Below are 57,671 nucleotides of genomic sequence, written 5' to 3'. Positions count from 1 at the left end.
CGGGCATCTGCTCGATGTCGTTGCGGCAGGAGATCACTCCGGGTCACCTGCTGGGGCGGGTGACCGCCGCCTTCTGGACGATCCACTCCGCGCTGGGACCGCTCGGCGCGGGCGCGATCACCGCCGTCGCCGCCGGGGTCGGCGTCACCCCGGTGCTCCTCGCGGTGGGTACGGCCATGGTCGCCATCGCGCTGTCCGGGGCGTTCAGCAGCATCGGGCGCGCCGGGGCGACGCCGGCGGCCGAGAGAGCCCTGGAGGGCGCGCGTTCGTAGGGGCCGATCATCCGGTGTGGAGAGGGGAAAACGATGGTGGACACGGATTCCGGCGGGACGCCGGCACCCGGCCTGCGGCGCCGGTCCGGGCGGGAGGCCACGCGATGATCCCGTACTACCGCGGGCACCTGCTGGCCGAGCTGCGCCGGTTCCCCGGCTGGGTCGAGCCGGAAGGAATTGGCCTGACCGACGAGACGGTGGTCTACGTACGCCAGGACCTGTCCGTCGTGCTGCACCCGGTGCAGGACGACGAGAGCGTGCTGTGGGACGCGGACACCCCGCGGTGGCGGACGTTCTGCGAGTCCGAGCTCCGCTTCGAGGTGCCCGCCGAGTTGCGGGCCGACGCGGGCTGACGGCACGGCGTGGACCGGCGGAGGGGAGCGACCGTGCGTGAGCTGACCCAGCGGATCCAGAGCCTCACGCCCGAGCAGCGTGGTGCGTTGACGGAGCGGCTGCGCGACCGGGGAATGGTCGGCCCGCTGGCCCTGTACGGCGGAGTCGCCGAGGGCGATGCCCCGGTGTCGTCGGCGCAGCGCCGCATCCTCTTCCTGCACCGGCTGCGGCCGGACAGCGCGTTCTACACCAGTGTCAACCCGTTTCACCTGGCCGGACCGTTGCGGGTCGGTGTGCTGCGGCGCTGCCTGCTCGAGATCGTGTGCCGGCACGAGATCCTGCGGACGACCTTCCCCGTCGTGGACGGGGTGGCCTACCAGCGGGTCCGGCCGACCCTCGAACCGGCGCTGCCCGTGATCGACCTGCGGGGCCTGAAGCCGGACGTCGCGCAGCGGGAGAGCGACCGGCTCGCGTCGATCGAGCGGCGCCGTCCGTTCGACCTGGGCGTCGACCCCCCGATGCGGACCAGCCTCGTCCTTCTCGCGGAGCACGAGTCGGTCCTGCTCGTCACGTTCCACCACGTCGCGGTCGACGGCTGGTCGCTCAGCGTGCTCGGGCGTGAGCTGGACCAGCTCTACCGCGCCTTCGCCGCCGGGCGACCCAGCCCGCTGAGCCCGCTCACGGTGCAGTACGCCGGGTACAGCCGGTGGCAGGCGGACTGGGAGAACAGCGCGGAGGCGCGGGAGCAGCTCGCCTTCTGGCAGGCGCAGCTCAGCGGCGCGCCCGAGGCCCTGACGCTGTACACCGACCGGCCACGCCCGGCCGTGCAGAGCCATCGCGGCGCGACCCACCGGTTCGCGCTCGGCGCCGACCTCACGCGGGCGGTGGCCGAGCTGAGCCGCCGCCGCGGTGGCACCGCCCACATGACCCTGCTGGCCGCCCTCGGTGCCGTCCTGCACCGGTGGAGCGGCCAGGACGACATCGTCATCGGTGGCGCGGTGGCGAACCGCCGGCACCCGGAACTGCACGACCTGATCGGCTTCTTCGCCAACTCCGTCCTGTTCCGGATCCGCCCACGTGGCGGGCAGACCTTCGACGAACTCCTGCGCCACGTACGCGACACGTGCCTGGCGGCGTACGCCCACCAGGACGTTTCCGTCGACCTCATCGCCCAGCGGCTGTTCCCCGAGCGTGACCTCGGCCGTAACCCGCTCTACCAGGTCAACTTCACGCTGCACAACACGCCGCCGCTGGCCGCGTCGCTTTCCGACCTCACGGTGACGCTGCTGGAGACGGGCACCGAGTCGGCCCGCTTCGACCTGGATGTCAACGTCTGGGAGTCCGACCAGGGGCTGGAATGCCTGATCGACTACTCCACCGACCTGTTCGACGAAGCCACCGTCGCCCGGCTGGCCACCTCGTTCCGCGAGCTGTTGGCGGCGGCGACCGCCGATCCGGGTCGGCGCCTGGCCGGGTTACCGGTCATGTCGGGGGAGGAGCTGCACCGGATCCTGTCCGAGTGGAACGACACCGCCGCGCCGGGCGTCGACGCGCCACTGCACGGGCTGGTGGAGCGGCAGGCCGAACGGAGCCCGGACGCGCCCGCGGTGTGCTGCGCCGGGAGCGTGCTCACCTACCGCGAACTGGTGCGGTGGGCGAACCGGCTCGCCCACCACCTGTGGGACGCCGGCGCCCGGCCCGGCGGCACGGTGGCGGTGCTGTTGTCGCACGCGCCGGACACGGTAGCCGTGCTGCTGGCGATCATGAAGACCGGCGCGGCATACCTCCCGCTCGATCCGCGGCAGCCGCCACTGCGGACCGGCGCCATGCTCGCCGACAGCGGCAGCACCCTGCTCGTCGTGCCGGACGGCGTGCCGGAGGGGGTGGACCGCTCCGCCCTACGGGTGGTGAGACTGGACGCCGAACGCGCGTCGATCGCGGCGCGGCCGGCGGAGCCCCTCCCGGTACCGGTGTCGGCCGACCACCTGCTCTACCTGATGTACACCTCCGGCTCGACCGGCCGACCCAAGGCCGCCCTGCTCACCCACCGGAACGTGGTGAACTACCTGCGGTGGGCCGCCCGGTACTACACCGTCTCAGCGGGAACCGGGGTGGCGGTGCACTCGCCGCTGGCCTTCGACCTGGCGGTGACCAGCCTGTTCGCGCCGCTGCTCGCCGGCCAGCAACTGCTCCTCGCCGCTGCCGACCGCGAGGTGCCCGGAGCGGAACTGCGGGCCCTGCTCGACGAGGCCGACGATCTGAGCTTCGTCAAACTGACCCCGTCCCATCTACGTCTCCTGGTCGAGTCCGCGGCGGACGACGCACCGGCCCTGCCGTGCCGGACGGTCATCCTCGGCGGCGAGGGGCTGCGCGGGGAGGCGGTGGCCGGGCTGCGTCGTGGTCAGCCCGGGGTCCGGCTGGTCAATGAGTACGGCCCGACCGAGACGGCCGTGGCCTGCACCGCGTACGACGGTGACCAGGTCACGCCGTACGGCCGGGTGCCGATCGGCACGCCGATCAGCAACGCGCGCGTCTACGTTCTGGACGCCGCCCTGCGCCCCACCCCGATCGGCGTGCCCGGCGAGTTGTACGTCGGTGGTACCGGGGTCGGTCTGGGCTACTGGCGCCGGGGCGCGCTCACCGCGGCGGCCTTCGTACCGGACCCGTTCGGCCCCGAGCCGGGCGGCCGGCTCTACCGCACCGGCGACGTCGCGCGGTACCTGCCCGACGGCTGTCTCGAATATCTGGGCCGCCGCGACGAGCAGGTCAAGGTGCGCGGCCACCGGATCGAGTGCGGGGAGATCGAGGCCGTCCTGGACAGTCACCCCGCGGTGCGGTCCAGCGCCGCGGAACTGGTCCACCGCGACACCGGTGACGAGCAGATCGTGGCCTTCGTCTGCCTGGAGGGCCAGCAGACGCGGGACGTCGGGTGGGACCGTGACCGCGTCCGGGAGTGGCGGGAGCTCTACGAGGACACCTACCGCGAACTCGACGGCGACCAGGACCCCTTCTTCAACCTCGCCGGCTGGCTGAGCAGCTACTCCGGGCGGCCCCTCGACCCTGCCGACATGCGGGCCTGGCTGGACGACGCCGCCGGGCGCATCCGGGGGCTGCGCCCGAGTCGGGTGCTCGAGATCGGCTGTGGCACCGGCATGATCCTCGGTCGGGTGGCCCCGACTTGCGAGTCCTACCAGGCGACGGACAACTCGCCCGCCGCTGTGGAGTACGTCCGGCGTGCCCTGCGCGACGTGGGCGGCGCGTGGTCCGACCGGGTCGAGACCTGGGCCGCGCCGGCCCACGAGAGTCTTCGGGTCGACGCGGCGAGCGCACCGCCGGACACCGTCGTCATGAACTCGGTGGTGCAGTACTTTCCGTCCGTCGAGTACCTGCTGCGGGTGCTGCGGCAGGCCGTCGACGTGCTGCCCGACGGCGGCCACGTCTTCCTCGGTGACCTGCGCAGCCTGCCGTTGTCGGAGCTGTTCCACACGTCGGTGGAGGTGCACAAGGCCCCGGTCGGGCTGCGCCTGGGCGAGCTGCGCCAGCGGGTCCGGCGCGCCGTCGCCCACGAGCCGGAGCTGTGCGTGGATCCCGCGCTGTTCCGGGAGATCGGCGCGCGGTGGCCGAGGATCGCGCGGGTCCGGGTGCTGCCCAAGCGCGGCCGTCAGGACAACGAACTGGTCACCTTCCGGTACGACGTCATTCTCACCGTCGGTACGCCCGTCGCCGCGGAGGAACCCCCGACCCGCGGCTGGGGACCCGATCGCCGTACCCCCGCCGACCTGCTCCGCCTGCTCGACGCCGAGCGGCTCGACGCCGTGCGCCTGGCCGCCGTCCCGAACGCGCGCCTGTCCTGGGCCCGCCGCCTGAAGAGGTTGCTGGACGAGCGGGATCCCGCGTCCTCCGCCGGGGAACTCGTGGCCCTCGCCACCGGTCTGCCGGCGGACGAGGCCGCCCCGGAGGACTGGTGGGAGCTGGCCGGCGACGGATCCGTCGACGTCGAGTTGAGCTGGGCGGCCGGGCACGCCGAGGGCGCGTACGACGTCGTCCTGCGCCGTCGCGGGCCGATCGGGGCGCCCGGCCGGCCCGTCCACCGCCCGCCGGAGGAGCCCTGGGACGCCCGGCCGTACGCCAACGATCCGCTCTGGAGCCGGGCTTGCGCGGCGGCGATCCCGGAACTCGCCGGGTACGCGCGCGAGCGGCTGCCCGAACCCGCGCTGCCGGCGCGCTACCTGCCCGTCACCGAGCTGCCGCTCAACTCGAACGGGAAGGTCGACCGCGCCCAGCTGCGCCGCATGGCGGCGAACCCGGCGGTGCTGGAGAACGTCTGGGCGGCCCCCGCACGACCGCTGACCGAAACCGAGCGGGTCGTCGCCGACATCTGGCGCGCGCTGCTGGGCTGCGACGACGTCGGGCCGGAGGACGACTTCTTCGGGCTCGGTGGCCACTCCCTGCTCACCCTGCAGGTGGTGTTCAAGCTGCGCGGGCTGCTCGGCGTGGACGTGCCGGTACGGGCGCCGTTCGACCACCGGACCCTGGCCGACCTGGCGAGCTACCTCGACGGCCTGTCCGCCGCCGGAGACGACCTCCCGGCGTTGGTCGCGGTCGATCGGCGCGACCCGCTGCCCGCGTCCTTCGCCCAGGAACGCCTGTGGTTCATGGCGCAGCTGCGTCCCGGCGACCACCAGTACAACGTCCCGGTGTTCGACCGGATCGTCGGCCCGCTGGACGTCCGGGCCCTCGCCGGGACCGTGGAGGCGGTGGTCGCCCGGCACGAGGTGCTCCGTACCGTCATCGTGGCCGACGACGACGGCGTGCCGCGGCAGCGGATCCTGCCCGCCGCGCCGGTGCCGATGCCGCTGGTCGACCTGACCGCGCTGCCGGCCGGGCACCGCGAGGCCGAACTGCGGCGGCTGGTCGACCGGGAGTACCACCGTCCCTTCGACCTCGAGGCCGGCCCGGTGCTGCGGGCACAGGTGGTCCGGCTCGGCGACGAGGACCACGCGTGGCTGTTGTCGATGCACCACATCGTCCACGACGGCTGGTCCTTCGGGCTGCTCACGGCCGAGCTGGCGGAGACCTATGCCGGCCTGGTAGCAGGGCGCCCACCCGATCCGACGCCGCCGACCCCGCAGTACGCCGACTACGCCGTCTGGCAGCGGCGGTCGTACGGCGACGGGCACCTCGCCGCCCAACTGGACTTCTGGACCCGACGACTCACCGGCGTCCGCGAGCTGTTCCCGCGCCCGGCGGAGCGACCGGATCCACCCGACGCGCGGCCCGCCGGGCGCAGCGTGCCGGTTCGGCTGTCGCCGTCGGTCAGCCGCGGCGTGCGGAGCCTCGGCCAGGCGACCGGTGCCACGCCCTTCATGGTGCTGCTGGCCGCGCTGGCGGCGACCCTGCACGACCTCACCGGTCAGGACGACGTCGCCGTCGGCACGGACGTGGCCAACCGGTCGATGCCGGAGACCGAGACCATGCTCGGCTTCTTCGTCAACCAGATCGTGCTGCGGATGGACACCGGGGGCGACCCCACCTGGCGGCAACTGCTCGACCGGGCCCGCACCACCGTGCTGGACGGGCTGCGTCACCACCAGGTGCCGTTCGAACGGGTCGTGCAGGCGCTGAGGCCGCGCCGGTCCGGCCGGCGCACCCCCCTCTTCCAGGTGAAGCTGGTGTTGAACAACACGCCGCGCCGACCGGTGACGCTGCCCGGCCTCGACGTCACCGAGGTGCCGGTCGCCTCCGACGCCGTGCGTTTCGACCTCGCGCTCGTCCTGCAGGACGAGCCCGGTGCGATGACGGGATTCCTGGAGTACGACACGACGCTCTTCGACGAGACGACCGTCGACCGGGTGATCGCTGACTTCACCGCAGCGCTGGACGCGATGATCCTCGACCTCGGCGGACCGGCCGGGACCAGACGGCAGCGGGCTGAGCGGCTGTGACGCCCGAACCCACCGACCGGGAGCTCGCGGAGCCCGATCTCACCGACCCGGCGACCTACCGCCGGACCGACTACCTGGCGCTCTGGCGGGCGGTCCGCCGCCACCGTCCGATCGCCAGACTCGACTCGCCCCGGTACGGCCCGTTCTGGTCGGTGACCACCCACGACCTGGCCTGTCAGGTGCTGGAGGATCCCGTCCGGTTCACCTCGACCCGCGGGATGCGACTGGGCGCGGACGAGGCCGCGGTGGCGGCCGCGGCCGGCCGGATGCTCGTCGTCGCCGACGGCGCGGAGCACGCCCGGCTGCGCGCGGCGCACGCGCCCTGGTTCCGGTCGAACGAGGTGGCGGCGATGCGGGACGCGCTGCGCCGGCGGCTCGAGACCGAGCTGGAACCGTTGGTGACGGGCGAACCGGTGGAGATCGTGCAGCGCCTCGCCAGCGCGGTGCCCACCTGGGTGGTGGGGCGGATGCTCGGCACCGACGACGCGGACACCGCCCGGCTCGCCGCCCTCGTCCGCACGGCCTTCGCCGAGGAGACCGACCCGGCGGAGCGCACCTCGCGCCGCGCCGCCAGCGCACACGTCTTCGGCTACTTCGCCGACCTGCTGGAGAGCCGGCGGGCGGATCCGCGCGCGGACGTGGTCAGCGCACTGGCGCACGAACCGAACCCGGAGCGGCGGCTCACCGACGAAGAGATCCTGCTCAGCTGCGACGGTCTGGTCAACGGTGGGCTGGGGACGTCCCGACACGCCGTCTCCGGCACCCTGCTGGCCTTCGCCCGGCATCCCGACCAGTGGCTGCGGCTGCGGCGGGACGCCTCACTTCTCCCGTCGGCCGTCGAGGAGGTGCTCCGCTGGGCGTCACCACCGATGCACCTCATGCGTACGGCGACGCGCGAGGTGGAACTGGGTGGTGCCCGCATCGGCGCCGGCGACCGCGTCGTGCTGTGGATCCCGTCCTGCAACCGCGACGAGTCGGTCTTCGCCGAACCGGACGCCTTCCGAATCGACCGGCGTCCGAACCGGCACCTCAGCCTCGGCGCGGGACCGCACTACTGCGTCGGGGCGTCGGTCGGCCGAATGGAGGTGCGCGTGCTGTTGCAGGTGCTGCTCGCCAAGGTGGACCGGATCGAGCTGCGCGGGGAGCCGATGCGCAGCGCCTCGACGTTCCTGCACGGCCTCGACCGGCTCGAGGTCGTTCTCCTGCCCATCCATAGTGCTGACAGGGAGGTGACGGTGTGACCGCCGCGAGGAGTGTCCCGCGCGACAGCGTGGAACTGGAGGTGACGCGGATCTACGAGGACCTGCTCGGCGTGGACGGGGTCGACGTCCACGCCGACTTCTTCACGCTCGGCGGGCACTCGCTGCTGGCTGTCCAGCTGCTCGCCCGGATCAAGAAGACGTTCGGGACGGTCGTGCCGGTCTCCGTGCTGTTCGAGCACGCCGACGAGGAGGCCGCCAGCGTCTCGGTGCTCAGCGGTCTGGTCCGGCGCGGCCTCGGCGGCCGGCAGCCGGACTCCCCGGCGGGCCCGGTGACGCTGCGGCGCGGCGGCGGCGCCCCGGTGTTCTGCGTGCATCCGGCCGGAGGCGACCTCATCGCCTTCCGCGAGCTGGTGCGGCTGCTGCCGCCCGAGCGGCCCGTCTACGGGCTGCCGGCGCCGCCAGCGGACACCGATCCGTACGAGCCGGAGCTGTCCGACATCGCCGAACACCATCTCGTCCGGCTCACCGAGGCGCAGCCGTCCGGGCCGTACTCGCTGATCGGCTGGTCCATGGGCGGGGTGCTCGCGGCCGAGATGGCCGGGCGGCTGCGCGCGGCCGGCGCGCGCGTCGACCTGTTGGCACTGGTGGACAGCTACCCGGCCGCAGAGACCGACGCGCCGGGCGAGACCGAGATCCTGTCGGCCTTCGCCACCCACCTGGGCGGCGTCCTGGGCCGGCCCTTCGCCGTGCCGGCCGACGACCTGCGAGCGCTCTCCTTCGGCGACGGCCTCGCCCGGGTCCTCGCCGCGGCCCGCGCCGCGGGTGCCCTGCCGCCCGGCACCGACATCACCGAATTGCTGACCTGGCTGACGCTCTTCCGCGCGCACGACCGGGCCCGGCGCCGTCACCGCGCCGTCCGGCCGGTGGAGGAACTCCTGTTGGTCTTCGCGTCGGACGCCGACCCGCTGAGACGGGACCGGGCCGCCGACAGCTGGCAGCGGATCACCGAGCGTCCGGTGCGGCGGCACCTCGTCCCGGGCAACCACTACTCGATGCTGACCGAACCGCACGTCAGGGAGTTGGCCACGATCCTCACCGATGCCCTGCGAGCACCGGCGGGGCGGTCATGACCATCCTGCGCATGTTCGACGACCGCTGCCGGGCTGTGCCGGACGCCCCCGCCGTCGAGTACCACGGACAGGCCCTCACCTACGCGGCGCTGGACGCGGCGGCGTCCCGGCTCGCGCAGCGGCTGCTGCGCCTCGGCGTGACCGGCCGCATCGTCGGCGTCTCCGTCGACCGTTCCGTCAATCTGCCCGTCGCCGTGCTGGCCGTTCTGCGGGCCGGCGCGGCGTATCTGCCGCTGGACCCGGCCTACCCGCCGGCACGCCTCGCGTTCATGCTGGGCGACAGTGACGTGCGGGTGCTGCTGACCCAGCCCGACATCGCCGAGCGTCTGCCGTCGCCGGTCGGCGTCCGTACGGTGTGGTTGGACGAGGAGCCGTCGGGCGGTGCGCGGCCCGGGCAGCCGTGGCCCGTGGTCACCGACGAAGAGCTGGCGTACGTCATGTACACCTCCGGCTCCACCGGTGTCCCCAAGGGCGTGGCGATGCCGCACGGCCCGCTGACCAACCTCATCGAGTGGCAGCGCGGGGCGTCGGGCTGTGCGGAGGGCTCCCGCACGTTGCAGTTCTCCGCGTTCAGCTTCGACGCGTCCTTCCAGGAGATGTTCAGCACCTGGGCCGCCGGTGGCTGCCTGGTGCTGGTGGACGAGGACGTGCGGCGTGACCCGCACCGCCTGCTGAGGTTCGTCGACGAGAACCGGATCAACCGGATCTTCATGCCGTTCGTCGCGCTCCAGGCGCTGGCGGGCGCGGCCACCGGGCAGCAACGATTCCCCCAGGCGGTCCGGGAGGTCATCACCGCCGGGGAACAGCTGTATGTCACGCCGGCGCTGCGGCGCTTCTTCGCGGCGCTGCCGGCGGCCACGCTGGTGAACCAGTACGGTCCTTCGGAGACGCACATCGTGACGTCGATCCAGCTCGGGCGCGACCCGGACGAGTGGCCCGAGCTGCCGTCGATCGGCGCCGCGATCGACGGCGCCGGCATCGTGGTGCTCGACGACCGCGGGCTGCCCCTGCCGGTCGGCGCGACCGGGGAGATCGCCATCGGCGGGCGCGTGCTGGCCCGTGGCTATCTGCACCGCCCGGCGTTGACGGCGGAACGCTTCGTGCCCGATCCGCACGGTGCCGCCGGCGGGCGGCTGTACCTGACCGGGGACCGCGGGCGCCTCGACGTGGACGGCGCCGTCACGTTCCTCGGCCGCGACGACGGCCAGGTGAAGATCCGTGGCCATCGGGTCGAGCTGGGTGAGGTGGAGGTCGCGGTGAAGGCCGTGCCCGGCCTCGCCGATGCCGTGGTGGTCGCGCATGGCCGCCCGGGCGCCGAGCGCAGGCTGGTCGCCTACGCCGTCGCCGGTCCGGGCGGTTGGCCCGCCGACGTTCGCGGGCAGCTGGCGTCGGCGTTGCCGGCGCACATGGTGCCGGTAGCGGTCGTGCCGGTCGACGCGTTTCCGACGACGCCGAGCGGCAAGGTCGACCGGGCCGCGCTGGCCGCCCGGGAGGTGGTGCTCAGCGGCACCGGTGCGCCAACCGTCGACGGGTCGGTCGAGGACGTGGTCCGCCGCCTGTGGGAGGACGTCCTCGACGCCGTCAACGTGGGCCCGGACGACAACTTCTACCAGCTGGGTGGTACGTCCCTGCTCGCGGCGGTGCTCACCAACCGGCTCAACGAGGAGTTCGGCATCCAGGCGGAGCTGGAGACCTTCCTGCTGCACCCGACCGTGGCGAAGCTGAGCGCCTGGATCGGGGCGCAGCCGATGGCGCCCGCAGCCGGCGGGAGTGACCGGTGAAGCCGCTCTGGACGGCCCCGGTGGCCATGCCGGTGCGCACGCTCGCGTGGCGGCGCGACGACGTGCTGGAGGTGTCCTACCACGGTGGACACGCCCTCCTCGGCACCGACGGCTCGCCGGCCGCCGCCGGGTCGTCCGGTGCCCCGCCCGCCGGGGACCCGGCGTGGTGCGAGCTGGTCGCCGACGGCGCGCGGCTCACCCTGCTGCTGGACGGCACGCCGCTCTGTGCCACCACCCTCGACGGCCCGATCACCGCCGTCACCGCGGGCGCCGACGGCACGAAGGTCTTCGCCGGCACCGCGGTCGGCACTGTGCACGCGCTACGACCGTCGCTGACGGCCGTCCAGGCCGCGACTCTCCTGGACGCGGAGCGTCGGCTGCTCGGCACGGTCGACGCGGGCAGCCTCGACCGCGCCGCCCGGCTCTACGCCGCCACCGCCGGCCCGTCCTTCGCCGTGCACCGGATACGCCATCTGCAACGCTTCGGCGCGGCCGGCGCCGGGGAGGGCGACGCCGCGGTCGTGGCGGTGGCCCGGGCGGCCGGGGCGGCCCTGCTCGGCCACTCGTCCGCCGCGTACGAGGTGGGCCGCGCGCTGCGCGACCGGGGCGACCCGGGCGAGGCGGTCACCTACTTCCAGGCGGCCACCGCGTCCGCGCGGCTCAGGGCCTCCGCCTGGTACGCCGCCGCGGAGTGCTTCCAGCAGGTCGGCGCCCCGGCTGCGGCGGCGATCGCGTTCCAGCAGGCGTCGCTCGGCGGGCCCGGCGAGGAGGAGCTCCGACAGCTCTACCACCGGGCCCGGCGGCTGCAGGAGCAGGGCCGCCCCGGCGAGGCGGCCGACTGCTTCGAGGTCCTGCTGGCCTGGGACGTCAGCTATCTCGACGCCCAGACGCGGCACGCCGCCTGCCGTGCGGCGCCCGCCCCGGCCGAGGCACCCGGGTCGGCTCGGCGCACGCCGGGACCGGCGGCGCTGGTCGGGGAACTCGCCGACCGTGGGTTGCTCGACGCCGACGCGACCCGGCTGGACGCCTACGACGCCACGTTCTACCTCCAGTTTGAGAACACCGGGGTGACGGACACCGCGAAGAAGCAGCTCGAGTCGGTCGAGCTGCTGCACGCCCTCGGTCCCGTCGACCGTTACCGCACGTCGCTCGACGTGGGCAGCGGCACCATGCGCTACCCCCAGGTGCTCAGCCGGTACGGCGTCCGGTCGTTCGGCGTCGACCTGAGCGACGCCGGCGTACGGACCTGTGTCGACGGGCGATGGCAGCGGCGGTTCGCGGTCGCCGACGGGACCCTCCTGCCGTTCCGGACCGGATCCTTCGACCTGGTCAGCTGCATGATGGGCACCATCAACCACCTCTCGGCCGCGCAGCGCGGGCGGTTCTTCGCCGAGGCCCGGCGGACCCTGCGCCCCGGGGGCCGGCTCGTGGTGAGCGCGTGGAACCCCGACTGCCGGTTCCAGACGTTCCTGTCCTTCTACTCGCCCCGGGAGGTGGCCGAACTGCGCGGGCGGCTCACGCCGCCGGGGGTGCTGGCCGGGGAGTGCGCCCGGTCGGGGTTCCGCGACGTCACGACCAAGAGCTTCTGCACGTTCCCGGACTGGCTGATCGCCGGCTCCAGTGTCTCCGGCACGGGCGCGGTGCACCTCTCCCGGCTGGTCGATCTGGACGCGGAGCGCACCGGCAGGGACCCCGCGGCACCGAGTCAGATGTTCATGCTCTGCGCGCGGCGGTAGCGCGGCGTCGCGTCGGAGGGCCTACGAAGGGACACACGATGCGGCTCGACTGTCTGATCATCGGCTACAACGACACGCCCTTCTCGCGTCACCTGGACCTGGTGGGCCGCAAGGGCGGCCAGGCCATCGAGTATCGGACCGCCCGCCACGACCACGTGCGCTTCGACGGCCAGCGGCTGCCGTACATGGACCTGCTGTCGGAGCTGGACCGTCGCCGCTCCGGCGCGGGCGCCGGCCACGTCGGGTACCACATCGGCGAGGTCCCGAACCTCGCCGCCGTGTACCTGACCAGCCACCTGCGCCGGCACGGGTACGAGACGGACTTCGTCTCGGCGTTCCGCCCGGAGCAGGACCGGCTGGCGGCCCTGCTGACCGAGCGAGACCCCGTGCTCACCGTCATCACCACCACGTTCTACGTCTCGCCGGGACCGGTGATCGAGCTGGTCGAGTTCGTCCGGGAGCGCAACCCGGAGACGATGGTGGTGGTCGGCGGGCCGCTGGTCGCCAACCTGATCGTGGACGCCGACGCGGCCACGCTGCCCTGGGTGCTGGCCGAGATCGGCGCCGACGTGTACGTGCACGACGGGCAGGGCGAGGACACGCTGCGTCGGTTGACCGCCGCCGTCCGCGACGGACGGCCGCTCGAGGACGTGCCGAACCTGCTGTGGGTGCGTGACGGGGAGACGGTGGTGAGCAGCCGCCGGGTGCCGGAGAACAACTCGCTCGACGAGTGCGCCATCGAGTGGGGTCAGTTCGACGGTGGCGACCTGGGACCCGTGCTCCAGACCCGGACGGCGCGCAGCTGCGCGTTCAAGTGCGGCTTCTGCGACTACCCGATCCGGGCGGGCGCGCTGTCGCTGGCCTCGCTGCGGACGATCGAACGGGAACTCGACGCCATGGCCGGACTGGGCGCGACGGACATCGTCTTCATCGACGACACCTTCAACGTGCCGCTTCCGCGCTTCGTCGACATCTGCCAGCTCATGATCCGCAAGGGGTACGGGTTCCGCTGGTACTCGTACTTCCGGTGCGGCAACGTACGGGGCAGCGACATGTTCGACCTGATGGCGCGCAGCGGGTGCGCCGGCGTCTTCCTCGGCATCGAGTCGGGCGACGACACGGTCCTGAAGGCGATGAGCAAGTCGGCCAGCGTCGACCGTTACCGCAACGGCATCGAGCGCCTCAACGAGCGCGGCATCATGTCGTTCGCCTCGTTCATCGCCGGCTTTCCCGGCGAGACGGAGCAGACGGTGCAGAACACGATCGACTTCCTCAACGACGTGGCGCCGACGTTCTTCCGGATCGAGCCGTGGTGGTACAACCACCGGGCCCCGATCCACCAGCAGGCGGCGAAGTACGCGCTGACCGGCAGAGACTTCCGCTGGCGGCACGCGACGATGGACTCGGCGGGCGCGTGCGACGCCGTGGATCGCGTCTTCGCCGAGGTGACGGAGTCGTTGTGGATGCCGATGTGGAACTTCGACTTCTGGGCGTTGCCCTACCTGCTCGGCCGCGGGTTCAGCCCGGAGCAGGTCGTCCAGCTGCACCGGCTGGGCCGTGACCTCATGGTCCTCAACGACGGTGAGGACACCGGCACCCAGGAGCGCCGCCGGGCCGCGGAGCGGGCCCTGGTCGACTGGTACGCGGGCGTGGACTCGCGGCCCTCACGGTACGGCTCCGCCGCCGTGTCGCCGACGCTCCGCTAGCGGGTGGCGCCGTCCAGCGTCTCGCCGAGGCTCCGGGCGACGAGGATCTGGGTGTACCGCAGTTCGATGCCGATCGCCCGGCACCGGGCGGCCAACTTCATCGCGGCGATCGAGTCGCCGCCCAGGGCGAGGAAGTCGTCGTCCGCCGACAACTCGCTCAGCCCCAGCACGTCCCGTACGCACCGCAGGAACCGCTCCTCCCGACTCTCCGGGTGCGGGTCGGACGGCTCGGCCACCGGTCGGGGCGCGGGGGCGACCGCCAGCGCGGCGAGGGCGGCCCGGTCGAGCTTGCGGTTGGCGGAGAGCGGCAGCGCATCCAGCACGACGAACCGGTGCGGCAGCATGTAGTTCGGCAGCCGCCGGGCCAGGCCGGCGCGCAGGGCGGCCGGATCAAGATGCCCGTTCCCTCCGGGTACGACGAATGCGACCAGGGCGTCGCCGGGGGAGGCCACCTTCACGACGGCGGCGGCGCGTACCTCGTCGGACGCCCGCAGGCAGGCCTCGACCTCGCCCAGCTCCACGCGGTGCCCGCGGATCTTGACCTGGTCGTCGGTCCGTCCCACCACCACGAGCCGCCGCCGGTCGTCCAGGCGCACCAGGTCGCCGGTCCGGTACGCCCGGGTACCGTCCGGCAGCGTGACGAAGTTCCGTTCGGTGAGCGTGGGGAGGTTCAGATATCCGCGGGCCAGGCCGAGCCCGCCGATCAGCAGCTCGCCGGTGTCGTCCGCGGTCTCCTCCGGCTCTCGGGGACGCACCGTGAGCAGGGTGTGGGGGATCGGGCCGCCGACCGGCACGGGATCATGGGCGGCGTAGTCGTCCAGGTGGAACCCGGCGGATTCGTCGAGGCGCAGGAAGCAGCGCCCGATCACCGTCTCGGTCGGTCCGTAGTGGTTGTAGACGACTGATCCGGGAAAGAGGCGGCGCAGGGTCGACACCTGGTGCGCCCGGAGGATCTCGCCGCCCACGACGACGTACCGCGGCCCAGGTGGTGGCGTCCGCCCGCCCGTGGCGGCGTCCAGCAGCTCGGCGTGCGACGGGGTCACCCGGACGAGGTCCAGCCGCGAGTCCTGGAGCAGCCGGGCGAGGGCCTCGTGGTCGGCGTCCGGCGGCGCCAGCGCGAGGCTCCCGCCGGTCACCAACGGCAGGTAGATGTTGGTGGCGGAGAAGTCGAACGCGATCGAGCTGTGCAGCAGACTGTGCACCGGGCGGCCCGGCGAGAACTCGGCCATCAGCCACCGCACGTAGTTCGCCAGCCCTTGGCGCTCCACCATGACGCCCTTCGGTCGCCCGGTGGAGCCCGAGGTGTACATCACGTACGCCAGGTCCCGTGGGCCGGCTCCGGTCCCGAGCCTCACCCCGTCCCCGTCCCTGTCCCCGTCAAGGGAGACCAGGTCGTATGAGCCGCCGGCCATCGGGCCGTGCCGCCCGGGTCGGGTCAGCACGATCGACGCGGCGGCGTCGTCGACCATGAAGCGCAGGCGGTCATCGGGCAGCGCCGGGTCGAGGGGCAGGTAGGCGCCGCCGGACTTCAACACGGCCAGCAGGCCGACAATCAGCTCGGGCGACCGATCGGCGTGCAGGCCGACGATCCGTCCCGGGCCGACGCCGAGGTCCCGAAGCCGCCGGGCGAGCCCGTCGGCGCGCCGGTCGAGCTGCCGGTACGTCAGGTGGGTGTCGCCCATGGTCACCGCGACGGCGTCCGGCGTAACCGCGGTACACCGCTCGATCAGCCCGACCACGTCCGGGATGACGGCGGCAGCTGCCGTCGTCGCGCTGGTCGGTTCGGACCCGGTGCGGGACGTCGGCGCCTCGGTCGTCTCGGTCATCTCGACTCGCGCTCCAAGTCGGCCAACATGTCGGCCAGTTCGCCGTCGGTCCCCGCGACGGCAGGCCGCGCGGTCAGTTCGGCCGCGAGCCCGGCGACCGTCGGGTCCAGGAAGAAGTCGGCCAGGCTGAGCGGTGCCCCGAGACGCTCCTGGATGAAGGTCACGACGACGGTCGCCAGCAGGGAGTGCCCGCCCAGCACGAAGAAGTTGTCGTGCCGGCCGATGTCGGGGCGGCCGAGTACCTCGCTCCAGATCGCGGCGATCGCGGCCTCGGTCGCGTCCGTGGGGCCGGTGCCCACGACCCGTGTCTCGACCCCCTCGGCGGGGTGGTCGGGCAGGTACGCGGGCGCCAGGGTCCCGTCCGGGCGCCGCCGGACCAGCCGCCCGGTGCGGGTCCGCCGGCGTCCGGCGACGACCCACAGCTCACCGGGCATACCCACCGGCGTCGACAGCCCGTGCACGTCGACGACCTCGCCGTGCACGTCGTCACCCGCGTCGGGTCCGGCAAGCGCGGCGACGTCGAGCACCTGGTCCAGCGCGGCCCGGGTCACCGGAGCCGGTGGTGCGCCGGCCGTACGGTCACCACCGGGCGCCAGCTCGCGGACCTTCCGGTCCGGGTCCCGGCCGAGGTCGGCGAGGATGGCCAGCCAGCAGTCGGCGAGCGCCACGACGGACGAGTGTGCGAAGAGATCGGTGTCGTAGTCGATCCGCCCGGCGAGCCGCTCCCGCGTCCGGGTGACCGTGCAGACCAGGTCGTAGGTGGAGTTCTCCCGGTCGACCTCGCGCAACGTGCCGGTGGCACCCGGCAGGGCCAACTCAGGGTCCGCGTCGGTGATCATCTGGAACACGACCTGGAAGATCGGGTGGCGGTCCGACCGGCGTGCCTCGCCCCGCGTCGCCACCACCTGTTCGAACGGGACGTCCTGATGCTCGTACGCGTCCTGGCAGGTCTCCGAGGTGAGCCTGAGCACCTCGCGGGCGCTCCGCTCGCCGTCCACCCGGATCCGGAGGGCGAGCATGTTGACGAAGGCCCCGATCAGCGACTCGACCTCCGGCCGGTCGCGTCCCGAGGCCGTTCCGCCCACGACGATGTCCTGCTGGCCCGTGCACCGGTGCAGGAGGATCGCGAATCCGGCGAGCAGCGCCATGAAGACGGTGGCACCTTCCGCGCGGGCGAGTTCCCCCAGACGTGCGGTGACGGCGGTGTCGAGGGAGAAGCGGTAGCTGTCACCGCGGTACACGGGCCGGGCCGGTCGGGGACGGTCCGTGGGCAGGGCCAGCTCCGTCGCGTCGCGCAACTGCTCCCGCCAATAGGCGCTGCCGCGTTCCCAACGGCCGGCCCGCATCAGCCGGTTCTGCCAGGTGGCGTAGTCGGCGTACTGCAGCCGCGGTTCGGGCAGGAGCACCGGCTCTCCGGTCCGTTCGGCACGATAGAGCGCCGCCAGCTCGGTGAAGAAGATGTCGACCGACCAGGCGTCGGCGATGATGTGGTGGAACGATGTCAGCAGTACGTACCGGCGCGGACCGGTGTGCAGCAGGGTGAGGCGCAGCAGCGGGGCGCGCGCGAGGTCGAACACGCGTACCGCCTCCTGGTCGGTCAGCGCCTGCACCAGTCCCGCCGGCGACGACGTGGCGTCGCCCGACAGGACGTCACGGACGTCGATGACGCGCAGCCGCGGCTCCCGCTCGGTGATCAGCTGACGCAGGCTGCCGTCGACGACGGCGAAACAGGTCCGCAGGCTCTCGTGCCGGCGTACGGTCCGCCGCAGTGCCCGATCGAGCGCCGCGACGTCCAGCTCACCGTGCAGATCGAGGGCCCGGGTGATGTTCTGCACCGCGCCGTCCGGCACCAGTTGGTTGAGGAAGTGGATGCGACGCTGCGCCGAGGAGGCCTCGCTCGAGACGACTGGACCGGCTCCGCTCATGACGCCGCTCCGACCGTCGGCGCCGGTTCGGCCATGGCGACGGCGATGCGGCGCGGGCCCCGGAACGGCTCACGCGCGTGGGAGGTCAGCATGTTGTCGATGACGAGCACGTCGTCCCGCTCGTAGTCGAATCGGGTGCCGGCCGCGCGGTAGCAGTCGCGGACGTGGCCGATGACGTCGTCGGGGATCGCGCCTCCGTCGCCAAAGTAGCTGTTGCTGGGCAGTCCGTCCTCTCCGAACATCTCCAGCAGCCCGGAGCGGACGTCGGGCCCGAGGGTGGTGACGTGGAAGATGGCGGCATGGTTGAACCACACCCGCTCCCCGGTCTGCGGGTGCCGGTGCACGGCATCGCGGACCGAGGTCGTGCGCAGCCATTGCGGGCCGCGCCACTGCGCCTCGATGCCGTGCTCGGCGCAGTAGCGGTCGACCTGGTCACGGTCGGTGGTGTTGAACACCTCCTGCCAGGGCAGGCCCACGTCGGGAGTGAAGTTGCGCCGGACCATCCACCGGCGCCTGGCGAACTCCTTCAGCACCGTCGGGTCGAGCTCCCGCAGCACGCCACGGGTGTCGGCCAGCGGGGTGGCGCCCCGCTCCAGGGGCGGCTGTACGCAGTGGAAGTACAGCGTCATCGGCCAGGAACTCTGGTAGGAGTTCTCGTTGTGGAAGAAGATCTCCTCGGTGGGTGGGTAGTCGGTGGAGGTGTAGATCCTCCCCTTGATCGTCGACCGGGGCGAGGAACGCTCCGTGTAGGGCAGCGGATCACCGGACAGCGCCCTCACCGCCTCCTCGAGGCCGTCGACTCCGCCGACCTCGAAGGCGCGGAGCAGGACCGCGCCGTTGGTGCGTAACCTGTGCCGGATCTCGGGGCGGTCGGCCGCGATCCGGTCGGTGAGCCTCTCCCCGGGGCGGTCACTGCGGATGACGTACGGAAGGTCCACGGCCTCTCCTTCAGCGCCGGTCGGCGAGCGGGATCACGGCGTTCCGTCAGCGGGGTGACGGACGACCTCACGGGCCACCGGAACGATCTCGTCCAGCCGGGCGAGGTCCCGGTCGGGGCGCGCGTCCTCGGCGTCGATCCTCGCGGCGACCTGCGCGATCGTCGGTTGGCGGAAGAACTGCCGGAGGCCGTACTCGATGCCCCACTCGGCCCGCACGCGCGCCACGAGCTGCATGGCCAGCAGGGAGTCGCCGCCGGCGACGAAGAAGTCGTCGTGCACACCGGTCCGCCGTCCGCGGAGCACCCGCGTCCACAGCCGAGCCAGCCGCCGCTCGGTCTCGGTACGCGGCGGCGTCCCGGTGCCCGGCAGGAAGATCTCCCGGCCGGGGCGACCCGCCAGGGCGCGGCGGTCCGTCTTACCGGTCGCCGTGGTCGGTAGCGCGGGCAGCAGCACCAGACGATCGGGAAGCATGTAGTGGGGAAGTGTCGCGCGCAGCGCGGCATGCCAGTCCCGCGTCTCGGCGGTCTCGGCGGCGGCGACGAAGGCATGCACCCGCCGGTCGGTGGGATCGCTGTCGTCCACGACCGCCACCGCGTCCCGGACGCCCGGCAGGCGCCGCAGGGCCGCCTCGATCTCGCCCAGCTCGACCCGGTACGCGCGGATCTTGACCTGCTGGTCGGCCCGGCCGAGATACTCGATGCGCAACCCCTGCGGCGTCCGGCGGAAACGCGCCCGGTCGCCGGTCCGGTACATCCGGGCACCGGGCTGCGGGCTGAACGGGTCGGGCAGGAAGACCGATGCCGTCCGGCCGGGATCGCCAAGGTATCCGCGAGCCACCGTGGGGCCGCCGACGAAGATCGTGCCGGGCATTCCCGGCGGCACCGGCCGCAGCGCCGGGTCCAGGAGATGGACCGTCATTCCGGGCAGCGGTTCGCCGATGAGCACGGACGTGTCTTCCGGCCAGTCGGGCGGGCAGACGAAGTAGGTGCTGTCCACGGTTGCCTCGGTGAGCCCGTAGCAGTTGACCACCTCGGTGTCCGGCCCGCCGAGCCGCCGGAGGCGGGCCAGCTCGTCCGCGGGTACGGTGTCGGACCCCACGATGACGAGCCGGAGCCCGCCGAGGCCTTGGCCGCTGCGCTCAAGGTGCCCGGACAACGCCCGCAGGACGGTCGGTACGAAGTCCGCGACATCCACCCGTTCGTCCCGCACCAGGGCGAGCAGCCGGTCGGGCGAGAGCAGGAACTCGCGGGGGCAGACCACCAGCTTCGCCCCGGACGTGAGGGACCGGACGAGTTCCCCGAGGAAGCCGTCGAAGCAGAAGTTCGCCATCTGCAGGTGCGACCGGATCCGCCCCCGGAGCCCGAACGCGTGTTCCCACGCCAGGCAGGTGCCCAGCAGGCCCCCGTGGGTCGCCATGACACCCTTCGGCTGTCCGGTCGACCCCGAGGTGTAGATGACGTAGCTCAGCTGCCCGGCGGCCGTGGTGCGCGGCGGCCGATCGGTCGGCAGGTGGCCGAACGCCGTGTGGTCCGGGTCGACGGTCAGCACGTGCCGCCGGTCGTCGGCGAGGTCGCCGGCGAGCTGCTCCTGGGTGAGCAGGACGGTCACGCCCGCGTCGGCCAGGATCGCCTCCCGTCGGGCGGCCGGCATGTCGGTGTCGACCGGCACGTACGCTCCGCCGGCCTTCCAGACCGCCAGCACGGCGACGATCGTCTCGACCGAACGCTCCATCAGGATGCCCACCCGCGTCTCGGGTGCCACCCCGAGCTCGCGCAGGCGGTGCGCGAGTTGGTTCGCCCGCCGGTCCAGTTGCCCGTAGCCGAGCCGTACGCTTCCGCAGACGACCGCCTCGGCGTACGGGTGGGCGTCGGCGATCCGCTCGAAGAGATCCAGCACCGACGTCGCCGCCGGCGCGACGACGGGCGCCCCGGTCGACGCGGCGGCGACCGCGGACCGTTCCGCCGGGGTGAGCACGTCGAGGTCCTCAATGTCCGCGTCCGGCCGCGCGCACATGCCGGCGAGCACGTTCTGCCAGTGCCCTGCCAGGCGGTCGATCGTGGCCCGGTCGTAGCTGCTGGCCCGGTACCGGGCGACGAGCTCCAGGGCGCCGTCGTCCTCCACCACGTCGAGGGTCAGGTCGAGCTTGGCCAGACCGAGCTCGACCTCCCTCAGTGAGGCCCGCAGTCCGGCGAAGGAGTGCCGCTCGCCGGCGCCGGCGACGTACTGGAACAGGATCTGGAAGAACGGGCTGTTCTCCAGGTCCCGCCCGCCGCCCAGCGCGGCGACCACGGAGTCGAAGGGGACGTCCTGGTTGTCGTACGCGCCGAGGCAGGTGTCGCGTACCCGGAGCAGGGCCTGTCGTACGGTCGGCGCGCCGGACAGATCGGTGCGCAGTGCCAGGGTGTTCAGCAGCGGCCCGACCATGTCCTGGACGTCCGGATCGTCGCGCATCGCGATCGGCGTGCCCACCGTGATGTCGCCGCGTTGCAGGTAACGCGACACGGTGATCTTCAAGCCGGTCAGCAGCACCATGAACAGCGTGACCCGCTCGGCGCGGGCGAGGGCCCGCAGCCGCCCGGCCAGGTCGTCGGCGATGGCGTACCGGGCGTGTCCGGCGGCGTGCCCGGCATCGGTCCTCGCCCCGCGGTCCGGCGGCACGCGGGAATCGCCGGGGATGCCGTCCAGCCGACCGCGCCAGTAATCCAGCTGATGGTCGTGTCCGGCGCTGTTCCGCCACTTCTCCTGTCTCGCGACGATATCCGAGAACTGCGGCCGAGAATGTGTCGGACGGAATTCGCCATTCTCCGCGAGGGTGGCGTACAGATCGCGGAAATCGCGGAACACCACCTGCGCCGACCAGCCGTCGGAGACGATGTGGTGCACGCCGAACAGCAGGATGTGCCGGTCGGTTTCCGTGCGTATGACCGCCGCCCGGAACAGCGGGCCACGCTGAATGTCGAATGTGCGATGCGCGAGTCGGTCGACCAGGCCGTCGGCGGTCGTACCGCGTGTCGGGTCCGGAAGCGCGGAGAGGTCGATGAACGGTATCGCCGCCGGTTGGTCACCCGTCGACGTGTCGATGGTCGGCTGGCCGTCCTCGTCCGGGAATCGGGAACGCAGGATGCGGTGCCGGCGGACGACCCCCTGCAACGCCCGGACCGCGAGCGCGGGGTCGAGCGGGCCCGACAGGTCGATCGCCGAATAGCTGTTGTAGACGGGGACGCCGGGCGTGATCTGGTCCAGGAACCAGAAGCGCCGCTGGCTGGCGGAGACCGCCTCCGGCCGCGACGGCGCCTCCGTTCCTTCGTCCGAACGCTGCATCAATCGGCCTCGCGAGTCCTGATCGCCAACAATTCATGAAGTGGACGTTAATTGGCTGGCGGCCACTCGGACGCCGCTACCGGTCGTGCCGCCGCTGAAATCGCGGTGCACGATCGTGAAGACCGACCCAGTACAACAAGGCCCGCCGAGTTTCGTCAAGCGCCTGCCACGGCACCCTTGCCAAGATCTGAAAGCCGCCATCAGGCATTGGCGCTAATCGACCATTGGCGGGGGTCGGCATCGGCTGGACGCGAGCGTTGGGGGCGGCTACCCTGACTTGTCTGCGGAGGCTCGGGGGGCGACGTGGAATCGATCCGGCTCGTGGGTGCGGACCTCGCCGTCGGCGAGCCGATTCTTCCGTTGCTGGACGCCTCCCTCGGCCGTTTCGGGGAGCGGCCCGCCGTGTCCGATCCCGGCGGCTGCCTGACCTTCGCGGACCTGGACGCCGAGACCCGCTCACTGGCGGCGGAGCTGCGGGCGGCCGGCGTCGGCGCGGCGGAACCGGTGATCATCCAGACCGCCGCGTCCCGGTGGGCGATCGTCGCGATGCTCGCCGTGCTGCGCGTCGGCGCGCAGTACGTGCCGGTCGACCGGTTGTTTCCCCGCCGGCGGCAGGAGGACGTCATCGTGGCGAGCGGGGCGACCTGCCGCATCACCGAGTCCGAGCGCCCCGACGCCGGACTCCGGATCACGGGCGCCGCCGGGGGGCCGTCGGGAGCGGCCCCGCGCGCCGGGCCGGCGGGGGAATTCCCGGCGTACACGTTGTTCACCAGCGGCTCGACCGGTACGCCGAAGGGCGTGGTGGTCACCCACGACGGCCTCGGATACTCCACCCGCGCCCGCATCCACTACTACCCGGAGGCGCCGTCGGTGTACCTGCTCTGCTCGTCGATATCCTTCGACAGCTCCGTGGCTGGCATCTACTGGTCGCTGGCGACCGGGGCGCACCTCGTCATCCCCGGCCGCAACCCACTCGACGCCGAGGCCATCGTGACGGCGGCGGACCGCTTCCGCGGTTCCCACCTCCTGCTGCTACCCACCCTCTACGAGGCGGTACTGGACACGGCCGGCCCGGGGCAGCTCACGAGCCTGCGCACGGTCATCGTCGCAGGGGAGCCCTGCCCGCCGCGCCTCGTCGGCCGGCACTTCGCACAGCTTCCCGGCGCGGCGCTCTACAACGAGTACGGACCGACCGAGGGCACCGTGTGGACGATGGTCCACCGGTGCCGTCCAGCGGACGCCGACTCGTCCGACGTGCCGATCGGCCGGCCGATTCCCGGGACGACCGCGTACATCGACCTCGACGGCGAGCGGACCGGCTCCCGAACCGGTGAACTGCGGATCTCGGGCCCGGGCGTTGCGGCCGGATACGCGACCGCGGCCGGTGGGATCGCGCGCTTCCCGGACGTCGAGGGGGCGCGAACCTATCGGACCGGCGACATCGTCAGCCTGGACGCCGAGGATCTCGTCCACTTCGCGGGCCGCCGCGACACCCAACTCAAGATCGGCGGAATGCGGATCGAGCTGGCGGAGATCGAGCAGGCGATCGTACGGCGCGTCGGCGGGCGACCGGCCGCCGTCGGCATCGCCCGCCGAGGCTCGGCGGTTCCCAGTCTTGTCGCCTTCGTGGCCTGTGCCGACGCCCACGAGAGCCTGCCCGATCTGCGCCGGCTGCTCCGCGACGACCTGCCTCGCGGCGCCCTGCCGAGCCGCTGGCAGGCGGTCGATGAACTGCCGAGACTGCCGAACGGCAAGCTGGACCGGCCTGCGGTCGACCGGATGGCCGCCGACTTCCTGTGGTCCTGATGAAGCGGCACCTCGGTCTCCTGATTCCGCGTCAAGTGCTGCGGATGCTGCTGACTGTCGCCGCTTGCCGCGACGAACGGGTCCCAAAGAGACCGCGGTTCCACATCCAGTCCTCGTGCAGCGTCGGCCGACGGTGGCGGTTCAGGTCCGCGTAGGACGCGAATCGCGCCGCCGTGCGGCGACGACGCTCCGCTCACCTCACCGAGGTTCCCCGACCGGCGTCGTCGGGTGCGACCGGAGCACCGCCCGGGCCAGGCTCGCCCGGTTCGACACGCCGAGCTTGCGGTAGATCCGGCCCAGGTGGGTGTCGACCGTACGGACGCTCAGGAAGAGCCCGTGTGCGACCTCCACGCTGGTCATACCGCGGCTCACCAGATCGGCGATCTGCCGTTCACGCTCGGTCAGCACGGCCAGCGGGTCGCTATCCCTGGTTGACGCGTCCGGGACCAGACGGCTCTGCTGCCGGCGAACCCGATCGACCAGACGGGCCGAACCGCACTGTTCGGCGAGCGCGGCGGCTCGTCCGAGCCAGGCGCGGGCATCGTCGGTGCGGCCGGTGTCGACCAGTACGGTTCCCGCCGCCGTCATCGTCCGGCACAGGTCCAGGTCCAGTCCCCGACCGGCGAAGCACTCGACTGCCTGCTCCGCGGCGGCCAGCGCCGGGCCGGTTTCCCCGCGTGCGGCGTACAGCCGCATGCGGGCGCGCATCAGGAAGCCCTGACGGCTGACGGAGAGGTTGCGCACCGAGGCCTCGGCCAGGTCGACCCACCGGCTGGCGTCACGCTTGTCACCCATCCGGAGCGCGGCCATGGACAGCGCCTCGTACCACCGGGACCGGTTCGGCGGGGCGATCCGTGGCATCTCCGGGCCGCCGAGAGCGTCGAGCATCAGCCGACGCCCGCGTTCCGGCTCCGCCACCTTGATCAGCAGGTCCGCCAGGAGGCAGCGCACGATCACATCCTCGGCCGGCCCCTGGTCCCGGATCAGGGCGAGGGCCTGATCCCCCAGGGCGATCACCGCGGCGGCCTCTCGGTCGAAGTCCTGCCAGTACCGTACGAGCGCGAGAAGCGCGGCGACCGCGGCCCGGGCTGTCGACGTGCCTTCCGGTTCGAGCAGTTCCGCAGCCTCCTCCAGGGTGCGGCCGGCCCGGTCGAGTAGTCCACGTTGCAACTCCACCGCCCCCAGCGAGGTCAGGATGGCGGGGAGGATGAACCATTGTCCGGTTCGGCGGGCCTCCTCGGCACCCCGGGACAGGTGCCGATGCGCCTCGGTGAACCGGTGCAGGGCGTCCTCCGTCGAGCCCACCAGGTGGAGGGCCGGCAGGTTGGTGACGACGCTGCTGTCCGGCGTGGTGTCCACCAGATCGGCCGCGATGTCGGCGGCCCGGTCCGCGGCGTCGCTGTCCGCGGCGAGCAGGTGCGCCATCGCCGTCTGGGCGACGGCGGCCGCCTCCCCGAGCCGGTCTCCGTGCTGCCGGGCGATGGTGGCGGCTTCGCGGGCGTTCAGGCGGGCGGCTTCCGGATCGAGCCGGTCGAGGGCGAGTGCCGCCAGTTCCGTGTGCATGGCCACGGCCGTGGAGGGAGTGGAGGGATGGGTGCCGTGCAGCGCGGCCAGCCCTTCCCGGATCAGGGCCGACGCCTCGGCGTGCCGGCCCTGGATCCGGCGTACCCGGACGGCGACTGCCACGGTCGAGGAGAAGTCCCGGCCAGGCATGCGGATCACCCGGGGCAGGAGGGTGTGCACCAGTTGCTGCACGTCGCATCGACCGCCGCGCAGCAACTGGGCCCGCAGGGCCAGCACCTGCGCCTCGTACCAGCGGTCGTCGCCCTCGGGCAGCAGTTGCAGCGCGGCCTCCAACCACTCCAGCGCATCGGCCGGTGCGTCGTGCATGGTGCTCCGCGCCGCGTCGATCAGAACGGGCAACTGCTCAGGGCGGTCCGTGTCGAGGGCCCGGGCGATGTGGTGGGCGCGCTGGGTGACCGGAGCGCCGCGAGCCAGCAGTTCGGCCTCCACGCGCCGGTGGGCGGCGAGGCGTTGGCTGGGGCCGATCTGCGCGTAGACGAAACGACGGACGACGTCGTGCCGGAACGCGAAGCGCGGCAGCAGCTGCACCGGGCGCATCAGGTCCAGCTCGGTGAGGGTGTCCAGGGCGGACAGTGTCTCCGTGACGTCCAGTCCGGCCACCGCGGCGAGCAGGTCCGCCGAACCGGGGGTACGCAGCACGGCGGCCGCCTGGGCGACCCGCAGTTCGCGGTCGGCGAGTTCGGCCAGCTCGCCGAGCAGGATCAGGTGGGCGTCGGTCATGGCCTCCGCGTCTGCGGCAGCCAGCAGTTGCAGGTAGAGCGGGTTGCCGTCACCCTCGGCGTGCAGCCGGGTCAGGTCCGGCCGGTCACCGAGCAGCTCGCGGGTCTGGCCGAGGTCCAGTGGACCTAGTCGGTGCTGGGTGAGCTGGCCGCGTGCGGCCGCCCGGGACAGCACCGCCGCCGCTCCACGGGACAGTTGTCGGTCCCGGTAGGCGAGGACCAGCAGCACCGGCGCGGTGGTGGTCAGTTCGATCAGCTGCTGCATCTGGTCCCGGTGCGCCGTGTCGAGCAGGTGCACGTCGTCGAGCAGGACAAGGGTGGGTTCCGCTCCCACCACGACGGGCGGACCGGTGCCCGTCCGGCCGGTGGCGGCGACCACCGTGAGGGTGTGCGCCCTGCCCTGCGCCGCGAGGGCGGAGATCAACGTGGTCTTGCCGATTCCCGGTTCTCCGGCGAGGGCTACGGCTGCGCCGGTTCCCGCGTGCAGGTCGTCGAGCTGACGACGGAGTGCGGCGAATTCCGTCCGGGGCAGCGGGTGACCGGTCATCCGACCGGACTTCGGTCGAGCTGGTACGAGCCGGTCGGCCGGGATGGGCGTCATCGGACGGTGTCGCGGGACGGCCGCTGGCTGTGGGTGCGGAACCGCAACCCCAGTGTGATCAGAGAAGGCCGTTTACCTGGCATTACGGATCCTTAGGGGGAAGATCCTCTTTGGGGATGTCGAGTACATAAGACGGACGCTTCGTAGTCAACAGCTCACCGCACTCTTCGATCCGGCCAGATCTCGAGTTGATCGGTCCAGGTGTAGTTTCCCGGCGGAGGAAGGATTGCCGTCGATCTAGGGCTGGGGTAGAAAGGCGGCGGGCAGTTGATTTTCAGCCGGGCGACGAGCGTGCCCGCCGCCGTCCGGAGCTGGTCGAGGCCGGTGAAGCCGCGGTCCCAGGCGGCAGTCCGCAGGACTCCGGCAGGGCCGCCGAGTCGTGCACGTTGACGACGGTCAGCTCGGACACGTCGAGGTCAGCCAGGCTGAACTCATCGTCGATGGAGACCGTGTCGTCGCCCCGCACACCTACCTCCCGCTGCCGCCCGGACCCATCCGGAGAAGTACGCAACCGGCTACGCAGCCGGCGCCTGCCAGCGACTACGTAACCGGACCGGTAGTTGTGCGGACGCCTCCCACGGACACGGCTGCGAGTGTCGGCAGTCACGCCGTCACCGTCCTCCACCGGGAAGCGGTCACGGGGGAGAGGAGAGAGGATGATCGGGACCACGTTCGGCGGGACGCCGGCGCTGGGCGTACGCCGGGTCGGGCCCGTCACCCGAGCGCCCGAGGTCACCGTGGCGCCGTACGCGATAGTGCGGGTCGCCGGTGTCACCCTCCCGGAACCGTCGGCCGTGACCGAGGAGTTCCGGGGCGTCGCCGCCCGCCTGCTCGAGCTGACCGCACGCGCCGAGCGAATCGCCGCGGCGCTCGCCGACGTGCTGCACGAGCAGGTCGTCCGGGCCGATTCCGACCAGCGCCGGGCGCTGCTGGCCCTGCGCCGCGACGTGCACAACGGGCGCAGCCCGTCGGTGGCGTCGCGTACCCGGCTGGCCGGCTGGACAGACCACCTGCCCGGCCTGGCGTCCTGGCTCGGCCTCCGCGACGACATCGACCGGCACACCGCGGAACTCGACGCCCTTCTCGCGCCGGCGCTCGCCGCCGACCGGGTTGCCCTGGCCGAGCTGTGCCGCGCCGAGGAGCTGTCCCGGGCCGTCGCGCTGACCAGCGTGGACCTGCTGCGGGCGCTGCGCCGGGCGGCCGAGCAGGGCCCGGCTCCCGACGACCGGGCCCGCAAGTCGGAGGCCACCGTGCTCCGGTACGCGCTGCGCGCGGCCACCAGGACCGTGCCGCTGTCCTGGTTCACCCGGGTGGGCTGGGGCCGCTGGGACCGGCCGATGCCGGACCCGACCGGCTCCCCGGAGGTGGTGGCGGTCGCCAACGCCGACCGGGCCACCCTGTCCGCCCTCGTCCACGCTGTGCTCCGGCACCCCGACCGTCGCGGCGATCTGCCCCACACGCTGGCACCCGGCCTGCGGGTGGACGGGGCGGTGATCCGGCTGCGTCGGCAGACACAGGCCCCCGACGCGCCACCCGGGGTGCAACGGGAGGAGGCGCTGACGCTGCCGCTGACCCGGGCGCTGCGGCACCTGCTGAATCTGCTGGAGCCCGGCGGGGTGGCGACGCCGCACCAGCTCGCGACGGAACTGGCCACCCGGCTGCCCCTTCCGGCGTCGCAGGCGTCCGCGGCGGCCCGGGCGTACCTGCACGCGCTCGTCGAACAGGGCGTGCTCCGCCCCGCGTACCCGGTGGACCCGCAGGCCGTCGACGGCCTCGCCGCGGTCGCCGACTGGCTGGCCCGGATCGGCCTGGCCGACGTGGCCGCGTTGCTGCGGGAGATCGATGCCAGGACCACCGCGTTCGCCGGTCTCGACGCGACCGAACGGCCGGCGGCCCTGGCCGGGCTACGCTCCCGCTGGGACGCGGCCTTCGCCCTGCTCGGCGCGGACCGCACGGGTCGTCCGCAACCCGTCACCGAGGACGTGACCCTGGTCCGCCCGGTGGGCCTGGGCCGGGCCCACGGCCGGGACCACCGGGGCACCCTCGCCGCGCTGGCCCCGCTCTTCGAACTCTTCGACCAGCGGGCGGTGGTCCGCCGCCTGACCCGGGACCGCTTCGTCGCCCGCTACGGCGTGGGCGGCCGCTGCGGGTCGCCGACGGAGTTCGCCGAGGAGTACGGTGCGATCTGGCAGGCGACGCACCTGGTCGGCGCCGACGGCGCCCTGGACCCGACGCTCGACCTCGCCCGCGGTGACGAGCTGCGCGAACTGGCCCGACTCCGGGCCGACCTGGTGGCCGCTGTCACGACCGACGACGACGGGAACCTGACCGTCCCCGACGGGCTGCCCGACGCCGTTGCCCCCAGGCTGCCCCGTTGGCTCACCAGCCGACCCGGCTCGTACGCGGTCTTCGGACAGTCCTGCCACGACGGCGCGTCGTTCTGTGTCAATCACGTGTACGGCGGCTGGGGCCGGTTCACCAGCCGCTTCCTGCGGCAGCTCCCCCCGGAGGCCGGGACGGCCGTCGCCGCCCAGCTCCGGCGCCACCTCGGCGCCCGGGTGGCCCAGCTCCGCCCAGTCAACGGGTTCAACGGCAACCTGCATCCGCTGCTCGTCGGAGACGAGATCGCAGACGACCGCCGCCACGGAACCCTGGTCCCGGACGACCTGCACCTGGTCCACGACGTCGCCACCGATCAGATCCGCCTGGTGGTCACCGCCACCGGTGAACCGTTGGACGTGCTCTATCTCGGGTTCCTGGTGCCGCTGATGCTGCCGGAGCGCCTGACCAGCATGCTCACCGACCTGGGCACGGGATCGGTCGGACTGGGCGGGGCCATGGCGGCCCGACAGATCCGCCGCACCCCGGTCGGCCCGGTCTGGTGCCGGCCCCGGCTGCGGTACCGGGAGGTGGTCCTCTCCCGGGCGGACTGGCGGCTCTCCGCGGAGATCGTCGCCGCCTGGCGGGCCGAGCTGGACGCCCGGCCCGCCGAGGTGGGACGTACCGCCGTGCGCTGGCGACACCTGCTCGGCCTGCCCGAGCACGTCTTCGCCGGCGCCGCCGCCGTCGAGGGCGCGAAGGGGCTGACGGGGTTCATGTCCTACCTGGAGCAGTCCCGTTCCCAGTACGTCGACCTCGCAAGCCCGCTGCACCTGCGTTGCCTGTCCCGGACCCTGGCCCGCTATCCGGACGGTGTCGTCCTGGAGGAGGCACTGCCCGCCCCCCGTCCCGGGCAGCCGGCGACGGAGGTCGTGATCGAGCTGTACCGCGCAGGCACCGATGAGTGACCACCGGTCGACGGCCGCCGACGTCGTCTGCTACTACCACGAGCCGGAGAAGGTCCCGCTGCTGCACCACGGGGTCCTTCCCGCCGTCGCCAGGCTGAGTGGTCCGCAGCTGCGGCTGCACGTCGAACGGCACTGGCTGCACGGGCCGCACCTGCGGATCCGGGTGGCCGGACCGGAGCCCGCCGTACGTGGGGCCGCCGACGATTTCGCCGCCGCGCTGCGCGCGTACCTGGCCGCCCACCCCTCCCGGGGCGACGTCGACGACGCCGAGCTGCTGCGCCGCTGTGTCGCGGCGGGCCGGGCCGAACTGGTGCCCGGCCCCTACGAGCCGATCATGGCCGACAACACCGTCCTGGTCGGCCCGCCGGCCGACGGGCACGTCCGTGAGCTGCTCGGATCCGACGCCGCCGTGGCCTGCCGCGCGGAACTGCTGCGCGCCGGCCTCGACCCGGTCGCCACCACCGCCGCCGACCTGGTGGCGCACGGCAACACCTCCGCCCGGCGGGTCCGGCTCGCCCTCACCGCCATGGCCGTGCACGCGGCCGCGTACCCGGCCGGCTACGGCGCCGGCTACAACTCCTTCCTGTCCCACCTGGAGGACTTTCTGCACCTGCGGGATACCGACGGGCGGATCCGGGCCGGCTTCCACGCGACCTGGCAGCGGCAGAGCGACCGGATCGTCGAGGAGGTCGGGCGACTGGTGGCGCCGGACCGGACCGGCCACACCCCGGTTGCCGAAGCCTGGCGAAGCTGGGAGGAGGTCGCGTGGCGGATCACCCGGGCGGCCCATGACCGAGGTGACATACCCGTGGTACCCGGCGACCAGTACGCCCGCCGGGCCCGCGCCCTGGGCGACCCCGCCGCCGAGCGGCAGTGGGATGTCACCGTGCGGACCGAGTTCAGCCCCTACCACCGTGAGCTGAACCGGATGGACTTCCTGTCCAAGGCGGCGGTCCGCGACGACTTCGGCCCGTACCGGTTCGGCACCAACGTGCTGTACCTGCTCCTGGCGATCTGCGACATCACCCCCTCCGAGCGCTACCTCGCCGCCTACCTGTTCAGCGAGGCCGTTCAGCGGCTCACCGGAGTGACCTGGCAGGACGCGATGCGCGGGCACCCGCGCGCGTCGGAGGTGACCCGGTGACGGCCGTGGTGTCCGTCCCCGCCGCCGAGGGAGGACGTGCTGTACACGCTGCTGCTGGGCCGTCCCCGTGTCCTCCACTTCTGCTAGACCTGACCTGTCCGGAGGAGTGCCCATGCCCGTGACCGCCGCCTCCGTCCACCCCGGGCGGGGCTTCTTCCACAGCCTGCATTGCTATCTGCACTGGAGTGCGGAACACGTCGACGACTTCATCACCGGCACGCTCACACCGCTCATGGAGGGACTGCGTCGGGACGGGACCATCACCGACTGGTTCTTCATCCGCTACTTCGACGACGGTCCACACCTGAGGGTGCGGGCCCGGGGCGCCGAGGCACACGAGCACCGCCGGTGGCAGGAGCAGTTGATGGCCGCGGCCCGGGCCGCCGACCATCCGCTGCTCGACCTCAGCACCGCCAGCCGTCCGGGGTGGCCGGGGCACGCACAGGCCCGGCAGGTCGACTACGAGCCGGAGACCGAGCGGTATGGCGGCCCGGCCGCGCTGCCGGTGGCGGAGACGCTGTTCGGCACCTCCAGCCGGATCGCCGCCGAGGTGGTCGCGCGTACCCCGGGACCCGGCCAGCGGATGGTGGCGGCCACCGACCTGGTCCTCGCCACCCTGATCGCCCTCGACCTGGACATGCTCGCCGCGGCCCGATGGCTGCGCCGCAGCGCGACGGCCTGGCGGTGGCACCCGGAGAGCACCACACTGACCCCGGGCAACGTGCAGGGGCCGGCGCTCGCCGCAGCCACCAGGCAGGGCCGCTCGGTGGTACGGCGCTGGCACGAGATCACCGCCTCCGCGGCGGACGGCTCACGGATCCGGGACCGGTGGGCCGCCCAGGTGCGCGCCGCCCGCGCCCAGCTGGAGAGCTCTGCCGGCGGCGGCGACCGGTGGGCCGGGGTGTGGGCGTCCCAACTGCACATGCTGCTCAACCGGTTGGGCATCCTGCCCGACGAGGAGCGCTCCCTCTACCACTTCCTCGCCGCCGCCTTGCTGGCGCCGGACGGCCCCACCGACTTCTTCGCCGACGGCACCGCCAGCCCCGACCGGCGTTACCTGGCGGCCAGCAGCTATGCCCCGGGCCGCATCGAGTGGCAGCGGCCCCGGACGTCGGACCGGACGCGGCACGGCGACCGGCGACGGTCCGGTCCGCCCCTGGCTCTTCCCCCCGCCGCGCCCGTGACGGCCGCGCTCGGCGACGCGCTCACCGCGCGGGCCAGCGGACGCGGGCCGCTCTGCGGCCCGCTGGACGCTGCGCAACTGGCCACTCTGCTGTGGACCGCCAGCGGGGCGAGTGATCGGGCCGGCAGACCCGGCGTCCGTCGGCCTTACCCGAGCGCCGGCGCCAAGTACGCGGTCCGGCTACGCGTGCTGGCCCGGGACGTGGCCGGCGTCCCGGCCCACCAGTACGACGTGGACGCCGAGTCCCGGCTCCTGCTGCCCACCGGCCCGGTGCCCACCGACGCCGAGCTGGCCACCGCGTCGATGTGGTTCAAGGCCGGCCCGGCCACGCAGCCGGCGGACACCCCGGCCGGCCAGGAACGGATCGATCTGTCGGCGCTGCCGGCGCTGCTCGGGGTCTACGTCGACCTGCCCGTGCTGCGCGCCAGCTACGGCCTCCGGGCGCTGCGCTTTGGCCTGCTCGAGGCCGGTCACCTGGCCCAGAACCTGGCCCTCACGGCGGCGGCGACGGGACTCGGGCTGGGCATGGTCGGTGGGTTCTACGACGACATCGCCCACGAACTGCTCCTCCTCGACGGGGTCGACGAGGTTCTCGCCTATCTGCTCCCGGTCGGTCGGCCCGTCGGGTGACCCCTGGCGGCCGGGCCCGCACGTCGGGCCCGACCACCCCCCGGTCGGGCCCGGGACGGGACGGTCACGGGAAGGGATGCGGATGCAGCGCCAGGTCCTCGTAACGGGGCCGCCCGGGCAGGCGGCCCAGCTCCGCCGGCACAGTCAGCAGCCGGGGCAGCCCTCGCGTCCGCCGGTTCAGGTGACCGAACGTCATCGGAAGGGTGCCGGGGACGACGACCTTGGCAGCATGCAACCCGAGGGCCTGCCGCAGCTCGGGGATGCTCTGGTCGACGACGACCGGTTCCACCCCGGCCCGGTGATGCAGATCCGCGCAGAGCGCGCCGAACAGGGCCGCGAGGTCCTCGACGGGGCGGGGCAGTCCCGGCCACACCTCCCGCCAGGCCCGGGTCCGCCCGGCCCCGAGCAGGAACTCGTAGCGCGGCCGTGCCTCGGGCAGGCAGTGCAGCATCATGTGGTCGTCCATCCGGCGGACCAACGCGGCATCGTCGAGCATCGGCAGTAGCCGGTCGCGGTCCGCCCGCGCCGAATCCCCCTGCCACGCGTCGCGCACCTGGTGGAGGTTGACGACCAGCTCCACCACGGCAGAGTGGATCGCCGAGAGGGGATCCAGGTGGGCGCCGGCCGCGAAGAACGCCGTCGGCGCCGCCGGGCCCGGCACCCGGTGCTGCGCCAGCGCGACGACCGCCGGCACGGCCAGGTCGGTGGTCGCGTCGAACAACCGTAGGTCGTAGTCGAGCAGGTCCAGATCGTCGGCGAGGTGCCCGACCAGGTCGAGTTCGTCGGGGAGCGCGACCTCCACCAGCGGCGTACGGGCGTACCAGGCCATCAGGAAGGCGTCCCGTTCGATCACCTCGAACAGGCCGTGCAGGGCCGCCTCCTCCAGACTGTTGCCGAGACCGCAGCCGTTGGAGGACTCCGACAGGAAGGCCACCGGCGGGCGGTGCCCGAGGTCACCCCAGTACGCCGCGTGCTCCGGCACCGCCACGGACGTCGCCCGACTGGGCGACCACCCCGGCACCCACCACGTCGGCACGTCGGGGGCGTACGGGGTGTGGTGAGCGCTGGGCAGGTCGGGCAGACCGAGGGCCGCGGGATCGACGGCGCGCTCCGGCCCCAGCTCCGCGAAGGACGCCCGGTACCGGGCGGCGGGCCCGTGGGGGGCGTACCCGGCGAGCCGTTCCACCGCTTCGAAGAGCGCCAACCGGTCAGCCTCCGCGGCAGTCGCCGCCCGGCCGAAGCCCGCCACGGTGACCGCCGGACCGGCGACCACCGCCGTGGTGACCGGTAGCCCGCACCCCTCGTGCCGGTGCAGCTGAACGACGTGGCCCAGCCGCGGCTCCAGCAGCGCCCGGCGAAGTCCCGCCAGGTCGGTCGCCGGGTTGGGCCGGCGCAGCCGCACCGGGTCGGCCGGCGGCTGACCGCTGCCGGCAAGCGGCGTCCCAGGTGGAGCCGGGGGCTGCCGGCTGAGGCATCCTTCGCAGCGAACCCCCACCGGCGCCACCGGATGGGCGGACACGCTCCCGTCGTGCCGGACGACCCAGAGCCGCGCGGCGGCGGACTGCGGCCCGGCCAACGCCGACCGGACCACCGCGGCGAGCACGGGCAGCAGGGCCGGCGCCGGCAGACCGCCGAACCGCAGCTCGGAATCACCGTGCGGTGTCCTGCCGCCCAGTGCCGCCAGCCTGGCGGCCTCCAGGCAGCGTAGGCAGGTGGCACTGTCGGGTTCGACCAGCGGACCCACCAGCGCCGTACCGCCGTCGAACCGGACGGGCAGGACGGTGCCGCCCGCCCCGGCGCCCCGGTCGACCAGCCGGCTCAGCAGCGCCGGACTCCACCGGGTCGACACCACCACCGCCGGGCCGGAGCCGGCCCACCCGTCGTCCTCGGCCAGCACCGGGTACGGCGACCCCGCCCCCCTCAGCGCCTCGGCGAGGTGGCCGGCCAGGTCAGGATCCGGCTGCCGGGGACCGTCCCGATCGTCCCCGGGCAACCACGGGTCACCGGTCATCGCCGGCCCGCAGGACGACGAGCCCGACCGCACGCAGGGCGGCGGCCAACGGAGCCGGCGGCGCCACCACGATCGGCTCCGCGGGGGCGCCGACGAGGGTCCGCAGTGACCGCCGGAGGGCGGCCTCCCGTTCGGACCCGTCGGGCATGGGCGCGGCCGAGCGGCTCACCCGTGGCGACGCTCCGCAGGGGCCGTGCGAGTAGGGCGGACCGGGCTGGTGGGCACGCCAGCGGACCGTGGCGACCGCGGCGAGGGCGGCGAAGGCGACCGCGTCGTGGGCCGTAGCCTCGATCGCCCAGCCGAGTTCCATCCACCCATCGGGGTCCGTCGTGCCCGGGCCGCGCACGACGGCCAGCTGCGCCCCGGGGGCGAGCCGGCGGACGTGAACGGTCGCCGGGACGCCGAGGCGGTGGGTCAGCGTACGCCACCAGCGGCGGGCCTCCGGCGCGTCGAACGCCGACGGGGGGACAGCCCCGCCTGACGTGTCGCCGGCCGAGGCCACCGACCGGCGGGCGAGGCGGCGCAACAGCACTCCCTCGGCATGGCTGCGGTCCACCCCGCAGGCCAGCACGGCGGCCTCTCCGGCAGGCACGCTGCGCAGCTCCACCGCTGCCAGCATGGCGTGCAACCTCGCCGTGGAGGTGTCCGGACCGTGCCCGGTGACGAGCGTCCCACCGGCCGGGCCGGGAACTCCGCCGACCCGGCACCGGGCCAGTCCCACCGGCAGTTGTGGCAGGTCGTCGAGCTCCACCGGCGGCAACACACCGAGTTCCGGGTCCGTGAGGGAGGTGAGTAGGCCCGCGTGGACGGTGTCGTCCCGCCGGTCGGGGGCGTCGACCGCCGGTGACCGTACGCCGGGTGGCCACGGGTGGGCGGTGGCGCGCAGCGGGTCGCTCCGCACGACGAGCGCCGTCGGTGTGGCCGGGTCGGTCAGCTCGGCCAGCGCGCCGAGGAGCCGGTGCGCGGCGCAGGCGCCGGCCACCACGGCAACCGGGTCGCCAGGGGCCGTCGCCGCGCTGCCGAGTCCGAGCCGCTCGGCGATCAGGCCGGCCTGGGACCGCAGATGCGTGCCGGGGCCGACGGGGGTGACGTAGCCGACCGTGGCGCTGGCCCCGGTCACCACGGCACGCCCGTCGCCGGCGGCGAGGATGACGGGCCCGGCGTCGCGCGGTGCGTCGGTGCGGGTAGCGGCCCGCCGGACCCGGGCTCCGGCGGTGGTCAACGCCTCGATCGCGGCGGTGGCAGCGGGCCCCGCTCCCGTGACGGTCACCGATTCCCGGCAGATGCCGGTCCAGGACGCGGCGGGGTCGGTGGCGACCGAGGCCAGCCAGGTGGCGACGGCGGGGGGAGGCACCGGATCCGGCCCGCAGGCGTCGGTGGGGGCATGGGCACGCCCGGCGGTGGCCCAGTGCTCCGGCACCCGGACCAGCAGGTCGTGTTCCCGGAGCAGGTCGGCCAGCCGGTACAGGGCGAGGGCGACGGGCGGGCGTGGCGACAGGTCGCGCAGGTCGTCTGTGGCCCGGCCGGACGCGAGGCGCCGGGTGAGCAGTTCCCAGAGCCGCCACAGCTGTGGCGCGTCGTCCAGGGTGAGGCTGGTGTCCCAGGACCGTAGGTGCAGCCCGCCGTCGATCCGGGTCGCCTGCACCGTGGGGCGGAGTTGCCAGGAACGGGTCGACATCTGCTCGCCTCACCGGTCGGGGAACGGCTGGGGTCGTCGGAAGGAGTCCGGGGTCGGAAGGGGCGACTGTCGCCGGGCCCGGCGACAGTCGCCTCGTCACCCAGGCAGCACGGTTCGCGCTCGCGGCGGCTACCGCATCGGCTCGTCGGGGACGATGGAGCAGGAGCAGGACGCCGCGCACGCGCTGATCCGGGACGCCCCGGACTCGGGGATAGCGACGGTGTCGCGCATGACCGTCACGGTCAGGCCGCTGAGGTCGAGATCGTCGAGCTCGAACTCGTCGTCTTCTCGTTCAATCGGCATGTGGTCACCTCCCTTCGAAGGTGGGATGAGGCCCGGGCCACGCCGGGATGGCAGAGATTCTTCCGGCGGCCGGTGCGGGGCGTCGTCAGTAGTTTTGCCGACATCACTACTTACCCACGCTCGGGGGCGACCCTTGCCTGCCCGGCCCGGGGTCCCGCCCCTGGCCGACCCCTCGGTGGGTGACGTGTCATCCGGCGCACGACGCCCGGACCTTCATGGCGCCAGGGCGGGTCCTCGACCGTTCGCCGTAACGGACCCGGTAACTCGACGGCCCGCCGGGGGAGGAGTGGCCGACATGAGAGGGCATTGGGACGTGATGCGTGATGTCGTTCTGTCCGGGGATGCGGATATCGAGCTGTTCCGGCATGGCGTGCGTCCGCAACACCTCGTGCAGACTGCGTCCGATGGTCTTGGCTCGGGGAGCCGGTGAGCACCGGTCCGCCCAGGTTACGGCCACGGTGGTCACACCGCCGCTGTGGTCTTCCTAGATGCTGCGGTCGTCGAGCGTGTGAGCGTCTTGGGGACCAGGTGGGGACCAGACGGCCTGCGCGATGGTGCGCGGCACCACGTCGAGCGCACGACCTGATCTTGGGGATAGCGTGACGTTCGTGGACGTGTGACGGGTTCGTCCTGGGGTCCAGGGCCGTCGGTGCGAATCCGGCCGTCCCGAAGCAGGTCAGAGGGCTGATCCGGTAACCGGGTCGCCCTCGCCGTTCTGGGGAGCAGCTGAGCGACGTTGTTGGCGGTTGCCGCGGTCAGGGCCGCGGCGAGAGGGATGCGCCCGCGTCGGTGATGACGTGGTGTTTCGAGCCTGCTTGCGGCGGTCGACCTGGCTCGCACCGATGGCACTCACACCGGCTCCGTCCGCGCGCTGCGTTCAGTCTCGCCCTCATGCTCATGGCGGCTCACTTCTCAGAACCGTCATCGCAACATTACCCTGTGCATAGGGCCAGGCGTATCGAACGGAGATTCGATACGCTACACCCTGACGCTGCTGACTCTGTGTGACCGGCATTTACCGCGAATCCGCCGGAAAGGCGTGGGCAGTCGGCATGCTGACCATTCCGACGAGGCGGGCCCAATAGCGGTAAATGATGATCAGAACGGTGATGCAGTCGTGTCGTCGCACACCCATCGCCGCCAACCTGTGAGCAGGGATCGAGGGTGTTGCTTTGATCCACTGGCTGTGCGTAGGATCCCCTCCGGGAGGCGATACATAGCAAACAAATGCGGCATCCGACTGTTGATGGAAACACAGTCGGGTATCTGTTAGGTCGGACCTTGCCTATTGTGGGACATGGATGGGCGCGGGATCGATTAGCACACTCTTTGGTGAGCTGATCCTGGGCCGTTGTTCCGATCATGCGAACGCTCGCCTGCCCGCACTGAAGCCCTCGGATCAGCCTACCTTTTCTCAGGAGATTCTTCCAAGCGGAGGCTGGAGCCATTCATGCCTTTATCCGTCTTCAATCGGCAAGGATTGAAGGGTGCGTCGCGAGATGCCTCGCCGCTCGGTCCCTTGCGTAACGACGGTATCACTGAATCGCTGTCTACGCGGCTCGCGCACGGGCCGAAGCGCGTTTTTGCAGACTACCTCTGGCCGCTTGCGAAATGCCCGGTAGGGTGTGGCCACTGCAGCTACGCGTCGCCACCCAGGGTGACCAGGTGCAGCGTCGCTCGTGATCCCCGACGGGTCCTGCGGCTACCGCGTTGTAGCTGTGGATGTACGCGAAGCCAGTGCTCCTGCCAATTCCGGTGCCTCAGTACGCAGGAGCCCCGCTATCCGCTCATGTCCTTGCCGATGTCGAGGCCACGAAGGCATTGCGAGCGCTGGCCGCGGCAACGAGCAGCGACGGTGGACAACCGTGATCGGCTGTCAACGCAGACTCCGACGGATGGTTCGGCCCGGCTGCCGCTAGATCATCCGGGCGGCGACCAGCATGATCGTCTTCAGCTGATGCCTGCAGACTCCCCTGGCCCGTAGAACGGCCTGCCGGCACATGCACCCACTCTCGCCTCGCGGCTCGCGTCCTCGCCCTTGCCTACTCTTCGTTATCCCTCCTACCGCTGGTCGTTCGCCCTCCTTCCGCGACGGAGCGAGAACGCAGCCCCATCTCTGCCACAGGAGCGGCCGTGACTGAGCAATTTCGTGAGTTAGCCGAACGGCTTTCAGGAGACGAACCGCTCCTTGAACTGCCTACCGACCGACCGCGTACCCACGATTGTGGTAGCCGCCGGGTGGACGAGCCGTTCGCCATCACCGGGATCCTGGCCGGGGAGATTGACGAATTGGCGCGACGGATCGGGGCCGACAAGGGGGTAGTGCTCCAGACCGCGTGGCGTCTCCTGCTACACCGCTACAGCGGGCAGCGACGATTCGTCATGCGTGTGACGTTTGTAGCCGCCGGGTCAGCCGGAGCGGACCATCACACGGCGGAACCGGGCGCCATCGTCGATTGTGGTGATCCCGGGCTACTAGGGTTCGACGCATTGGCGAGAGCAGACGGCTCCGATCTCATGTGCCTCCTTGCCAGGCCGGCAGAGCAACCGGGCGACAGCGGGCACCAATCCGCACCTCGAATTCAGACGGTACGTGCGGGGTTTGCCTGGTATGGCGCAGGGACGGCGGTCCACGGCGGATCGTCGGATCCTTCCGTCGCCGATGAGAGCACCTCCACAGCGGAAATCAGTTTGACGGTTGTTGAGGCCTCCGCCGGGCTCAATGGTCAGCTCAGCTACGATCCTGAATTGTTCGAACGCGACACCGCTCGCCGCATGATCGCGCACCTGATGACGCTCCTGGGCAGCGCATGCGCAGATCCGTACACTCCTGCTCGATTCCTTACAGTCCTGACAACCGACGAGGTTGCGAGGATTACCCGGCAGTGGGGCCGGGGCAGAGCAGTCAGCATGCCAGATCTGTGCCTCCACGAACTGTTCGAGAGACAGGCAGATCGGGTGCCCGACGCCGTCGCAATCTCGTGTGGCGACTCCAAGCTCACCTATGGCGATCTGGAGCGACAGGCCAACCAGTTGGCTCGACTACTCCATCAGCGCGGGATCGGGCCGGAGTGCCGGGTAGGCGTTTTCATGAGGCGCGGTCCAGGGGTCATCGTCGCGATCCTGGCGATCCTCAAGGCTGGCGCGGCCTACGTACCACAGGACCGCGATCAGCCCGTGGAGCGGACGGCGACCGCTCTTGCGGCCGCCGGTGTCAGCCTGACCGTCGTGGACGCCGGCACCGCTGAAATATTGACGGCGAGTGGTCTTCCCGTCCTGGATGTCGATCAGCAAGCCACCGAGCTGCGGACCCAACCGAGCGAGCGACCGGAGTCCCCCGCCGCCCCGAGCAATCTGTCGTACGTAATTTTCACCTCCGGCTCCACCGGCACGCCGAAAGGCTCAATGATCGAGCACCGCAGTGCGGTGAACTACCTACTGTGGGCTGATTCCGTGCTACCCACGGGCCATCGCCAGGGCACCCTGGTTCATACTCGTTTGAGCTTCGACTTCACGGTGCCGTGCATCTTCCTTCCCCTCATGAGGGGCACGGAAATGGTGTTGCTACCCGACGGCGCGAGGATCGATGAGGTAGTCGATGTGCTCACCAGCGACGCCGATTTCGATTTTGTCCGGCTCACCCCATCGCACCTCGAAGTCCTCGATGGGCATCTTCGGTTACGCGGCGGGAGCCTGGCCACCAGGACGCTGTTTGTCGGCGGTGAACCGCTGCGCCTGGAGCTTGTCAGGTCCCTTGCAGCCCGGATACCGGGACTGACGGTGCTGAGCCAGTACGGCGCCACGGAGGTTACCGTAGGCGGTTGCTGTCTCGATGCGACCGCCGTTGCTGCCGCACGCGGTCGAGGGACCGCACCCTTGGGTCGCCCCAACCCGAACATCGAGGTCTACGTGCTCGATGAGAATCTAGAGCCGGTCCCGTTCGGGGTCGTCGGCGAAGTGGTGTTCGGTGGTGCGGGAGTGGGCCGCGGCTACGTCGGGTCACCGGCTCTCACGGCTGAGCGTTTTGTGCCGGACAACCTCAGCGACCGCCGTGGTGCCCGTCTGTACCGCACGGGGGATCTCGGACGATACCGAGCGGACGGAACGCTGGAGATCGTCGGTCGCCGGGACCGTCAGGTGAAGGTGAACGGGCATCGGATTGAGCTCGGTGAGGTGGAGCACGTACTGCACACCGACCCCGGGGTGGAGCGGGCCATCGCAGCCGTCGTTGGTCCTCCAGATGGGCAACGGCGCCTGGTGGCTTACGTGCAGCCTCGATCATTGTCGAAACCGGTCAATGCTCGACACCTCCAAGAGGTGTGTGCCGCTGCGCTGCCAGCGTACATGGTGCCGGCCAACATCATCACTGTGGAGAAGATGCAACTTACTCCCAATGGCAAACTCGACGTGCGGGCGGTTTCCAGTCACGCCGAGGAGATTAGCGAGAAAGCATCTCTTCTCAGTGCCGACGAGCAGCGGATCGCCCGGGCATGGCAGACGGTACTCGGGGTTGACGTGGTGAGGTCCGAAGACGACTTCTTCGGACTTGGCGGCGATTCCCTCGCGGCGATGCGTGTGGTCCATCTTCTCGAATCAGCGGAGCGTGTGCAGATCCGGTTGGGTGACGTCTTTGCCCATCCCACCCTGTCGGCACTGGCGGCAAGGGCGAACAAGGTGGAAGCTCTTGCCTCGACTGCCGCTCCCTCCGGAAATCTGGCGGGCCAGCCAGCAGGTACTCTGTCCCCGACCCAACGCGGTCAGTGGCTCTTGCATCAGGTGTACCCCGAGTCGCCGATATACAACGTCCCCTTGGCGTATGAACTCACGGGGCAGATCGACGTGAGTGCGCTGAACCAGGCGTTGAACCTTCTGGTGGGTCGGCACGAGGTGTTGCGTACGTCTTTTCCGGACAGTGGTGGCGTCCCCTCCCTTCGGGTACACCCTCACATCAGCGTCACTCTCGACGAGGTCGATGCGACGGGAAGCGACCCGGCGGTTCTAGAGGCACAAATGCGTCTCGTGGCGCAAACTCCGTTCGACCTCGAGCGCGCACCTCTGCTACGCGGCAGCTTGGTTCGGCTTTCCTCCGACCGACACGTTCTTCTTCTCTGTCTGCACCACATCATCTGTGACGACTGGTCAATCGGTATCATCACCAACGAGTTGAGCGAGCTCTACAACAGCATCGTGGGATCGCGGCCGGCACGCCTGCCAACGCTGGACATCGTGTACTCCGAGTTTGCGGCGTGGTACCAGCAGTGGCTTAGCGGGGAACGGCTCGAGCGGCAGCTGGACTACTGGCGCTCAGCCCTCACCGGCTACGTCCCCTTCGAACTCCCTACCGACAGGCCACGCCCAAACAGCCGACCAGTAAGTGGCGATCGGGTGGAGGTCGACCTGCCTGGTTCCCTCGTGAACCGGCTCCGCACAATCGCTGAAGATAATGGCTGCACGCTCTTCATGGCGCTTGCAGCGGTGTTTCAGGAACTGCTGGCGCGATACGCCGAACGGGATGATGTGGCGATAGTCGTGCCAGTCGCGGGCCGCCACCACCCCGGTACGGAGTCTCTCGTAGGGCTTCTGATCAACACGATCATCCTACGTGTCCACACCGGCGGTGCGCCGACTTTCGTGGAAATGATGAAACGGGTGAGGCAGTCGGCGCTCAGTGCTTTCAGCAACTCGGACGTCCCTTTCGTGCGGCTTGTGCAAGAGCTTAAGCCCGCCCGCGACCGAAGCCGTCAGCCTTTCGCTCAGGTCTCCTTTGCGCTTCAGTCAGTCACTCCTTCCCCCGTAAGTTTCGCAGGAACGGATGTCCGCCAGCTGTCCATTCATAACGAAACTGCCAAGCTTGATCTGATGGTCGAGGTGATCCCTGTTTCGCCGACACGCTGGTCGTTGCGTGCCGAATACGCCACCGAGATATTCGACCACGATTCGATTCATGCCTTGGTTCTCCGCTTCCGTCAGTTGCTCGCCGCCGCAGCGGATGAGCCAAAAGCGCAACTCTCCGCCGCACAATTGGTTGAAGAGCGCCATCCCTCGTAGGCAGCCACCCGCCTGCGCGATTCGGGTGGGGGTCGCAGTGACCTTTCCCAGACACCGCGCTGCCACCCAGTGCCGATTTCTTCACTTGGTGTGAGCGACTCGGTCCAGCTGATCGAGGCGCGAGACGCCGTCAGCACAACAATGCCTCGTTGCTACTTGCGGGAGATCTCAGGGCCGATATGATCGAGGTTGAATGCCGGCGACTCACTTGCCGTACGTTCAAGAGCGGGGAAAAGTTGTATGCCAATACTTACTTTCGGTAGTCCTCGATCGCGAGCCGAGCCACCTCTGCGACTGCCCGAGAGGCCCAGTGGGAGAGGATGACCCACCAGACTTGTCGGTCGAGCCTCGATATGTAGAAACCGGTCAGGAATGAAAAACGAGTACTGCCCCGATGGGCGAACCGTCATCCTGTGCGTCGCGGCCAGCGATTCCCATGTCGTCGCAAACCACCTCATCGCCTATCTGCTCAGGTCGCATGGCTTCAACGTGGTGAACCTGGGAGCCTGCACCACGGTATCCGATATTTGTGATGCGCTCCTTCGGTGGCCAGAAGCGGAGGCGGTACTCGTTGGCAGCCTCAATGGACATGCGCGGCAGGATCTTGCCGACCTGCCAGAGGCGAAAGATCGCGGTGCGATCACCTGCCCGGTGATTGTTGGTGGAAACCTGTCGGTCACCGGGGACAGCGACATCAGTAAAGATGCTGCCCTCTATGCTCTGGGGGTAGATCACATCCTTCGCGACCCGTCTACGATCCCGGCGGTGCTCGATCGGCTCCGAGTGGAACGAGGCGGCGATCTGGCAGGCTTCCCGGGTTCGCCACTTGTCGAGGAACCGATTAATGGACGTCGATGAAACCCCATCGATTGCGGACTCGGTGGCCTTCGTCAAGGGACTGAAGAAGCCCGCTGTTGCTGACGTTCTCAGGGCAGCGCAGGCGCGGGGCCTTGTGGCGATTCAGCCGCGATGCGGTGTCGGCGGTCACGAGCAGATGCGCGGCCTGCTGCTCGCCCTCGAAGAAGGCGCCCGTCCCGACATTCTGAGTCTGACAATCGACTCCTACACGCGGCTCAACCAGTTCGACACAGCGCAGTCGTCGTTACGCAACGCCCCTGAAGAACTGAACGGCTATCCGCTGGTGGCGCACGGTTGGCGGCGCGGGCGCGACCTGAACCAGGCGGTCTCCGTCCCGCTCGAGGTGCGTCATGGCTCTCCACTGCCGCGCCGATTGTTCGAAACCACAATTGCGTCAGGAATAACGTCCTTCGAAGGCGGCGGGATCTCATACAATCTGCCGTACTGCAAAGACGTGCCGCTGGCGGCCTCGTTGGATGCGTACGCGGAGATCGATGCGAAGTGTGGTGAACTGACCCGAGCGGGTGTGGTCGTTGACCGGGAGCTGTTCGGCAGCCTCACCGGCGTCCTCGTTCCGCCGTCGGTGAGTCTCGCAATCAGCATGTTGGAAGCGGTCATGGCGGCCCATGGCGGAGTGACCTGCATATCGATCGCGTACCCGCAATCCGGGAATATGGTACAGGACGTCGCTGCGCTACGCGCGATTCGGTCTCTCGCAACTCGCTACCTACCGTCGTCAGTCGACGTCTATCCAGTGCTACATGAGTTTATGGGAGTCTTTCCGCGGAGCCGCGCTCGTGCTGAACAACTCATCTTCGCGGGTGCCCTGACCGCAAGGCTGGGCGGCGCCGCGAAGGTGGTCACCAAGACGATCCGGGAGGGATATAGCATCCCGGACGCCTCTGCGAACATCCACGGGATGAGACTCGCGCGGGTCGCGAACGCCCCTTTCGTCGACGCCATACGGCTCGATGATGCCGCCCTGGGTGAGGAGCAGTACTGGATCGAACGCGAGGTGAATGAGATCGTTGAGCCATTGCTTGGGGTCACGGACCTTCCGCTGGCGATCGCCTCGGCATTCGAACATGGCTCTTTGGATGTCCCGTTCAGTGCAAGCAGGCACGCGAGGTCAACCGTCATGCCGTGTCGTGATCGCGCTGGCGCGGTGCGTTACCTGGATGTGGGAGGCCTTCCATTTTCTGTAGATGTCAGGCGACGAAACCGTCGCCTGATCGAGGATCGGTGGCTTACGTCCGGTGATCACGAACGGATGCGACTGCTGATGGCAGACATAAACTACTTCCTCGAGCCGCCAGGGCAGCAGGATTTCGACTTTGTGCCGGCTGTGGTCGAATCGGCGACCCAGGGAGCTGATCCGGAGGAGACGTATGCTGCATGACTGGTTCCTCCGGAGTGTCGAGAAGTATCCAGACGAACCTGCGCTGATCGCCGACGGCCGGCAGTGGAGCTACGCCGAGATCGACGAGGTCTCCCGCAGCATCGGCCATCGCCTGCTCGCCGAGGGCGTCGCGCGGCCGCGAGTCGGCTTGCTGGCCACGCGGACCGTCGAGACCTACGCGGCCTACATCGCGGGCCTGCGGATCGGCGGTGTCGTCGTGCCGCTCGATCCTTCACATCCCGCAGATCGCCTGGCCATGATCGCCCGTTCGGCCGGCCTGGATTTCATCGCCGCTGACGACACGGCGGACGCCGCGCTCCTGCACGCACTCCCGGCCCGCGTCGTGTCCATCGGGTCGCCTCCGGCATCACACATCGCTGCCGCGCCGGCGTTGCGAGACAGCTCGCCCGAGTGGACGGGCAAGCCTGACGACCTCGCCTACCTGCTGTTCACCTCGGGCTCGACAGGCCGGCCCAAGGGCGTACCGATCAGGCACGGCAACGTAGACCCGTTCATCGAGTTCAACGTCGCCCGCTACGGGATGGAACCCGGCTGCCGGCACTCGCAGATGTTCAGCCTGACGTTCGACCTGTCGATCTTCGACATGTTCGTCACCTGGGGCTCCGGAGCCGCTCTGGTAGTTCCGTCGGCCGACGACGTCTACGATCCGGTCGAATTCGTCAACAAGCATCGGTTGACGCACTGGTTCTGCGTGCCCTCTCTGGTCTCCATGGCTTCCCGAGCACGGCTGCTGTCCCCGGGATGCATGCCGTCGCTGCGCTCCAGCCTGTTCTGCGGGGAGCAGCTCACGCTCAACCAGGCGCAGGCATGGGCCGAGGCGGCGCCGAACAGCGCCTTGGAGAATCTCTACGGACCGACCGAGCTCACGGTGGCGATGACGGCCTATCGCTTGCCGGAGGAACGCGGCGCCTGGCCGGCGACATCCAACGGAACCGTGCCGGTCGGCGCGGTATATCCGCATCTGGACTTCCAGATCGATCCGGAATGCGGCGAGCTCCAGGTGCGGGGTTCCCAACGGTTCTACGGCTATCACGACGCCAAGGACAATGAGGGGAGGTTCATCGAACCCGCACCTGCTGGATCCACGGCCGACCGCCACGAACCAGGGCTTGAGGCGTGGTACCGCACCGGCGATCGGGTCGTCCTCGAAAACGGCGCCCTCGTTCACCTGGGCCGCTTGGACCAGCAGGTCAAGATCCGCGGCCACCGGATTGAGTTGCATGAGATCGAGAGCGCCCTACGGATGTGGGGAGGCGTCGATGACGCGATCGTCCACGCAGTCACGCATCTCGACGGGCAAGTCGAACTCGCTGCCATTTGCGCCGATGGCGCTCCGTCGAAGACTGAACTACGCAAACGGCTTCGTCCGCATCTGCCCGACTACATGATACCTACCCGCATCGCTTACCTGGCCGCCCTTCCGGTGAACGACCGCGGCAAGATCGACCGGAAGGCCTGCGCGGAACTGCTGCAGAAGAGGTTCGCACGCTGAGTCTGGGTGTCTGGAGCATGGCGAGCGGAAGGCGATGACCTGAGCGGATAAAACGGCAAGCGTTCCTCTCTGAGTAACCGCCCACGCCCGACTTGGCGCCAGAGCCCCTACAAAGTCGTGACGACGTCCGATCCCAGCGGCTTGGAGCAGAATTGCCGCTGTTCGTGGCGGCATGAGTGGCCCTCGGTGAGCTGGTTTCAGCAGAGATCAGCCGATCATTCCTGAACACCTTCCCTATTTCGTCCTGTCGGAGAACTCAATGACCTTAGATCGATTCGTGCGGGATTCGCTGGAAGCGTCGGTGTGTGATCTGTTCGCCGAGTATCTCGACGTCGAGACCCTTTCGGTGACGGACGATTTTTTCGAAGTCGGTGGCCATTCAATGCTTGCCGCTGAGGTGGTGGCGAGGATCAGCACCGAGTTCAGGGTCAACCTCAGGCTTCGTGACTTCTTCCGAAATCCAACCGTCGCGCATGTTTGTGAGCTCATCGCCGAACAGGACGGCGCCGTCCCGGGCGAGCGCTCGTGAGGACTGGCACCAATGAGGCTTTTTCATCGTGATGGCCCTGGTCACGATGGGTGCGGGAAGCGTGTATCGACGTGGGAGGGGCTCCGGGTAGGACAGCGGTCAACCAAGATCCGATGCCCCAGCCGGGAGCATGACTGTGCTGTCTCACCCGTCCGCGGTCGCCCTGCCCGCTGTGCACGGCCTGGCCGCCGCCCGCGCCCACCGCCTGATCGACACCCTGACCAGCGCGAACGCCTTGACGTTCACCGAGAAGGCGTAGCAGGGTGCTGGCGGCAGCGTCCGTACGCCGTTCAGACGCCGTCCGCACCGGCCCCGGCTGTTCCGCCGGCTGAAACGGTCAACCGCCACCACGCCAAGATCCGGCCGTCGGAGAATGCGCCGTCGCCACCCTCAAGGCTGGAAAGTCCTGACCAAGCTCCGCTGCCTGCCCCGACGCGCCACCGCGATCGTCCAGGCCATCCTCGTCCCACATCACGTCCAGACCAGCCGGAGCCCACGATGAAGAGCGCTCAATGTGGCGGAGACCGTGGTGGCCCGGACCGGTTCGCCTCGCGGGTCCGTCTGGGCTGACGTTCCGAACTCAGCCGACTGGCAACGATGGTGCAGATGGTGGCGCGGCACTCCGGGCACGTTCGTCGGCTACGACTTCCGCCGGCTCCGTGGCTCGAGTCCTTCCACTCGATCGATGCCTACCTCAGAGCAGGCGACCCCTGCAGGTCACTCAACCCCTACAGGGCACCCGGCCTGGGCTTCCTACCCCCACAGAGATCCCTATACGATCCTGGCCGATCACCGCTCGCGGCGCCAGTTGGAGGCAGACCGTGCCCTGTTCCTGTCAGCCTGAACAGCCGACGCCGACCCGGTCCTGCCACGCCACGCCACGCCACCGCCGCGTCGCGACCGGGGCAGGGGGCGCCTGATGAACTCCCGCAGCCCGGTTGCCCTGCCCGACCCGGCCGCAGACTATCTGCGGGCGGTCGGGGCCGGGGAGTTGCCGGCCGACCTGCCAGCCAGTCACGCCGTCGGGGTGCTGGGGCCAGCACTCGCGGCGCAGAGCTTCCAGCGCCCGATGTTCGTCGTGGAGCGAGAGATCGCTTCGTTCTGCGCCGACTTCGAGGTGTTGCTCGATGTCGTCGGCAGGCTGCCCGATCTGCTCGCGGGCGGCAGCCTGGCCGAGTTCGGCGCGCTGACCGACGCGCCAGCGGCGATCCGCCCGATGCTCGTCGACACCGACATGCCACGCCTCGTCCGGTACGGCCGCGCCGACCTGATTCACGACGGCACCGGCTTCAAGGTGCTCGAGTTGGGCCTGTCCACCGCGGTCAACGGGGTCCGGCGCGCACCTCTGGGTGCCGCGATCCTGGCCGACCCACGATTCAGCCACTTCGCCGAGCGACACGGACTACGTCACCTCGATTCCGTCACCGGCCTGGTCGACCTGTTGGACGCGGCGGCACCGGAGCATGACGCCGGAACGCCTGACGACCTCAGGGAGGTGCTGATGGTCGAAGCGACCGGGGCACTCGCGGAGTGGGCCGCCGCGTGGCAGCCGCTGGCCGAGCGGATCGAGACGCGCCCCTTCCGGACCCGGCTGGCCGAGATCGCCGACCTGTCGAAACCCGATGGGACCATCGCCGACGGTGTCGCCGGAGTCAGCGCGATCCTGCGGCTGTTCAGCCTGGAGGAACTCGCCGCGGAGCCGGACCCGCTGATCGCCTGGCGGCGGCTGCACCCGTCAGCGGGCAGCACCACGCCGCCGGTGGTCACCGTACCGGCGCACGACGTGTTCAACAGCAAGTCCTGTCTCGCCCTCGTGCATCTGCCCGAGGTGCAGAACGCGCTGACCGAGGCCGAGCGCGCCGCGTTGCGCCGCATCCTGCCCCAGACGACCCGCCTCGACGCCCCGTACGATCTGACCGGCCTGATGCACGAGCGGTCCGACAGCATCCTCAAACCGACCACGCTGGCCCGTGGTGAAGGCACGGTGGCCGGCTGGACGGTCGACGACGCGACCTGGCGCGAGGCGCTCACCACGGCGGCCCGGAACGGCCGGTACATCGTGCAGCGGCGGGTCGTGCCCCGGGCCGAGCCGGGTTACGACGAGCAGGGCAGCACGGTGCGTGACTGGCACGCGGTGTGGGGAATGCACTACGGGCCGGCCGGGCTCACCGGTCTTACCTCGCGGCTGGTCAAGGAAGCGAGCGCCGTCGTCCGTGGCACCGGCCGACCAGTCCTGCTCGCGCCGGTCTTCCTCAACTCCGGCACTCACTCACTGAGCGATGATCGCGATGGGATGGCCGTCGCTGGATGCTGACTTTCGCTCCCTCTGGGTCGTCCGGTCAGCCACGCCACGCTCGGCGCTGGAACGTTGTCGGTAGGCAAACCACCGGTCTGCCGGCCCACCGGTTCGGTGCCCGCCGCGCGGTGCCGACCTGAGCCGGCCCGGGCGCTTCCGGGACCGTGGGCCCACTGATTCGCGTCGCTCAGCCGACCGATCCCGTTGTCGCGCGTGGCCGTACCGCCGGTTCGAGCAGCGACAACGTCCGCTGCTGCGCGTCGAGGCCGACGCGGATGCCGACCGGCATCGGCATGTTCGGGCCGGCATGTCCGAACTCGACGTTGCCCAGGACCGGAATGTCACGGTCGCCGAGGACGTCGAGGACGATCTCGGACAGGGTGGGGGACGCGTCGGGCGCTCCGAGACCGTCGATCGCGTACGGGACGCCCACGACCATGCCGGCGATCCGATCGAGGATGCCGCAGTGCCGCAGCACCTGCAGATAGCTCCACACGTACGAGGCTTGGCCGCCCATTTCCTCCCAGAACAGCACCGCGCCGTCGAACCACTCGAGCGGCAGCGCGTAAGGCGTCGCCTGCGCCAGCACAATGCGATTGATCACCCCGCCGATCAGCCGGCCTTCGGCACGACCGGCACGCCAGCACTCCCACGACGGGGTGGCGGGCAGCGCGCCGATCGCCTCCGTACCGGTCAGCAGTGCCGAGTAGAGCTTCTCGAGTGCCGCTCGGCGCGCCGCGGGCGCAGACTGCCACGCCCCGCCGAGACCGGGCGTCGCCAAGTCGGCATGGAACCCGACCAGGCCCGTGCGCGCGTAGAGCACCAGATGCAGCAGCGAGATGTCGCTGTAGCCGAGGATCGGCTTGGGGTCGGCAGCGATCGCCTCGACGTCGATCAGGTCGAGGTAACCGAGCGCCGTCTGGCCCCCGTCATGCGCGATGATCGCGCGCACCTCGGGATCACGCAGAAGAGCGTTGAGCTCCTCGGCGATCTCCACCGGCCGAGCCGCGCTCCACCAGTGCTGCCGTCCTGCTTCGAGTAGCGGTGCCCGACGCACGCGGAATCCCATCCGCTCGAGTACGACCACCGCCTGCCCGAGGTCAGGCTCGTAAGCGGCATGGAGCGGCCCGGACAGCGACGCGATGACGACGAGATCTCCGGGTGCCAGGGCGCGAGGTCGAAGCAGTTGAGGCAGTGTGGAACCGGTCACCGGCGCAGTGTTTCAACGCACGCGACGACACGCCACACACTGACTGATCGACCGCCCAGCAGCCCAGCCCGCACGACCCCGGCTGGTCCCGATGCGTGTGCCGGCCCCGGAAAACCACGTGAGCGTCCACAGCGGGGCGGGGCGGCCAGCCGCTCCCAATTGCGGTTGGCCGAGCCCGGCTGCCGTGCGAACGTACGGCAGCACGGAACCCGCACCGGTGGAGGATTGATGGAGACGGCTGCGTTCGACTATGACCACGAAGCCCCGCTCGAGGTCGAACGCCACGAACACGTGGTGACGCGGGACCTCACCATCAGCGAACTCACCTACGACCACGGCGCCGGTGGCCGCGCCCGCGCCACCCTCATCGTCCCGGCCCGGCCGAACGGCACCGGCGTGATCCTCGCCCACGGCGGTACGGACGACGGGCGGCACTTCTTCGTCGACGAGGCCACCAGCATGGCCGAGCGTGGCATGACCGCGCTGCTGACGGCCTACCGACTGCCGCCGCACGGCGACCAGCGGGCCGTGGCCGACGCCGTACGGGCCGCGGTGCTGACCCAGCGCCGCGGCCTCGACCTACTGACCGCGTGGGCCGACCGGCTCTGCTACTTCGGGCACAGCGCCGGCGCGTACCTGGGTGCCATCCTCAGTGGGGTGGACCCGCGCCTCTTCGCGCTGGCTCTCGCCTCCTACGGCTCCGGCACCCTCCAGCGCCTCGCCGCCGCCAGCCTGCCGCAGAACGATCCGGTAGCCGACGCCTACGTGGAGTTCCTGCACCGCTTCGAGCCGGCGTCCTACGTCGCGGTGCCGGGCGCCCGACGGCTGCTGTTCCAGCACGGCAGGGACGACGAGATCGTCTACCTGTCGGAAGGGCTGCGCTTGTTCCACGCGGCCGCCGAACCCAAGGAGTGGCGCGAATACCCCTGCGGACACGACACGTCGACGCCCCCGCGGGCCCGGGCCGACCGCCTGCGGCTCTTCGCCGCCACCTCGGAGGGCTGAGACGGGACGATCGCGAGTCGGTGCTGGTGTCGAGGCGGCGGGCGACGTTGCGCGCGTAGCGTGTGCCGCAGTCATGCAGGTGACCTGGAGGTTGACGATGCGTCCGACGGCCCGTTCGTTCCGCACGCCCGACGGCGTGACGCTCGGGGTCGAGCACTTCGGCGATGCGGCGGCGCCTATCGTGCTGCTCGCGGGCGGCCCGACCATGCTCTCCTGGCCCGATGCGCTCTGCGAGACGCTCGCTCGCGGCGGACGTCACGTCGTCCCCCTTGCCGAGATCCATTCACGAGCGTAGGAAGAACACCACGCTCCACCCACCATCGTCGGCCCCCGCATCGGACCACGGTCCGGTGTCGAAGGAGATGCGCGTGACCACACCCAGACGGCTCCGTCTCGCCGTGTCCGTGCTGGTGACCGCCGGCGCCGTCCTGCTCGGCGCGGGCGCCGCCGCGGCGCCGCCCGCGACGCCCGCACCGGTCGGGCAGCAGGACTGCGACCCGATCGACCCGACGGCCTGCCTGCTGCCGTTCCCGAACGACTACTTCACCGTGCCGGACCGGACCAGCCCGACCGGCAAGCGGGTGCGGTTCGCGGCCTCCGCGATGCCCGCCAACGCGCAGGGGACCCCGATCGACCCGACGGAGTGGAACCGGCAGGACGGGTTCAGTCCCGGCTCGCCGATCCTGGTGCGCGTGCCCGGCCTCGACGCGGCGGCGACCGGGATCGCGCCCGTCACCGACATCGGCCGCTCGCTGGCGCCGGACGCGCCGATCGTGCTGCTCGACGCCCGCACCGGCAGGCGCACGCCGTACTGGGCCGAACTGGACGCGCACGCGGCCGGCCAGCCGGAGCGGCAGTTGCTGATCATCCGGCCCGCGGTGGCGCTGACCGAGGGCACCCGCTACGTCGTCGGCCTGCGCGGCCTGCGCGACGGCGACGGGGCGCTGATCCCCGCCCCGAAGGCGTTCACGGCGTACGTGACCGGTGCCGGCCTCGGCCACCGGGACCGGCGCGGCCCGCAGATGAAGCGGATCCTCGCCGACCTGACCCGGGCCGGCGTCAAGCGGCACAGCCTCTACCTGGCCTGGGACTTCACCGTGGCCAGCCGGCACGGTCTGACCGGGCGGACGCTGGCGATCCGGGACGGCGCGTTCGCCGCGCTCCGCCGGGCCGCACCGTCGTTCACCGTCACCCAGGTGACCGACTACCCGCCGGAGCAGGAACCGCTGATCGCCCGGCAGGTGACCGGCACCATCGGCGTACCGTCGTATCTGACCGGTGACGGCGGGCCCGGCTCCCGGCTGCACTACGGGCCGGCCGGCGGCGACGGGACGCCACCGACGCCGAACGCCCTGCCCACGCCGTCCGGCGCGACGGTGGCGGCCGACTTCGTCTGCAACATCCCGCGCAGCGCCTCCGCCGCGAAGCCGGCGCACCTGTCGCTCTACGGCCACGGCCTGCTCGGCAAGCCGACCGAGATCAACGCCGGCAACGTCAGGACGATGTCGCACACGTACGACTTCACCTTCTGCGCCACCAGCTGGATCGGCATGGCCGCCGCCGACGTCCCCTACGTGGCCGGCGCCTTCACCGACCTCAGCGCCTTCCCCGCGGTGGTCGACCGGTTGCAGCAGAGCTACCTGAACTTCCTCTTCCTGGGTCGGACGATGATCCACCCGGGCGGGTTCGCCGCCCACCCGGCGTTCCGGGACGCCGCCGGACGGCCGCTGATCAACGTGGCCGGCGGGCTGCACTACGACGGCAACAGCCAGGGCGGCATCAACGGCGGCGCGCTCACCGCCATCGCCCAGGACTGGACCCGGTCGGTGCTCGGCGTGCCGGCGATGAACTACTCCACGCTGCTGCAACGCAGCGTGGCCTTCACCCCGTTCCAGACAATCATGGACGGCCACTACCCGGACAAGGTCGACCAGCAGCTGATTCTCGCGCTGCTGCAGATGTTGTGGGACCGGTCCGAGGCCAACGGGTACGCCCAGCACATGACCGACCGGCCGTTGCCGGGCACCCCGGCGCACCAGGTGCTGATGCACGTGGCCTTCGGCGACCAGCAGGTTTCCCCCGCCGCGGCGGAGGTCCAGGCGCGCACCATCGGCGCCCGCCTGCACACCCCCGCGCTCGCCGACGGCTGGTCACGGGACGTGCGGCCGTACTGGGGCATCGCGCCGATCCGCAGGTATCCGTACACCGGCTCGGCGATCGTGATCTGGAACAGCGGCGCGGCGTACGCGCCACCGCCGACCAACCTCGCCCCGGCCGGGCCGGAGTACGGCGAGGATTCGCACGAGTTCCCGCGCGCCCAGGCCGGAGCCCAGAAGCAGAAGGCGGTGTTCCTGCTCACCGGAAAGGTCATCGACGTCTGCGCGCGGACGCCGTGCCCGTGACGCGGTGACCGGTCATGCCGAGGTGCACGTCCGGCCGCAAGCAGATAGGTGTCTGTGGATCAATGCCGACAGACCGCTGCCCGGCGGCGGGTCAGCGCCCTAGCGTCACCGGTGCCGGGCCCGTGGCGGATGGCCACCCGGGCCGGCTCCTAAGGAGGCACGGGTGCGAAGGCGTTACGGCATCATCTCGGCGGCCACCGCCATGCTCTGCGGGCTCGCTCTGGCCGGCACGCCGGCACAGGCGAGCGTGACCACGCCGAACGGGATCCCGCTCGAGGCGGAGGCGACGTTCCACGGCCGGCCGATCCGGGACGCGGCGACCGCGCAGGCCCTGGCCGACGCGTACTGGACGCCGGAGCGGATGCGAGCCGCCACGCCGCTGGAACCGTTGGTGGGCGGGGAGGAGCTGGCCGGGGAGGCCGCGGACCGGCCGGGTCGGGTCGGCGAACCGCGTTCGGGCGCGGAGCCCATCGGTCCGCGCGGCACCGGCACGGCGGTCCCCGGTGCCTCGGTCTCGGCCCGCAACGCCTCCGCCGGGGCGGGAACCCAGTCCGTCAATCCCTCACCCGGTGTCGGCCGGGTCTTCTTCACCGACGTCAACGACGAGGACCACTACTGCTCCGCCAGCGCGATCAACACGGCCAAGGCGAACCTGGTCTCCACCGCCGGGCACTGCCTGCACCCCGGCGACGGCTCCGACAACTGGTACACCAACTGGGTCTTCGCCCCGAACTACGCCGACGGCCCGTCCGCCTGGGGGCTGTGGAGCGCCCGGAGCATGACCTCCACCAAGGGCTGGGTCGACCACGACATCCTGTGGTGGGACTACGGTTTCGTCACCGTGTGGCCGCGCAACGGCAAACGACTGGTGGACGTCACCGGCGGGGAGGGCATCAGCTTCAACTACCCCCGCAGCGTCGCCGCCACCCTGCTCGGCTATCCCGGCGCCGCGCCCTTCGACGGCAGGTGGCAGCACTACTGCCAGAGCACGACGCAGGCCGCGGGATCCCAGCGGGTCAAGCTCATGGACTGCCCGCTGAACGAGGGCACCAGCGGCGGGCCGTTCCTGCGGGCCTGGAACAACTCCCAGGGCTTCGGGCACGTGAACTCGGTGGCCTCGTACAAGTACTCCGGCAACATGTACGGCCCGTACTTCGACGAGGACGTCGCCGACCTCTTCGACTACGCGAAGGCCAAGAACTGACCGGCGTGGGCCGGGCCGGCCGCGCCGGGAGCTGAGGCGTCCGCCGTGGTACCGGCTGCCACGGCGGCGCCGTCGAGCTCCCCGGCCGCCCAGGTGGTGGTGTCGATCACCCCTGGGCGGCCGACCCGGCCCGGCCGGTGCGCGGCACGGCCCGTGACATGATGGCGCCCATGGGGAAACAGCAGGACGTCGGCGGACCCGACCGTCACAGTGGGTCAGGCGCCGCCGCGGACGGCGCGACGGGTGGCGGCGTCGACGCGCGGCTCGCCGTCGCCCAGGACCCCGCCACGACACAGATGACCCTCATCGACCTGGCGTCCGATCCGTCGGCCGTGGTCCGTAAGGCGGTCGCGACGCGCACCGACGCGCCCGCGCAGGCACTGCGACCGCTGGCCCGGGACCATGATCGTCAGGTCCGGGAGGCCGTGGCGAGAAACCCCTCGACCTCGATCGGCAATCTCCTGCGACTCGTCAAGGACGCCGACCGGTGGGTCCGCTGGGCGGTCGCGGGCAACCCGGCCTGCGACGAGTCGGTCCGCCGGGTGATGGCGGAGGCCCCCGACAAGGAGCTTCGCGGTCTCCTCGCGGAGACGCGCGAACTGGAGCCCGAGCTGGCCGCGCGGTTGGCCGACGACGTCTCTCCCGAGGTACGGGAACGACTCGCCACCCACACCCACGACCCCGACGTGATCACCGCCCTGATGGCCGACCGCACCGCGCGCGTACGCAAGGGGCTCGCCCGCAACCCGCGGACCACCGCCGCCCAGCGCAGCGCGCTCGCCCAGGACCCCGTGGTGGACGTCCGCGTCGCGCTGGTGCTGGCGGTCGAGCTGGACGACGCGGATCTGCGACGCCTGGTCGACGACCGCTCGGTGCAGGTGCGGATGGCGTTGGCGACGTCGGAGATGGTTCCGCCGCACATCCGGCAGGCGCTCGGCAACGATCCCGACGAGATGGTTGCCGGCGCGGCGCGGAACTTCCGCCCCGGGGCGGGCAACGCCGCGGTGGTACGGGCTCCGCGCATCGGCCACCGCGCCTCCGGAACCGGCCGAGGCCGACCGGGCGGCACCCGGCGCTGAGTCGGCGCGAAGACCGGACTGCCGAGGGCGTCATTCGCAGCGGTCCTCGCTGCCCCGCCCGTACGGCTCGCAGCAGTCCGGCCGGTGCCGGAACACGATCAGCGTGTGACCGTGGCGCTCCTCGCGGTCGCCGGTCCGCTCGTACAGGCAGGCACCCCACACCACCGTCTCGCCTTGGCCGTCGACCACCTGCCCGTCGCCAGGGCCGTGCCGCAGCAACACCCTCACACCGGCGACGCTACCCGCGCCCGCCGCGGTGACGTCAGGACTTCCGGAACGAGGCCGGGCGTTCCGGGGTGGCTGCGGGCTCGCCCGCCCAGCTTGTCGGCCGGCATTCCTGCACACGGCAAGCGTCCAGCGGCCCCACGTCGGTCCCGACGGCCATTGGACCACGGCGGTCGCCGCGGGGACCTCCCGCGCGGGAGGTCCCCGCCAGTGGTTCAGGCGGCGTAGATGTACTTGTTGTTCCCCACCGCCAGTACGGCCGCCGTGGAGCCGCGGACCCCGCTGTTCAGGTTGCGCCAGCCGGTGCTGCTGGCCGTCTCGTGGACGTAGCCGCCGGTGACGCTGTAGACCAGCTTCGTCCCGTTGAAGTGCAGCGCGGCCAGGGCCGTGCCCTGTGCGCCGGAGACGCCGGTCCAGAGGTTGCGCCAGCCCGCGTTGCTGGCCGCCTCGAAGATCCGGCCGCCGTTGAGGGTGTAGACGATCTTCGTGGTGCCCGCCGCGATCGCCGCCACCGCCGAGCCCGGAATGCCGGTGCTGAGGTTGCGCCAGCCGTTCGCGCTGCTCGCCTCGTGCACGTAGCCGCCGACGATGCTGTAGACGTACTTGATCCCGTCGATCTCGATCGCCGAGATCGACGCGGAGCTCACCCCACTGATGCCGGTGCTGAGGTTGCGCCAGCCGTTGCCGCTGCTCGCCTCGTGCACCGAGCCGCCGACCACGCTGTAGACGAGCTTCACCCCCTTCCAGTTCAACGCGGCCAGAGCGGTGCCCTGTGCGCCGGAGACGCCGGTCCAGAGGTTGCGCCAGCCCGCGTTGCTGGCCGCCTCGAAGATCCGGCCGCC

The 57,671-nt window shown here is 71.1% G+C and carries 35 protein-coding genes and 1 pseudogene (1 of these 36 only partly in view); 24 read left to right on the top strand and 12 right to left on the bottom strand.

Translation table 11 applies throughout. The features are described 5' to 3' along the window. From ACLQ22_RS29575 to ACLQ22_RS29540, 8 genes are all read left to right on the top strand, one after another. Positions 1 to 272, top strand: partial view of an MFS transporter gene (locus tag ACLQ22_RS29575; protein ID WP_425695200.1) — the 3' end only. The gene continues 1,078 nt to the left of window position 1, outside the view; 272 of the gene's 1,350 nt are visible here — the last part of the coding sequence; its start codon lies beyond the left edge, outside the window; the stop codon is at positions 270 to 272. A 104-nt stretch (positions 273 to 376) separates the two neighbouring features. Beyond that, positions 377 to 625 carry a hypothetical protein gene (locus ACLQ22_RS29570; RefSeq protein WP_311411323.1) on the top strand — a complete coding sequence of 83 codons (249 nt, stop codon included), beginning with the start codon at positions 377 to 379 and terminating at the stop codon, positions 623 to 625. 33 nt (positions 626 to 658) lie between these two features. Then, the gene (locus ACLQ22_RS29565; protein ID WP_425695199.1) at positions 659 to 6,550 is read left to right on the top strand and encodes an amino acid adenylation domain-containing protein; all 5,892 of its coding nucleotides are present in this window, start codon (positions 659 to 661) and stop codon (positions 6,548 to 6,550) included. Continuing rightward, the gene (locus ACLQ22_RS29560; RefSeq protein WP_425695198.1) at positions 6,547 to 7,791 is read left to right on the top strand and encodes a cytochrome P450; all 1,245 of its coding nucleotides are present in this window, start codon (positions 6,547 to 6,549) and stop codon (positions 7,789 to 7,791) included. The genes ACLQ22_RS29565 and ACLQ22_RS29560 overlap by 4 nt, the downstream gene beginning before the upstream one ends. Further along, the gene (locus ACLQ22_RS29555; protein WP_425695197.1) at positions 7,788 to 8,882 is read left to right on the top strand and encodes an alpha/beta fold hydrolase; all 1,095 of its coding nucleotides are present in this window, start codon (positions 7,788 to 7,790) and stop codon (positions 8,880 to 8,882) included. Before ACLQ22_RS29560 ends, ACLQ22_RS29555 begins: the two co-directional genes overlap by 4 nt. Continuing rightward, positions 8,879 to 10,663: a non-ribosomal peptide synthetase gene (locus ACLQ22_RS29550; RefSeq protein ID WP_425695196.1), complete on the top strand. Its 1,785-nt coding sequence runs from the start codon at positions 8,879 to 8,881 to the stop codon at positions 10,661 to 10,663. The genes ACLQ22_RS29555 and ACLQ22_RS29550 overlap by 4 nt, the downstream gene beginning before the upstream one ends. Beyond that, positions 10,660 to 12,399 (top strand): methyltransferase domain-containing protein, encoded by a 1,740-nt coding sequence (locus tag ACLQ22_RS29545; RefSeq protein WP_425695195.1) that lies wholly within the window; start codon positions 10,660 to 10,662, stop codon positions 12,397 to 12,399. Before ACLQ22_RS29550 ends, ACLQ22_RS29545 begins: the two co-directional genes overlap by 4 nt. A 38-nt stretch (positions 12,400 to 12,437) precedes the next feature. Continuing rightward, positions 12,438 to 14,105 carry a PhpK family radical SAM P-methyltransferase gene (locus ACLQ22_RS29540; RefSeq protein ID WP_425695194.1) on the top strand — a complete coding sequence of 556 codons (1,668 nt, stop codon included), beginning with the start codon at positions 12,438 to 12,440 and terminating at the stop codon, positions 14,103 to 14,105. Here the strand turns inward: ACLQ22_RS29540 and ACLQ22_RS29535 are convergent. From ACLQ22_RS29535 to ACLQ22_RS29520, 4 genes are read right to left on the bottom strand one after another with little or no spacing between them, the layout of a single operon-like run. Continuing rightward, positions 14,102 to 15,931: a non-ribosomal peptide synthetase gene (locus ACLQ22_RS29535; RefSeq protein WP_425695193.1), complete on the bottom strand. Its 1,830-nt coding sequence runs from the start codon at positions 15,929 to 15,931 to the stop codon at positions 14,102 to 14,104. The two genes, ACLQ22_RS29540 and ACLQ22_RS29535, sit on opposite strands and share 4 nt — an antisense overlap. After that, the gene (locus ACLQ22_RS29530; protein ID WP_425695192.1) at positions 15,928 to 17,856 is read right to left on the bottom strand and encodes a condensation domain-containing protein; all 1,929 of its coding nucleotides are present in this window, start codon (positions 17,854 to 17,856) and stop codon (positions 15,928 to 15,930) included. Before ACLQ22_RS29530 ends, ACLQ22_RS29535 begins: the two co-directional genes overlap by 4 nt. Then, positions 17,853 to 18,794 (bottom strand): TauD/TfdA family dioxygenase, encoded by a 942-nt coding sequence (locus ACLQ22_RS29525; RefSeq protein ID WP_425695191.1) that lies wholly within the window; start codon positions 18,792 to 18,794, stop codon positions 17,853 to 17,855. Before ACLQ22_RS29525 ends, ACLQ22_RS29530 begins: the two co-directional genes overlap by 4 nt. A gap of 33 nt (positions 18,795 to 18,827) precedes the next feature. Next, a complete protein-coding gene (locus ACLQ22_RS29520; RefSeq protein ID WP_425695190.1) occupies positions 18,828 to 22,115 on the bottom strand; it encodes a non-ribosomal peptide synthetase in 3,288 nt (1,095 codons plus the stop codon). Between the two features lie 303 nt (positions 22,116 to 22,418). On the opposite strand from ACLQ22_RS29520, the gene ACLQ22_RS29515 reads away from it, so the two are divergent. Next, positions 22,419 to 23,921, top strand: coding sequence for an AMP-binding protein (locus ACLQ22_RS29515; RefSeq protein ID WP_425695189.1), 1,503 nt, complete (start codon positions 22,419 to 22,421; stop codon positions 23,919 to 23,921). Between the two features lie 198 nt (positions 23,922 to 24,119). Here the strand turns inward: ACLQ22_RS29515 and ACLQ22_RS29510 are convergent, their stop codons facing one another. Both ACLQ22_RS29510 and ACLQ22_RS29505 read right to left on the bottom strand, forming a co-directional pair. Further along, on the bottom strand, positions 24,120 to 26,771 hold the full coding sequence (locus ACLQ22_RS29510; protein WP_425695188.1) for a LuxR C-terminal-related transcriptional regulator: 2,652 nt from the start codon (positions 26,769 to 26,771) through the stop codon (positions 24,120 to 24,122). Between the two features lie 328 nt (positions 26,772 to 27,099). Then, positions 27,100 to 27,291, bottom strand: coding sequence for a hypothetical protein (locus ACLQ22_RS29505; RefSeq protein ID WP_425695187.1), 192 nt, complete (start codon positions 27,289 to 27,291; stop codon positions 27,100 to 27,102). Positions 27,292 to 27,481: 190 nt separating this feature from the next. Between ACLQ22_RS29505 and ACLQ22_RS29500 the strand changes: the two genes are divergently transcribed. From ACLQ22_RS29500 to ACLQ22_RS29490, 3 genes are all read left to right on the top strand, one after another. Beyond that, a complete protein-coding gene (locus ACLQ22_RS29500; protein WP_425695186.1) occupies positions 27,482 to 30,112 on the top strand; it encodes a lantibiotic dehydratase in 2,631 nt (876 codons plus the stop codon). Further along, positions 30,105 to 31,256, top strand: coding sequence for a hypothetical protein (locus tag ACLQ22_RS29495; protein ID WP_425695185.1), 1,152 nt, complete (start codon positions 30,105 to 30,107; stop codon positions 31,254 to 31,256). Before ACLQ22_RS29500 ends, ACLQ22_RS29495 begins: the two co-directional genes overlap by 8 nt. 112 nt (positions 31,257 to 31,368) lie before the next feature. Continuing rightward, positions 31,369 to 33,069 carry a thiopeptide-type bacteriocin biosynthesis protein gene (locus ACLQ22_RS29490; RefSeq protein ID WP_425695184.1) on the top strand — a complete coding sequence of 567 codons (1,701 nt, stop codon included), beginning with the start codon at positions 31,369 to 31,371 and terminating at the stop codon, positions 33,067 to 33,069. Positions 33,070 to 33,133: 64 nt separating this feature from the next. Here the strand turns inward: ACLQ22_RS29490 and ACLQ22_RS29485 are convergent, their stop codons facing one another. The 3 genes from ACLQ22_RS29485 to ACLQ22_RS29475 all read right to left on the bottom strand — a co-directional run bounded on the left by ACLQ22_RS29485 (position 33,134) and on the right by ACLQ22_RS29475 (position 37,061). Next, positions 33,134 to 35,080, bottom strand: a complete 1,947-nt coding sequence (locus tag ACLQ22_RS29485; RefSeq protein WP_425695183.1) for a TOMM precursor leader peptide-binding protein — start codon at positions 35,078 to 35,080, stop codon at positions 33,134 to 33,136. After that, positions 35,070 to 36,758 (bottom strand): hypothetical protein, encoded by a 1,689-nt coding sequence (locus tag ACLQ22_RS29480; protein ID WP_425695182.1) that lies wholly within the window; start codon positions 36,756 to 36,758, stop codon positions 35,070 to 35,072. The genes ACLQ22_RS29485 and ACLQ22_RS29480 overlap by 11 nt, the downstream gene beginning before the upstream one ends. 129 nt (positions 36,759 to 36,887) lie before the next feature. Further along, positions 36,888 to 37,061: a thiazolylpeptide-type bacteriocin gene (locus ACLQ22_RS29475; RefSeq protein WP_366644405.1), complete on the bottom strand. Its 174-nt coding sequence runs from the start codon at positions 37,059 to 37,061 to the stop codon at positions 36,888 to 36,890. 2,133 nt (positions 37,062 to 39,194) lie between these two features. Between ACLQ22_RS29475 and ACLQ22_RS29470 the strand changes: the two genes are divergently transcribed. From ACLQ22_RS29470 to ACLQ22_RS29440, 7 genes and pseudogenes are all read left to right on the top strand, one after another. Next, on the top strand, positions 39,195 to 43,109 hold the full coding sequence (locus tag ACLQ22_RS29470; protein WP_425695181.1) for an amino acid adenylation domain-containing protein: 3,915 nt from the start codon (positions 39,195 to 39,197) through the stop codon (positions 43,107 to 43,109). Between the two features lie 372 nt (positions 43,110 to 43,481). Further along, positions 43,482 to 43,967 (top strand): cobalamin-dependent protein, encoded by a 486-nt coding sequence (locus tag ACLQ22_RS29465; RefSeq protein WP_425695180.1) that lies wholly within the window; start codon positions 43,482 to 43,484, stop codon positions 43,965 to 43,967. Beyond that, on the top strand, positions 43,954 to 45,366 hold the full coding sequence (locus ACLQ22_RS29460) for a methylaspartate mutase (RefSeq protein WP_425695179.1): 1,413 nt from the start codon (positions 43,954 to 43,956) through the stop codon (positions 45,364 to 45,366). Before ACLQ22_RS29465 ends, ACLQ22_RS29460 begins: the two co-directional genes overlap by 14 nt. After that, positions 45,356 to 46,879: an AMP-binding protein gene (locus ACLQ22_RS29455; RefSeq protein WP_425695178.1), complete on the top strand. Its 1,524-nt coding sequence runs from the start codon at positions 45,356 to 45,358 to the stop codon at positions 46,877 to 46,879. Before ACLQ22_RS29460 ends, ACLQ22_RS29455 begins: the two co-directional genes overlap by 11 nt. A 277-nt stretch (positions 46,880 to 47,156) precedes the next feature. After that, positions 47,157 to 47,408, top strand: coding sequence for a phosphopantetheine-binding protein (locus tag ACLQ22_RS29450; protein WP_425695177.1), 252 nt, complete (start codon positions 47,157 to 47,159; stop codon positions 47,406 to 47,408). Positions 47,409 to 47,568: 160 nt separating this feature from the next. Further along, positions 47,569 to 47,910 (top strand): annotated as a pseudogene (locus ACLQ22_RS29445) (IS5/IS1182 family transposase); the annotation flags it as partial. A 417-nt stretch (positions 47,911 to 48,327) separates the two neighbouring features. After that, positions 48,328 to 49,722 (top strand): hypothetical protein, encoded by a 1,395-nt coding sequence (locus ACLQ22_RS29440; RefSeq protein ID WP_425695176.1) that lies wholly within the window; start codon positions 48,328 to 48,330, stop codon positions 49,720 to 49,722. Positions 49,723 to 49,891: 169 nt separating this feature from the next. Here the strand turns inward: ACLQ22_RS29440 and ACLQ22_RS29435 are convergent, their stop codons facing one another. Next, positions 49,892 to 50,914, bottom strand: coding sequence for a S66 peptidase family protein (locus tag ACLQ22_RS29435; RefSeq protein ID WP_425695175.1), 1,023 nt, complete (start codon positions 50,912 to 50,914; stop codon positions 49,892 to 49,894). A 228-nt stretch (positions 50,915 to 51,142) separates the two neighbouring features. Here ACLQ22_RS29435 and ACLQ22_RS29430 point away from each other — a divergent pair, with 228 nt between their 5' ends. The 5 genes from ACLQ22_RS29430 (at position 51,143) to ACLQ22_RS29410 (ending at position 56,604) form a co-directional block, all read left to right on the top strand. Then, positions 51,143 to 51,919 carry an alpha/beta hydrolase family protein gene (locus tag ACLQ22_RS29430; protein ID WP_425695174.1) on the top strand — a complete coding sequence of 259 codons (777 nt, stop codon included), beginning with the start codon at positions 51,143 to 51,145 and terminating at the stop codon, positions 51,917 to 51,919. 73 nt (positions 51,920 to 51,992) lie between these two features. Next, positions 51,993 to 52,214 (top strand): hypothetical protein, encoded by a 222-nt coding sequence (locus tag ACLQ22_RS29425; protein WP_425695173.1) that lies wholly within the window; start codon positions 51,993 to 51,995, stop codon positions 52,212 to 52,214. A gap of 73 nt (positions 52,215 to 52,287) precedes the next feature. Further along, a complete protein-coding gene (locus tag ACLQ22_RS29420) occupies positions 52,288 to 54,321 on the top strand; it encodes a hypothetical protein (RefSeq protein ID WP_425695172.1) in 2,034 nt (677 codons plus the stop codon). A 163-nt stretch (positions 54,322 to 54,484) separates the two neighbouring features. Next, positions 54,485 to 55,525, top strand: coding sequence for a trypsin-like serine peptidase (locus ACLQ22_RS29415; protein ID WP_425695171.1), 1,041 nt, complete (start codon positions 54,485 to 54,487; stop codon positions 55,523 to 55,525). A 170-nt stretch (positions 55,526 to 55,695) separates the two neighbouring features. After that, positions 55,696 to 56,604 carry a hypothetical protein gene (locus ACLQ22_RS29410; protein ID WP_425695170.1) on the top strand — a complete coding sequence of 303 codons (909 nt, stop codon included), beginning with the start codon at positions 55,696 to 55,698 and terminating at the stop codon, positions 56,602 to 56,604. A 30-nt stretch (positions 56,605 to 56,634) separates the two neighbouring features. Here the strand turns inward: ACLQ22_RS29410 and ACLQ22_RS29405 are convergent, their stop codons facing one another. Further along, positions 56,635 to 56,832: a hypothetical protein gene (locus ACLQ22_RS29405; RefSeq protein WP_425695169.1), complete on the bottom strand. Its 198-nt coding sequence runs from the start codon at positions 56,830 to 56,832 to the stop codon at positions 56,635 to 56,637. Between the two features lie 212 nt (positions 56,833 to 57,044). After that, positions 57,045 to 57,671, bottom strand: a 627-nt coding sequence (locus ACLQ22_RS29400; protein ID WP_425695168.1) for a hypothetical protein, incomplete at its 5' end; no start/stop codon positions are given.

The organism is Micromonospora sp. DT178, from assembly GCF_049841695.1.
Taxonomy (GTDB): Bacteria; Actinomycetota; Actinomycetes; order Mycobacteriales; family Micromonosporaceae; genus Micromonospora.
The sequence above is the reverse complement of the archived record's forward strand: the minus strand, read 5'-3'. Positions and strand labels throughout refer to the sequence as shown.

What these genes read in the sequence shown, in the direction of transcription:
- ACLQ22_RS29570 (WP_311411323.1), top strand. Translation starts at nt 377, where the DNA reads ATGATCCCGTACTACCGCGGGCACCTGCTGGCCGAGCTGCGCCGGTTC.
- ACLQ22_RS29550 (WP_425695196.1), top strand. Translation starts at nt 8,879, where the DNA reads ATGACCATCCTGCGCATGTTCGACGACCGCTGCCGGGCTGTGCCGGAC.
- ACLQ22_RS29540 (WP_425695194.1), top strand. Translation starts at nt 12,438, where the DNA reads ATGCGGCTCGACTGTCTGATCATCGGCTACAACGACACGCCCTTCTCG.
- ACLQ22_RS29535 (WP_425695193.1), bottom strand. Translation starts at nt 15,931, where the DNA reads ATGACCGAGACGACCGAGGCGCCGACGTCCCGCACCGGGTCCGAACCG.
- ACLQ22_RS29530 (WP_425695192.1), bottom strand. Translation starts at nt 17,856, where the DNA reads ATGAGCGGAGCCGGTCCAGTCGTCTCGAGCGAGGCCTCCTCGGCGCAG.
- ACLQ22_RS29520 (WP_425695190.1), bottom strand. Translation starts at nt 22,115, where the DNA reads ATGCAGCGTTCGGACGAAGGAACGGAGGCGCCGTCGCGGCCGGAGGCG.
- ACLQ22_RS29510 (WP_425695188.1), bottom strand. Translation starts at nt 26,771, where the DNA reads ATGACCGGTCACCCGCTGCCCCGGACGGAATTCGCCGCACTCCGTCGT.
- ACLQ22_RS29500 (WP_425695186.1), top strand. Translation starts at nt 27,482, where the DNA reads ATGATCGGGACCACGTTCGGCGGGACGCCGGCGCTGGGCGTACGCCGG.
- ACLQ22_RS29495 (WP_425695185.1), top strand. Translation starts at nt 30,105, where the DNA reads ATGAGTGACCACCGGTCGACGGCCGCCGACGTCGTCTGCTACTACCAC.
- ACLQ22_RS29490 (WP_425695184.1), top strand. Translation starts at nt 31,369, where the DNA reads ATGCCCGTGACCGCCGCCTCCGTCCACCCCGGGCGGGGCTTCTTCCAC.
- ACLQ22_RS29485 (WP_425695183.1), bottom strand. Translation starts at nt 35,080, where the DNA reads ATGACCGGTGACCCGTGGTTGCCCGGGGACGATCGGGACGGTCCCCGG.
- ACLQ22_RS29480 (WP_425695182.1), bottom strand. Translation starts at nt 36,758, where the DNA reads ATGTCGACCCGTTCCTGGCAACTCCGCCCCACGGTGCAGGCGACCCGG.
- ACLQ22_RS29475 (WP_366644405.1), bottom strand. Translation starts at nt 37,061, where the DNA reads ATGCCGATTGAACGAGAAGACGACGAGTTCGAGCTCGACGATCTCGAC.
- ACLQ22_RS29465 (WP_425695180.1), top strand. Translation starts at nt 43,482, where the DNA reads ATGAAAAACGAGTACTGCCCCGATGGGCGAACCGTCATCCTGTGCGTC.
- ACLQ22_RS29460 (WP_425695179.1), top strand. Translation starts at nt 43,954, where the DNA reads ATGGACGTCGATGAAACCCCATCGATTGCGGACTCGGTGGCCTTCGTC.
- ACLQ22_RS29455 (WP_425695178.1), top strand. Translation starts at nt 45,356, where the DNA reads ATGCTGCATGACTGGTTCCTCCGGAGTGTCGAGAAGTATCCAGACGAA.
- ACLQ22_RS29440 (WP_425695176.1), top strand. Translation starts at nt 48,328, where the DNA reads ATGAACTCCCGCAGCCCGGTTGCCCTGCCCGACCCGGCCGCAGACTAT.
- ACLQ22_RS29430 (WP_425695174.1), top strand. Translation starts at nt 51,143, where the DNA reads ATGGAGACGGCTGCGTTCGACTATGACCACGAAGCCCCGCTCGAGGTC.
- ACLQ22_RS29425 (WP_425695173.1), top strand. Translation starts at nt 51,993, where the DNA reads ATGCAGGTGACCTGGAGGTTGACGATGCGTCCGACGGCCCGTTCGTTC.
- ACLQ22_RS29410 (WP_425695170.1), top strand. Translation starts at nt 55,696, where the DNA reads ATGGGGAAACAGCAGGACGTCGGCGGACCCGACCGTCACAGTGGGTCA.